Below are 42,702 nucleotides of genomic sequence, written 5' to 3'. Positions count from 1 at the left end.
GGTGGCTCGGGTTCGTCGATCCGGGTGGTGCCGGTCCGGTCGCGTCGGTAGCGGTGGCCGTGGGGGCTCGTCCACTCAAAGACACCTGGCGCGACCATGCGGTAGGTCCAGGCGGAGTGGGTCTTGAGGCGGTGGTGGTAGCGACACAGCGCGGCCAGGTTGTGCGTGGCGGTCGGGCCGGGTTGTGGCCTGCCTTCGGCTGCTGCGTCGTGGTCGTACTCGACGACATGGTCGACGTCGCAGCGCCGGGCTGGTCGGGTGCACCAGGGGAACACGCAGGTCCGGTCGCGGAGAACGATCTGCTCGCGGATCCGGTCGGGGATCTCGTACGCCGGCGTCGACAGCTCGGCTTGCAAGTCGATCACGGGTTTGATGGTGACCGTGGTGCGGGAGTCGGCGCACCAGCCCATGACCTGGTCGAGGAGGACCAGTCGCTGGCCGTTCTCCATGTGGCCGGTGGGACCGAAGACCGTCTGCTCGCCCACGGTGGATGCGTCGAAGTGGGCGTGGACGACGACCTCCCGGGCAGCCGGCAGACCATCCTCGTTGCCGCCGGAGCGGTGGCCTTGGCTGAACAGGTCCAGCGCGGTCTGGGTGCGGGCGAGGTCGCCGAGGGCCTTGGCGCGGCGTACGTCCAACGAGTCGGTCGACCCGAGTGCCTTCTGCGCCGCAGCGTTGTGGCTCAACGCCTGGTCCAGGTCGAGGGCGTCGGCGAGGTCGAGGTCGGCCTCGACATGCAGGGTCCCGGCGTAGTGGACGTCCTCCTTGTTGACCGTGACGTGGCGTGGGTCGACGGAGAGGTAGCCGTCCTCCGGATCAGCTGCCGGGTCCGGTGTGGCGAGCTCGAACCTCTTGATGGTCTCGGCGACCAGCCGGTCGAGCTGGGCGGTGCCGATGCGTCCGGCGACGGCGGCGACCTGGGAGTCGATCCACTGGGCGGCGTCCATCGTCAGTGCGGGTGAGGTGTGGATGGTCGTCTCGGCGACGAATCGGGCCCGCCAGGAAGGCACGCGCCCGGACTGAACCTGGTCCCAGAGCCGGGGGAGTCGGTGGCGGAACTCGAGGGCGTGACCGATGAGCTTCTTCGCCGCCGTGGTCGAGATCCCGAGGACGGCACCGAGTTCGGCCACACAAAACTCCGCCACCAGCGGGCAACCCTCGCCGGCGATGGGTTCCTCGCCCTCGCAGCCGGGAACGGTGAACGCCGCCGCGGAGTGGATCGACTCCGGCGGGTGGAGGTCGGCCCACCGGGCGGCGAGGTCGAGCTGGCGCGCGGCTGCGGCGTCCTCCTCGGTGCGCGCCTCCCTGATCGAGGCGAGCAGAGCGCTGGTCGAGGTGTCATCCTCGGCCTTCTCCTGCACCCGCTCCAGCATCTCGATCATGCGTTCGACTCTAGAGAAGCCCACCGACAGTCGGGCGACGCTCTGCACAGCCGGACCACAGGTCGTCCTCACCGTCCTCTCACCTGCGACTCCTAGCGTGGAGTCATGCATCACGACACCCCCACCACTCCGCGCACCGACCGCGTCGCCGTCGTCGTCAACACCGCGTCCCGCACCGGCGCCCGGGCGCTCCCGCTCGTCTCGGCCGCGCTGGGACGTACGGCCGAGGAGGTCGTCGTCTACCCGGCCCACGGAGGGCTGGAGCTGCTGGACGCGCTCGGGGCCGCGATGGACGACGAGCCCGACCTGCTGGTCGTGGGAGGTGGCGACGGCACCATCGGCTGCGCGGCGGGCCTCGTGGCGCACACGCGCACCACGCTCGGCGTGCTTCCGCTCGGCACCGCCAACGACTTCGCCCGGACGCTCGAGATCCCGACCGCACTGACCGACGCGGTGGACACGCTCCTGACCGGGAAGGTCGTGGACGTCGACCTCGGCCGGGTCGACGGACGGGCCTACCTCAACGTCGCATCCCTGGGGCTGTCGGTGGCTGTCACGCGCCGCCTCACGCCGGGCCTCAAGCGCCGGCTCGGGCGGTTCGCGTATCCCGCGGCCACGCTCGCCGCGTACCGCGACCACCGACCGTTCTCGGCCAGCCTCGAGCTCGAGGACGGGACGGTCCTCGAGCTGCACGACCTGATGCAGGTGGCCGTCGGCAACGGCCGGCACTACGGCGGCGGTCTGACCGTCGCACCGAACGCCTCGATCGACGACCACCTCCTCGACGTGTACGCCGTCGGGCAGGGCCGGCTGCGCGACCACGTGTCGATCGCGCGCCTGCTGCGCACCGGCCACCTCGTCGAGCACGACCGGGTGCACCACCTCACCGCTCGCCGGCTGACGCTCCTCACCGACGAGCCCCTGGAGATCAACCTCGACGGGGAGGTAGCCGCCACCACACCGGCGACGTTCGAGGTGGACCGCAACGCCCTCCACGTCGTCGTACCCGCCCACAGCCGAGCCGCCCGGATGGATGGCGCGCCGATTCCCTAGGATCGACCCGTGGGCATCCAGATCACGCCGAGCATCCTCAACGCCGACCTGTCGCGCCTTGCCGACGAGGTGGCCCGGATCCCCAGTGCCGACTGGGTGCACGTCGACGTGATGGACAACCACTTCGTCCCCAACCTCACCCTCGGCCTCCCGGTCATTGAGGCGCTGAGCAAGCACGCCTCGCAGCCGATCGACGTGCACCTGATGATCGAGGACGCCGATCGGTGGGCTCCGGCGTACGCCGAGGCTGGCTGCGGGTCGGTGACGTTCCACGCCGAAGCCGCCACGGCCCCGGTGCGGCTGGCCCGCGAGATCCGCGCCCAGGGCGCGCGGGCTGCGATGGCGCTCAAACCGGCCACGCCGATCGAGCCGTACGAGGCGCTCCTCCCGGAGCTCGACATGGTCCTCATCATGACCGTCGAGCCGGGCTTCGGCGGCCAGAAGTTCCTCGACCTGTGCCTGCCCAAGATCCGCACGGCCCGTGAGCTGATGCGCAAGCACGGCGTCGAGACCTGGCTCCAGGTCGACGGCGGCGTCTCGCTCGAGACCATCGAGCGCTGCGCCGAGGCCGGTGCTGACGTGTTCGTCGCCGGGTCGGCCGTCTTCTCCGCCGACGACCCCGACGCGATGGTGCGCGGGCTCAAGGCGAAGGCCGAAGCCGCCTCGCGATGAGCAGGAGAGCCACGGCTGACGACATCCACGCCACCGCGCTCGGCATGCCACACGTGACCGTGGCTCAGGGCACGAACCCCGTCTACCAGGTGGGCGGCAAGTCCTTCGTCTTCTTCCGTACGCCTCGACCCGACGCCGTCGACCCCGAGTCGGGTGAGCGCTACGACGACGTCATCGTCCTGTGGGTTGGCTCGGAGGGCGACAAGGAGGCGCTGCTGCAGGACGAGCGACTGCCGCTCTTCACCACGCCCCACTTCGACGGCCACCCGTCCATCCTCGTACGGGCGTCGCGGGTCGGTGAGATGGAGCGCGACGAGCTGGTCGAGATCGTCCAGGAGGCGTGGCTCGCCCAGGCCTCGGCGACGCGCCGCCGTCACTGGCTCGCCGAACGCCACCTCGATCCCTGAGGACCGCTCCGTAGATTGGCGGCATGACCGAATCCGTCTGGGACTACCCGCGCCCGCCGCGGGTCGAGGAGAGCGACGAGCACGTCGTCGTGACGCACCGCGGCGTCGTGCTCGCCGACACGACCGGTAGCCTGCGCGTCCTCGAGACCAGCCACCCGCCGACGTACTACCTGCCGCGCTCCGCCTTCGCCGAGGGCGTGCTCCGGACCGGCCAGCGCGGTGCGTCGTGGTGCGAGTGGAAGGGAGGCGCCGACTACTTCGACCTCGTGGTCGGTGACGAAGTGCTGACCGCCGTCGCGTGGACGTACCCGACACCGGCGTCGGGATTCGAAGCGCTCACCGACCACATCGCGCTCTACCCCGGTCGGGTCGACCAGTGCACGGTCGACGGCGAGGTCGTCGAGCCGCAGCCGGGGAACTTCTACGGCGGCTGGATCACCTCGCGCGTCACCGGACCGTTCAAGGGATCACCGGGCACGTCGGGCTGGTGACGTCGTACGCCGGGTCGTCAGCCGGCGAAGAGGGTCAGCCGCTGGCGGATGATCTTGCGCCGGAGCACGACCCGGCGCTTGCCGTCGTGGCCGATGCGGAGCCGGTCGAGCTCCCAGCCGCCGTGCTCGGCGCGCTCGACGATCATCCGGGTGACGACGTTGCGCGAGAAGTCGGGGGGCAGCACGAGCGTCTCGAACTCCCACTCGATACCGCGTCCGGGTGGACGGCGCTGGATCCTGGCCACGTGATCTCCCCTCGGGGTCAGTCGGCGGACACGTCGTCGAGGGCCTCGACGATCTCGGCGGGCAGGGTCAGGTCCTCGATCCCGAGTGCGCCGTCGAGCTGCGCAGCGGTGCGTGCCCCCACGATCGGAGCGGTCACGCCGGGCCGGTCGCGGACCCACACCAGCGCCACCTCGAGCGGCGACCAGCCGAGCCCGTCGGCGGCACGCACGACCGCCTCGACGATCCCGCGACCGCGGTCGTCGAGGTAGGCACCGACGAAGCCGGCGAAGTGCTCGGTGGCGCCGCGCGAGTCGGACGGCGTACCGGTGCGGTACTTGCCGGTCAGCACGCCCCGGCCCAGCGGCGACCACGGCAGCACGCCGAGGCCGAGGGCCTTCGCGGCGGGGAGCACCTCGTGCTCGACGTGGCGGTTGAGCAGGGAGTACTCCACCTGGGTGGAGGCGAGGGGAGTGCGGCCCGGCACGGCGCGCTGCCAGGTCGCGGCCTGGGCGGTCTGCCAGCCGCTGTAGTTGGAGATGCCGACGTACGACGCGCGACCCGACGACACCGCGAGGTCGAGCGCCGTGAGGGTCTCCTCGACCGGCGTCTCGTCGGTCCACACGTGCACCTGCCACAGGTCGACGTGGTCGACGCCGAGCCGCTTCAGGGAGGCGTCGAGGCTGGTCAGGAGGTGCCCGCGCGAGGTGTTGGTGACCCGCTGGCCCGTACGCCGCGAGATGCCGGCCTTCGTCGCGAGGACGACCTCGTCGCGGGCCACGACGTCGCCGAGCAGGGTGCCGATCAGCTCCTCGCTGGCACCGTCGCCGTAGCCGGCCGCGGTGTCGACCAGCGTGCCGCCCGCCTCGGCGAAGGCGATGAGCTGGTCGCGGGCCTCGTGCTCGTCGGTGTCCCGGCCCCAGGTCATGGTGCCCAGGCCCAGTCGGGAGACCTTCAGGCCGGTGGCGCCGAGCGAACGCTGCTGCATGGGGGTGAGAGTAGCCACGGGTCCTGCGTGGACGAACGGGACGCGCCCGTAGGCTCACGCCCTGTGACGGATCTCCTCAAGGCCGTGGTCCTCGGCATCATCCAGGGACTCACGGAGTTCCTGCCCATCTCGAGCAGCGCGCACCTGCGGATCTTCCCCGAGCTGTTCGGGTGGGGCGACCCGGGAGCGGCCTTCACCGCCGTCATCCAGATCGGCACCGAGCTGGCCGTGCTGATCTACTTCCGCAAGGACATCTGGCGCATCGGTAGCGCGTGGGTGCGGTCGCTGTTCCGCGCGGAGTACCGCGGCACGCTCGACTCGCGGATGGGCTGGTACATCATCGTCGGCTCGCTGCCGATCGTCGTGCTGGGCGTGCTGCTCAAGGACGTCATCGAGCGCGACTTCCGCAACCTCTGGATCATCGGCACCACGCTGATCGTGATGGGCGTCGTGCTCGGCATCGCCGACCGCGTCGGCCGTACGGATCGGCCGATCGGCAAGATCACCCTCAAGGACGCGGCGCTGATGGGCGTCGCGCAGGCGCTCGCGCTGATCCCCGGGGTCTCCCGGTCGGGCGCGACGATCTCGATGGGCCGCTTCCTCGGCTTCGACCGCGAGGCGGCCACCCGCTTCGCTTTCCTCCTGGCGATCCCTGCAGTCGTCGGCGCAGGGCTCTTCGAGCTCAAGGAGATCCCCAACGGCCACAACGACTTCGGGTGGGGGCCGACCCTCACCGCGACGGTGGTCTCCTTCGTCGTCGGGTACGCCGCCATCGCGTGGCTGCTGCGCTACGTCAGCACCCGGTCGTACACGCCGTTCGTCGTCTACCGGATCCTGCTCGGCGCCGGCACGCTCATCCTGCTCGGCGCCGGCGTGCTGACCGCCTGAACGTGTCGACCAGCAGGGCCAGCGCGATCACCTGCGTGACGGCGACCACCGCGACGAGGGCGGGCAGCGACCGCTCGTAGAGCCAGCCGGCACCCACGCCGCCGACGATCGCCAGCAGACCCTGGATGGCCGCGAAGACGCCGTACGCCGTGGCCCGTCGCGGCGCCTCGACGAGGTCCGCGACCACCGCCTTGATGGTCGAGTCCTGCACGCCCTGCGCGAAGCCCCACGCCATGACACCGGCGAGGACGGCGACCAGCGCCGAGCCCAGCGCGAGCGCCGGCACGAGGGCGACCAGCACCGGGACGACCAGCAGCACCCGCGGGCCGGTGCGGTCGTAGACCGTGCCGACGGCAAGGGCCGCAACCGCCTCGACGGCCATCGCTGCGGCGTACACGAGCGGCACCGCCGCGACGGGCAGCAGGCCCTCGACGGTGAGGTGGTAGCCGATGATGCCGAAGGTGACGAGCGCGCCGGTGGTGAGCGACGCCGCGATCGCGTAGCGGAAGAAGTCACCTGACAGGCCCGCCCCGACCGCCTCGGCCCACCAGCCGCGGCGCTCGCCCGGTTCGCTGCGTACGGTCGCCGACTCGTCGTACACGCCCGGATCGGGGACCCTGCGGCGCAGCGTGAGCAGCAGGACCATCGCGATGGCACCCGGGACGGCCAGCACGGCCATGCCCGTCCACAGCGAGCTGAGGGCAACCACGCCGGCCACGAGGAGGGGACCCGCGAAGGCGCCGACCTGGTCGAGCGCTTTGTGCACGCCGAACCCGCGGCCCCGTCCGACGGCCACCGCGACCTGGGCGAGCAGCGCCGACTTCGACGGAGACCGGATCGCCTTGCCGAGCCGCTCGAGCAGGATCATGGTCGCGCCGAAGGCGAGCCCGGCGACGCCGAGGCGCGGGGCCAGGGCGAGCAGCGGCACGCAGACGGCGGTCAGCCCGTAGCCGAGGATCGTGAGCGACCAGTAGCGCCCCGTGCGGTCGGCGAGCGGGCCGAACGCCAGGCGCAGCACCAGCGCGACCGCCTCGCCAGCGCCCGTGACGAGCCCGACGACCACCGCGGAGGCGCCGAGGCCGGCCAGCAGCGGTCCGTAGACCGAGCGCGCACCCTCGTAGACCATGTCGGCGAACAGGCTGACGAAGCCGAACCACCACACCACCCGCCAGGCCGAGGGAGCAGGTCGGGTCACAGCCACCCGGACTTCTTGAAGAACCAGAGCAGGAAGGCGGACGCCCCGACCATCAGGAGCAGCGCGAACGGGTAGCCGTAGGTCCAGTGCAGCTCGGGCATGTGGTCGAAGTTCATGCCGTAGACGCCGGCAATGAGGGTGGGGACCACGACGAGTGCCGCGCCGGCTGAGATCTTGCGCATGTCGTCGTTCTGCTGGACCGAGATCCGCGCCAGGTGGGCGTCGAACGCGGTCGACAGCAGGACGTCGAGGTTGTCGATCACCTCGGACACGCGCTGGAGGTGGTCGGCCACGTCGCGGAAGTAGGTCGCGGTCTCGGGAGTGATGCGCTCGTCGGCTCCCATCGCAAACTTCCGCATCGGCTCGCGCAGCGGCATGACCGCACGGCGCACCTCCGCGATCTCGCGCTTGAGCACATAGATGCGATTGGAGTCGTTCGTGCGGGCCTCGGAGAAGACCGACTCCTCGACCTCGTCGACGTCCTCCTCCAGCAGGTCGCCGACCTTCTCGTACTCGTCGACCACGCGGTCGCAGATGGCGTAGAGCACGGCCATCGGACCGTGCTCCAGCACCTTGGCCCGGTGCTCGAGGTCGCGGCGGGAGCCCGCGAGGTCGATGCCCTGACCGTGGCGGACGGTCACGACGAAGTCCTTGCCGATGAACATGTTGATCTCGCCGGTCTCGACCGCGTCCTCCTCGTCGACGTACCAGAGCGTCTTGAGGACGAGGAACAGCGTGTCGTCGTAGCGCTCGAGCTTGGGGCGCTGGTGGGAGTCGCCGGCGTCCTCGACGGCCAGCGGGTGCAGGTCGAAGGTGCGCGCGATGAGGTCGAGCTCGTCGGGGCTCGGGTCGTGGATGCCGATCCACTGGAAGTCGCCCGGGTCGCACGGGACCCGCGCCGAGCCGAGGCTCTGGTCGTCGTCCGTGCCGAGCTGCACCCGCTTGCCCTGGTGGTAGAGGGCGTTGTCGACGATCACGGGCTCAGGCTAATCCCACTAGCCTCGGGATCGTGCCCACCGTCATCCTCGTCCGACACGGCCGATCGACCGCCAACACCGCCGGCGTGCTCGCCGGGCGTACGCCGGGGGTGCACCTCGACGACGTCGGCGTGAAGCAGGCCGCCGCCGTCGGCGAGCGACTGGCGGGCGTACGCCTCGCTGCTGCCGTCACCAGCCCGCTGGAGCGGTGCCGCGAGACGAGCAAGGAGATCACCGGTCGACAGGCCGCGCCGCTGCGCGCGAGCACCGACAAGCAGCTGTCCGAGTGCGACTACGGCGACTGGCAGGGCCGGCCGTTGAAGGACCTCTCCAAGGAGAAGCTCTGGAAGACCGTGCAGGCCCAGCCGTCGGCGGCAACCTTCCCGGGTGGCGAGTCGATGCGGGCCATGCAGGACCGCGCGGTCGCCGCGATCCGGCGGCACGGCGCGCGGGTCGGCGCGGAGCACGGCGAGGACGCGGTCTGGCTCGCGGTGAGCCACGGCGACGTGATCAAGTCGATCCTCGCCGACGCCCTCGGAACGCACCTGGACCTCTTCCAGCGGATCCACGTCGACCCGGCCTCGGTGTCGATCGTGAGCTACACCGACACGCGCCCGTTCGTCCTCGGCACCAACACCCACGGCGGCGACCTGTCCTGGCTCAACGCGCCCGCCAAGACGCGGCGCCGCTCGTCGCGCTCCACCCGCACCGACGCCGCAGTCGGCGGGGGATCAGGCCCCGAGACCCCTCAGCAGGCCTAGACAGGCACGTCCTAGGGTGAGTGGCATGCCTGTCGTGCACCGCTTCGACCCGCCCGAGCGCTTCGTCGCCGGCACCGTTGGCGAGCCCGGCTCGCGCACCTTCTTCCTCCAGGCGCGCGAGGGGGCGCGGGTGGTCAGCGTCTCGCTCGAGAAGCAGCAGGTCGCTGCTCTCGCCGAGCGCATCGACGAGCTGCTCGACGAGCTGATGAGCGCGGCCGGCGACGAGGTGCTGATCCCGGCGATCACGCCGCGCGACATGGTCGACGGCCGGCCCCTCGAGCAGCCGATCCAGGAGGAGTTCCGCGCCGGCACGATGACGCTGTCGTGGGACGGCGACGACGAGCGCATCGTGATCGAGGTCTTCCCGTTCACCGAGGCCGCCGTCGTCTCGCCCGAGCAGCTCCAGGAGGACCTGGAGGACCTGCTCGAGCCGGAGCCGGACGAGATCCTGCTGGTCCGGCTCACCGCGGCCGCGGCGCGGTCCTTCGTCGAACGCTCGCGCAGCGTGGTGGGTGCCGGCCGCCCCGACTGCCCCTTCTGCGGCGAGCCCGTCGACCCCGACGGCCACCTGTGCGTACGGTCCAACGGCTTCCGGCGTCGTGACCCCTGATCGCATGCTCCCGCGCGACTTCCCGACCGGCGAGCTGACCCTCCACGGCCGGGTCCTGCCCGCGTCCAACGCGACCTTCGTCGGTGAGATCGATGGCGTGCGCGTGGTCTACAAGCCGATCGCCGGCGAGCGCCCGCTCTGGGACTTCCCCGACGGCACCCTGGCCGCGCGCGAGGTGGCGGCGTACGCCGTGTCGGAGGCGCTCGGCTGGGACATCGTCCCGCCGACCGTCCTCCGCGAAGGGCCGCACGGCGAAGGCATGGTCCAGCTGTGGCGCGACGAGGTCGAGGACCAGGCGCCCGTCGACATCGTCGGCGAGGGGGACACGCCCGAGGGGTTCCGCCACGTCTTCGACGGCCTCGACGCCCACGACCAGCCCGTCTCGCTGGTGCACGAGGACTCCGCCGAGCTGCGCCGGATGGCGCTCTTCGACGTCGTGGTCAACAACGCCGACCGCAAGGGCGGCCACGTCCTCCCGATGGCCGACGGCCACCGCCACGGCGTCGACCACGGCCTGACCTTCCACGTCGAGAACAAGCTGCGCACGGTGCTCTGGGGCTTCGTGGGCGAGCCGGTCTCCGACGACGAGGCCGAAGGGCTGCGCCGCCTGGCCTCCGCCCTCGACGGCAAACTCGGCACCACCCTCGCCGGCCTGCTGGCGAGCGACGAGCTGGCGGTCACCGCTCGGCGGCTTCGTCGGCTGCTGGACCGCGGGGTCTTCCCGGCGCCCGCCTCGTCGGCGTACCCCGTCATCCCCTGGCCGCCGTTCTGAGACCGGCAGTCGCCGGCGAGGAACGAGCCGGCGGCGTGGGCCGGGCCGGATCGAGTAGGCCCGCGGGCGAGGGACGAGCCCGCGCAAGGCCGTATCGAGATCTCCCCCATCAGGGGCTTCCGCGCGGCCGATAGGCTGCGCACCATGCGTTCCTGGTCGTCGCCCGACGTTCCCCGACTGCCCGTGACGGGCCCGGTGGTCCGGGTCCACGACACCGCGAGCGGCCAGGTCGTCGAGACACGGCCCGAGGGTCCGGCGCGGATGTACGTCTGCGGCATCACGCCGTACGACGCGACGCACATCGGCCACGCGGCGACGTACGTCGGCTTCGACCTGCTCCACCGGGCCTGGCACAACGCCGGCCACGACGTGACCTACGTCCAGAACGTCACCGACGTCGACGACCCCCTGCTCGAGCGGGCGACCAAGGTCAAGGTCGACTGGGTCGAGCTCGCCGAGCGCGAGACGCAGCTCTTCCGCGACGACATGGAGGCGCTGCGGGTGCTGCCGCCCGCGCACTACATCGGCGCCGTCGAGTCGATCCCGCAGGTCATCGAGCTGATCCAGCGCCTCGACGGTGCCGGTGCCGTCTACAAGGTCGAGGACGACCTCTACTTCTCGGTGACCGCCGACGACGCGTTCGGCTCGGTGTCCGGGCTCGACCGCGAGGCGATGCTGGGGATCTTCGGCGAGCGTGGGGGAGACCCCGACCGCGTCGGCAAGAAGGACCCGCTCGACTGCCTGCTGTGGCGCGCCGAGCGTCCGGGCGAGCCCTCCTGGGAGAGCCCCTTTGGTGCGGGCCGGCCGGGCTGGCACATCGAGTGCACCGCCATCGCCCTCGACCACCTCGGCACGTCGTTCGACGTACAAGGAGGCGGCAGCGACCTCGTCTTCCCGCACCACGAGATGTCCGCCGGCCACGGCCAGGTCGCCCACCCCGGCGAACAGTTCGCCGGCATCTACGCTCACGCCGGGATGGTGGCCTACGACGGCGAGAAGATGTCGAAGTCCAAGGGCAACCTCGTCTTCGTCTCCGCGCTGCGGATGAGCGAGGTCGACCCGATGGCCATCCGGCTGGTGCTCCTGCGCCACCACTACCGCAGCGACTGGGAGTGGACCGACGACCAGCTCTGGGCCGCCGTCGACACCCTCGCCGACTGGCGCCGGGCGCTCGCCCTCGGCTACGGCGCCGACTCCGCCCCGGTCGTCGAGCGGGTGCTCACCGCCCTGGCCGACGACCTCGACGCCCCGACCGCGGTCGCCGCCGTCCAGGAGTGGGTCGACGCCACCCTCGGCACCACAGGCCTCGCCGACACCTCCGACCACGAGGCGGCAGCGACCATCCACCGCCTCCTCGACGCCGCCCTCGGCCTCGCGCTCTGACGTACGCCTGCCGTCTCCCTCGTGTCCATCGTCGGACTCGAGCGGCCATATGTCCGCTCGAGTGACGACCTGGACGCCGTCGCGGACTGGTCGACAGATATGGACGCCAGACGCACGCCATGGCGGGCGTTGAGCGGCCATATGTCCGCTCGAGTCACGATCTGGACGGGTCGTGGGGACGCCCTCAGTCGGTGTCGCGGCGCTTGAGGTAGCGCTCGAACTCCCGCGCGATCGCCTCGCCGCTGGCCTCGGGGAGGTCGGCGGTGTCGCGGGTCTCCTCGAGCGCACGGACGTAGTCGGCGACGTCCTCGTCCTCGGCAGCCAGCTCGTCGACGCCGCGCTCCCAGGCCTTGGCGTCCTCGACCAGGTCACCCAGCGGCATCGGCGCCTGGAGCAGCTCCTCGAGCTGGCCGAGCAGCGCGAGCGTGGCCTTGGGGCACGGCGGCTGGGCGACGTAGTGGGGGACCGCGGCCCAGTAGGACACCGCCGGGATGTCGAGCTGGGTGCACGCGTCGTTGAAGACGCCGACGATGCCGGTCGGCCCCTCGTACGTCGACTGCTCGAGGTCGAGTCGGTCGACGAGCTCCGGCTCGGTGGCCGTCCCGGTGACCGGGATGGGTCGGGTGTGCGGGGTGTCGGCCAGGAGCGCCCCGAGAGTGATCACCAGCTCAGCACCCAGGTCGTCGCAGGCGGCGAGCAGCTCGGCGCAGAACTGGCGCCACTTCATGCTCGGCTCGATCCCGCGGACCAGGATGATGTCGCGGTCGAGCTCGGCGGGGCGCGCCACCGCGATCCGGGTGGTGGGCCAGGCGAGGCGGCGGTGACCGTTGACGTCGGTGCTGATGATCGGCCGGTTGACCTGGAAGTCGTAGAACTCCTCCGGGTCGATGGCACCGATCACCTCGGCCTTCCACTCCTCCATCAGGTGGTCGACGAGGCCGGAGGCCGCGTCCGCGGCGTCGTTCCACCCCTCGAAGGCGGCGATCACCACGGGGGAGACCAGGTCCTGCAGGTCGTCGAACTCGATCACCACTCCACCCTAGGGCTCATCTCCCAGCGATCCGTCGTGATTTCGTGGGGGGTGTCGGCGGGTGCCACCATGTGGGAATCCGGTCCGCGTGTCGGACACCGTTCCTAGGCTGGCTCTCCGCCGGCAACAGGAAGGCCACTCGTGAAGCCGCAGCACCGCCCGGACGCCACCGACGCCCTCACGGAGATCCTGGGCGAGCGGATCATGGTGCTCGACGGTGCGATGGGCACGGCCATCCAGCGTGACCGCCCCGACGAGGCCGGATATCGCGGGGAGCGCTTCGCCGACCACCCCAGCGACCTGGTGGGCAACAACGACCTGCTGACGATCACGCAGCCGCAGATCATCCGCACGATCCACGAGGAGTACCTCCGGGCCGGCGCGGACATCATCGAGACCAACACGTTCAACGCCACCGCGATCTCGCTGGCCGACTACGGCCTCGAGGAGCTCGCCTACGAGCTCAACTACGAGTCCGCTCGCCTCGCTCGCGCGGCGGCCGACGCCGTTGCCACCGACGACCGGCCGCGCTGGGTCGCCGGCGCGCTCGGCCCGACCACCCGCACCGCCTCCATCTCCCCGGACGTCAACGACCCCGGCGCCCGCAACGTCTCGTTCGACCAGCTCGCCGACGCCTACCTGATCGCCGCGCGCGGCCTGGTCGACGGTGGCGCCGACCTGCTGATGATCGAGACGATCTTCGACACCCTCAACGCCAAGGCCGCGATCTTCGCGGTCGAGACGCTCTTCGAGGAGCAGGAGCGCCGCTGGCCGGTGATCATCTCCGGGACGATCACCGACGCATCCGGTCGTACGCTCTCCGGCCAGGTCACCGAGGCGTTCTGGGACTCCGTACGCCACGCCCGGCCGCTCGCGGTCGGCCTCAACTGCGCCCTGGGCGCGCGCGACATGCGCCCGTACGTCGCCGAGCTCTCCCGGCTCGCCGACTCGTTCGTCTCCGTCTATCCCAACGCCGGCCTGCCCAACGCGTTCGGCGAGTACGACGAGACCCCGGACCAGACGGCTGCGGTCCTGTCCGAGTTCGCCGACGCCGGCTTCCTCAACCTCGTCGGCGGTTGCTGCGGCACCACGCCCGAGCACATCGAGGCGATCGCCCAGGCCGTCGACGGCAAGGCGCGGCGCGAGCAGGTGGCCCACCAGCCGGTCATGCGGCTGTCCGGCCTCGAGCCGCTGACGATCACCGAGGAGAGCCTCTTCGTCAACGTCGGCGAGCGCACCAACATCACCGGCTCCGCCCGCTTCCGCAAGCTCATCAAGGACGGCGACTACGACGCCGCCCTGGCCGTCGCGGCCCAGCAGGTCGAGTCCGGCGCGCAGGTCATCGACGTCAACATGGACGAGGGGATGATCGACGGCGTCGCCGCGATGGACCGCTTCCTCAAGCTGATCGCCGCCGAGCCCGACATCAGCCGCGTCCCGGTGATGGTCGACTCCTCGAAGTGGGAGGTGATCGAGGCCGGCCTCAAGTGCGTGCAGGGCAAGGCGATCGTCAACTCCATCTCGATGAAGGAGGGTGAGGACGCGTTCCGCGACCACGCCCGCCTCTGCCGCAAGTACGGCGCCGCGGTAGTGGTGATGGCGTTCGACGAGGACGGCCAGGCCGACAACCTCGAGCGTCGCAAGGCGATCTGCGAGCGGGCCTACCGGATCCTGGTCGACGAGGTCCGCTTCCCGCCCGAGGACATCATCTTCGACCCCAACGTGTTCGCCGTCGCGACCGGCATCGAGGAGCACGCGACCTACGGCCAGGACTTCATCGAGGCGACGCGCTGGATCAAGGCGAACCTGCCCGGCGCCAAGGTCAGCGGCGGCATCTCCAACGTCTCCTTCTCCTTCCGCGGCAACAACCCCGTACGCGAGGCGATCCACGCCGTCTTCCTCTTCCACGCCATCCGGGCCGGCCTCGACATGGGCATCGTGAACGCCGGCGCCCTGGTGGTCTACGACGAGGTCGACGCCGACCTGCGCCAGCGCATCGAGGACGTCGTCCTCAACACGCGCCCCGACGCCGCCGAGCGGCTGCTCGAGATCGCCGAGCGCTACAACGTCGCCGCGACCGACGTCGAGGTCACCGAGGACGAGTGGCGGGCGCTGCCCATCGGCGAGCGGATCACGCACGCCCTGGTCAAGGGCATCGATGCGCACGTCGAGTCCGACACCGAGATCCTGCGCCAGGAGATCGCCGATCGCGGCGGTCGCCCCATCGAGGTCATCGAGGGCCCGTTGATGGACGGGATGAACGTCGTCGGCGACCTGTTCGGCGCCGGCAAGATGTTCCTCCCGCAGGTGGTCAAGAGCGCCCGCGTGATGAAGAAGGCCGTCGCCTACCTCATCCCCTTCATCGAGCAGGAGAAGCTGGACAACCCCGAGCTCGCCACCGCCAAGGACACCAACGGCACGATCGTCATGGCGACGGTCAAGGGCGACGTCCACGACATCGGCAAGAACATCGTCGGCGTCGTCCTGCAGTGCAACAACTACGAGGTCATCGACCTCGGCGTGATGGTCCCGGCGCAGAAGATCCTCGACACGGCTGCCGAGGTGGGGGCCGACATCATCGGCCTGTCCGGCCTGATCACGCCGTCGCTCGACGAGATGGTCAACTTCGCCTCGGAGATGCAGCGCCAGGGCCTCGAGATCCCGCTGCTCATCGGCGGTGCCACCACGTCGCGCGCGCACACCGCGGTCAAGGTCGACCCCAAGTACGACGGACCGGTCGTCTGGGTGAAGGACGCCTCCCGCTCCGTGCCCACCGCCGCTGCCCTGCTCCACGAGACCGGCCGCGCCAAGCTGATGGCAGACGTGCAGGCCGACTTCGACTCGCTCCGCACCCGCCACGCGGCCAAGAACGACCGGCCCATGGTGACCCTCGAGCAGGCGCGCGCCAACGCGACCCCGATCGACTGGACCGACCACCGGCCGCGCAAGCCGCACATGCTCCTCCAGCAGGACCGCTCCGTCTCGACGATCATCGGCACCCGCGTGACCCAGAACGTCCGCGTGCTGCGCGACCAGGACCTGTCGGTGCTGCGCCGCTACATCGACTGGCAGCCCTTCTTCAACGCCTGGGAGATGAAGGGCGCGTTCCCCGACATCCTCAACAACCCCAGCTCGGGACCTGCCGCCCGCAAGCTCTACGACGACGCGCAGGAGATGCTCGACACGATGATCGAGGAGAAGTGGATCCGCGCCCACGGCGTCGTCGGCTTCTTCCCGGCGGCCTCCACCGGCGACGACGTCGAGCTCTACCTCGGTGACGACCGGAGCGAGGTGCACGCCACGCTCCGCCACCTGCGCCAGCAGGGCAAGCACCGCGACGGCGTACCCAACCGGTCGCTGGCCGACTACGTCGCACCCAAGGACTCCGGCCTCCGCGACCACGTGGGCGCGTTCGCCGTGACCGCCGGCGACGGTGTGACGGAGCGGGTGGCCGCCTTCCGCGAGGAGCTCGACGACTACAACGCGATCCTGCTCGAGTCGCTCGCCGACCGGCTGGCCGAGGCCTTCGCCGAGCGGCTCCACGAGCGCGTACGCAAGGAGCTGTGGGGCTACGCGCCCGACGAGCACCTCGACAACGTCGGGCTCATCAAGGAGCAGTACGACGGCATCCGCCCCGCCCCGGGCTATCCCGCCTGTCCCGAGCACACCGAGAAGCAGACGCTGTGGGAGCTGCTCGACGTCGAGACGCACACCGGCATCCAGCTCACCGAGTCGATGGCGATGTGGCCGGGCGCGTCGGTCAGCGGCTTCTACTACTCCCACCCGCAGGCGCAGTACTTCGTGGTGGGCCGCCTCAACCGCGACCAGGTGGCCGACTACGCCGAGCGCAAGGGCTGGACCCTCACCGAGGCCGAGCGGTGGCTCTCGCCCAACCTCGGCTACGACCCGGAGGACTGAGAAACGTGAAGGCTGTCCTCTTCGACATGGACGGGACCCTCGTCGACACCGAGCCGTACTGGATCGACACCGAGTACGCGCTGGCCGAGAAGTACGGCGGCACCTGGTCCCACGAGCACGCGATGAACCTCGTCGGCAGCGCGCTCCTCGACTCCGGCGACTACATCCGGGTCCACATGGGCATCGACCGCACCCCGCAGCAGATCGTGGACGAGCTGCTCGACGGCGTGGTGGCGCGGGTGGAGGTCGAGGTGCCGTGGCGTCCGGGCGCCCGCGAGCTGCTCGCCGACCTGCACGCCGAGGGCATCCCGTGCGCCCTGGTCACGATGTCGTGGCAGCGCTTCGTCGACCCGATCCTGGAGCGGTTGCCCGCGGGGATCTTCGCCAGCATCGTCACCGGCGACCGGGTCGAGTTCGGCAAGCCCCACCCCGAGCCCTACCTCACCGCGGCCGCCGAGCTGGGGCTGGCGCCGGAGGAGTGCGTGGCCATCGAGGACTCCAACACCGGGGCCAAGTCGGCCGTCGCGGCCGGGTGCACGGTGCTCTGCGTGCCCCACCACGTGCCGATCCTCGAGGGCGAGGGGCGGGTGTTCGCCGACACCCTCAGTGGGCTCGACGCGGCAGGTCTGTCGCGTCTCGTGGAGGCGTACACCGCACGCTGAGCAGGGCCGAACACGTGATGCGACCGTGACCATGTCGCGGTGGCCCGGGTCACATCGAGCGGTCTAGGGTGCGGGAACAACCCGATCGCACCACCTTTCGGAAGGACCTCGGATGTCTTTGAGACGCAACCCGGCCACACTCACCGCGGCAGTTCTGGCAGCCGCCACCTTGGCGAGCTGTGCCGACAGCCAGCGCGACGACGGTGACGGCGACGGCGGGGGAGGCAGTGACGACGGCACGTTCATCTTCGGTGCCGCAGGTGCCCCCGAGATGTTCGACCCCTTCTACGCCACCGACGGCGAGACCTTCCGGGTCACCCGCCAGATGTTCGAGGGCCTGGTCGGCATCAAGCCCGGCACCGCCGAGGTCGTGCCGGAGCTGGCCACCGAGTGGACGCCCAACGACGACGGCACCGAGTGGACCTTCACGCTGCGCGACGACGTGACCTTCCACGACGGAGAGGCGTTCAACGCCGAGGCCGTCTGCTACAACTTCGACCGGATGTTCGACCAGAACGAGGCCGGCCAGACCGCCGGTGAGTACTGGGGCTACGTCATGGGCGCGTTCTCCAACGACGCCGAGAACTCGCTCTACCAGGGCTGCGAGGCGGCCGGTGAGTTCGAGGCCGTCATCTCGATCAGCGGCCCCACGTCCGGCTTCCCGACGATGCTCTCCCTCGAGTCGCTGTCGATGCAGTCGCCCAAGGCGCTCGAGGAGGGTGACGCCAACGGCATCGCCGCCGAGGGCGAGGGCTTCAGCTTCCCGGCGTACGCCGACGCGCCCGTCGGCACCGGCCCGTTCACGTTCGGTGAGTACGACGAGGCCAACGGCACGATCACGCTCGCGCGCAACGACGACTACTGGGGTGACGCTGCCCAGACGAGCGAGCTCGTCTTCCGGGTCATCCCCGACGAGAGCACGCGGCGCCAGGAGCTCGAGGCCGGCAGCATCAACGGCTACGACCTGCCCAACCCGGTCGACTGGGCCGGGCTGGAGAGCGACGGCAACAGCGTCGAGGTGCGCGACCCGTTCAACATCCTCTACCTCGGCCTGAACCCGGAGGCCAACCCGGCGCTCAAGGACCTCAACGTCCGCAAGGCGCTCTACCACGCGCTCAACCGCGACCAGCTCGTCTCGACGCAGCTGCCCGAGGGTGCCGCCGTGGCGACGCAGTTCATGCCCGACACGGTCAGCGGTTACAACACGACCATCGAGCCCTACGCCTACGACCCCGACGAGGCCAAGCGACTCCTGGCCGAGGCCGGTGCCGAGGACCTGGAGCTCACGTTCGCGTACCCGACCGAGGTCAGCCGGCCGTACATGCCGGACCCGGAGAAGATCTACGAGGCGCTGCGCACCGACCTCGAGGCCGTCGGCATCACGGTCAACGTCAAGACGGCCTCCTGGAACGGCGGCTACCTCGACAACGTGACGGCCGGCAAGTACGACGCGTACATCCTCGGCTGGACCGGTGACTACGACTCGCCGTTCAACTTCATCGGCACGTTCTTCGGCAACCTCAAGGAGAACGACTTCGGCACCGAGGCCTACCCGTGGGGCAAGACGCTCGCCGACGACCTCAGGGCCGCGGACGCCGTCGTCGACGACGCCGAGCGGGGTGCCGCCTTCGAGACGCTCAACCAGCAGATCATGGACGAGTACCTCCCGGGTCTCCCGATCAGCCACTCGCCGCCCGCGCTGGTGGTCGGCCCGGGTGTCGACGGCGTGGTGCCCAGCCCGCTGACGGCCGAGGAGTTCGACACCGTGACTGTCGGCGGGGAGTGACTCCCACCCACCGGTGACAGACCGATCTGCGTGAGTCCGGGGGCCGTCCCAGCGGCGGCCCCCGGACCGCGCAGCGTGTGAGGAGATGCGTTGATCCGCTTCGTCGTACGACGATTGCTTCAGATGTGTGTGGTCGTGGTCGTGCTGTCCATGCTCGTCTTCGGGTGGCTGCGATCGCTGCCCGGCGGGCCGGTGTCGGCCATGCTGGGGGAGCGTCAGACCCCCGAGCGCCGGGCCGCCCTGGAGGCCGCCCTCGGGCTCGACCAGCCGTTGCCCGTGCAGTACGCCAAGTTCATGGAGCGCGCGGTCCACGGCAACTTCGGCGTCTCCACCAAGGTCCTGCCCGGCGAGGACGCCCTCGACGTCTTCCTGAGCCGCCTGCCCGCGACGATCGAGCTGTCCTTCCTGGCGATGCTGCTCGCGATCGCGCTCGGCATCCCGCTGGGCTACATCGCCGCCCGCCGCCAGGGGTCGTACGTCGACACGGGTGCGGTCATCTTCTCGCTGGTCGGCGTGGCGGTGCCGGTGTTCTTCACGGCCTTCCTGCTCAAGTACTCCTTCGCCGTCGAGTGGAACCTGCTGCCGGTGTCCGGGCGGCAGAGCACCGGCGTCGACGCGACCCGCGTGACGGGGATGTTCGTCCTCGACGGCATCCTCACCCGCGAGTGGGACGCCTCGTGGGACGCACTCAAGCACCTCATCCTGCCCTCGGTGGCGCTGGCCACGATCCCCTTCGCGGTGATCTTCCGCATCACCCGCGCGTCGGTCCTCGACGTGCTCGACGAGGACTACGTCCGCACCGCCGAGGCCAAGGGCCTGACCTCGCGGGTGATCCGCGGTCGCCACGTGCTGCGCAACGCGATGCTTCCCGTGACGACGACGATCGGTCTCCAGGTCGGCGGTCTGCTCGCGGGCGCGGTGCTGACGGAGTCGGTCTTCTCATTCCGCGGGGTCGGTGACGCGCTCGCCACCGCCTTCCGCGAGAAGGACTACCCGGTGCTCCAGGTGCTGATCCTGGCGGCCGCGGTGATCTACGTCCTGGTCAACCTGCTGGTGGACATCGCGTACGCGGTCATCGACCCCCGGATCAGGACGAGGTGAGCCGCGTGGACAAGATCGACCAGACGGACGAGCCCACGCGCCGGACGTCGTACGGCCAGCGGCGCAAGGACCGCATCGACGCGCTGGCCGCCGCGTCGATCGACGAGGAGCCCGGCATCTCGCTGATCCGCAGCGCCTGGAAGCGGCTGCGGCGCAACCCGATCTTCCTCGTCGGCCTCGCCATCACGGTGGCGTTCGTCGTGCTGGCGGCGATCGCGCCGTGGATCGCGCCGTGGGACGTCACCGCGAGCCCGCTCCTCGACAAGGTGCGCCCGCAGACCAACCCCGTGCCCGGCCCCGAGCCGGGGCATCTGCTCGGCGGTGACGACCGGGGTCGCGACCTCTTCTCGCGGCTCCTGGTCGGCAGTCGGCAGACCCTGGTGGTGGGTGTCTTCGCGACGCTGTTCGGCCTCCTGGGCGGACTGACGCTGGGCACGATCGCCGGCGCGCTCGGCGGCTGGGTCGACTCGCTGGTGATGCGCATCGTCGACGTGCTGCTGTCCGTTCCGTCGCTGCTGCTGGCCTTCACGGTCGCCTCGCTCGCGCGGGAGCCGAGCCAGTGGACGCTGATCATCGCGATCGCCATCGTGCAGGTGCCGATCTTCGCGCGCCTGCTGCGGGGAGCGATGCTTGCGCAGCGCTCGAGCGACCACGTGCTCGCGGCACGCTCCCTGGGGGTCCGCCCGTGGGCCATCGTGTTCCGGCACATGCTGCCCAACGCGATGGGACCGGTCATCGTGCAGGCGACGCTCTCGCTGGCAGTCGCGATCATCGACGCTGCCGCCCTCTCCTTCCTGGGGCTCGGCAACCCCGATCAGAGACAACCCGAGTGGGGGCAGATGCTCGGCCTGGCCCAGCGCTACATCTCCGAGGCACCGCACCTGGCCTTCTACCCGGCCGGCTGCATCATCGTCGTGGCCCTCGGCTTCACGCTCATGGGCGAGTCGCTGCGCGAGGCCCTCGACCCGAAGTCGAGGAGGTGACCGCGATGACCCAGCAGACCCACCGGCCCAGCCAGTTCGGCGGCGGCTCGGCCGAGCCGCTGCTCTCCGTACGCGACCTGCGCGTGACGTTCCAGCGCCACGGCGAGGAGGCCTTCCACGCGGTCGACGGCGTCAGCTTCGACGTACGCCCGGGGCAGACCGTCGGTCTCGTCGGGGAGTCCGGCTGCGGCAAGTCCGTGACGTCGCTCGCGATCATGGGCCTGCTGCCCGACCGCGGCAACCACGTCGAGGGCACGGCCGTGTTCGACGGCGAGGACCTGCTCACGCTGTCCCGCTCGGCCATGCGCGATCGGCGGGGCTCGGACATCGCGATGATCTTCCAGGACCCGCTGTCGTCGCTCAATCCGGTCGTCACGATCGGGCGCCAGGTCACCGAGGTGATGGAGCGCCACCAAGGCCTCAGCCGCAAGGAGGCGACGCCCAAGGCCGCCGACCTGCTCGAGCGGGTCGGAATCCCCGACCCGAAGGCGCGGCTCGCCAACTATCCCCACCAGCTCAGCGGCGGCATGCGGCAGCGCGCGCTGATCGCGATGGCGCTGGCCTGCAACCCTCGCTTGCTGATCGCCGACGAGCCCACGACCGCGCTCGACGTCACCATCCAGGCGCAGATCCTCGCGCTCCTCAAGGAGCTCGTCGTCGACACCGGCACGGCGCTGGTGATGATCACCCACGACCTTGGCGTCGTGGCCGGGCTCTGCGACGAGGTCAACGTGCTCTACGGCGGCAAGGTCGTCGAGCGAGGCGGCCGGCACGGCCTGTTCAAGAACCCGCGCCACCCGTACACGGTCGGCCTGCTCAACTCGATCCCGCGGCTCGACGCCGTGCGCGGCGAGAAGCTGTCGCCGGTGCCGGGGTCGGTGGCCGACAACCTGCCGTGGACCTCCGCGTGTGCGTTCGCGCCGCGGTGCTCCAACGCCATTGCCCCCTGCACGCAGGAGACGCCGCAGTGGGACGGCGACGAGGTCGTCGGCTTCCGGTGCTTCAACCCGATGGGAGGGCCCCGATGAGCGAGAGCGCCGACATCCTGGTCGAGGTCAGGGGCCTCGAGGTCCACTTCCCGATCAAGAGCGGCATCGTCTTCGACCGCACCGTCGGGCACGTGCTGGCCGTCGACGGAGTCGACCTCAGCATCCGCCGCGGCGAGACGTACGGCCTGGTGGGGGAGTCGGGGTGCGGCAAGTCCACCCTCGGCAAGGCGATCCTCAACCTCGAGCCGCCCACGGCCGGTTCGATCGTCTTCGACGGCGTCGACATCGCCTCGCTCAAGGGTGAGGAGCTGCGCCGCGAGCGCAAGCGGTTCCAGATGGTGTTCCAGGACCCGCTCTCCAGCCTCGACCCGCGGCAGACGGTCGAGTCCCTGCTGGTCGAGGGGCTGCGCGCCCACGGGATGGACACCGACAAGGCGAAGACCCGCGCCCGGCTCCGCGAGCTGATGTCGGCCGTCGGCCTGCCGGTCGCCGCCCTCAGCAAGTACCCCCACGAGTTCTCCGGCGGCCAGCGCCAGCGGGTCGGCATCGCGCGGGCGCTGTCGGTCGGCCCCGACCTGATCGTCGCCGACGAGCCGGTGAGCGCCCTCGACGTGTCGATCCAGGCGCAGGTGATCAACCTGCTCCAGGACCTGCAGGACGAGCTCGGCCTGACCTACCTCGTCGTCGCCCACGACCTCGCGGTCGTTCGCCACATCAGCGACCGGATCGGCGTGATGTACCTCGGCGGGCTGGTGGAGGAGTCCGACGGCGCCGAGCTGTACGACGTGCCGCTCCACCCGTACACCCGAGCCCTCATGTCCGCGGTGCCCGTGCCGGACCCGCAGGTGGAGGACACGCGCGAACAGATCCTGCTGACCGGCGACCTGCCGTCGCCGGCCAACCCGCCGACCGGGTGCCGCTTCCACACCCGGTGCCCGTGGCGCCAGGAGACTCTCTGCGACACCGAGCGGCCGCAGCTGCGGGTCGTCGAGGTCGAGGGAGCATCGGCCAGCCACCGGGTGGCCTGCCACTGGGCCGAGCAGATCGCGGCGGGCGAGATCCAGCAGCACGAGGTGGCGCCGACGCTCGTGGACCAGGGCGGATCCGGCTTCGGTGTTCCCGACGTCACCGAGCCGCCGCACCAGATGCAGGCCGGCGACGCCTTCTAGCTCGGTGTGGTGAGCGGTGCGTGAGGCGGCTTCTCGACGCTCGGAATCCGCCTGGCTCACCGCCCGCGCGCGTGTCGGCGTACGACGCGCGGGCCGGCGGTGTGTGAGGCGGCTTTTCATCCCTCGGAATCCGCCTGCCTCACCGCTCCCTCGGGGTCAGTCCGGGTCACTGCGGGGTGAGCGGTGGTCGAGCCACGTGCGCGAGCCGCGGAGTGTGGCTGGACCACCGCCCAGCGGCGTGTCGGCGTACGACGCACCCGCGAGCGGTGGCCGAGCGACATTCGCGAGCCGCCGAGTGTGGTTGGACCACCGCTCGGGCGGTCAGTCCTCCGACTCGTCGGTCGAGACGTCGGCGACCACGACCGGACGTTCCGGCAGCGGCGGGATCGTGCCGCCCTTGGTCGGGCAGAACTCGTGGAAGCTGCACCAGTCGCACAGGCGCGACGGGCTCGGCTGCCAGTCGCCCGACTCCTGGGCGAGCCTGATCGCGGCCCAGACCGCCTCGACCTTGCGCTCGGTGGCGCGGAGGTCGTCCTCGTCGGGCTCGTAACGCAGGATCTCGCCGTTGCCGAGGTAGATCAGCTGGAGGACCGAGGGCACGATGCCGCGCAGCCGCCAGACGACGAGCGCGTAGAACCGCATCTGGAAGAGCGCCTTGGCCTCGTAGCCGACCCCCGGCGACCGGCCGCTCTTGTAGTCGACCAGCCTGATCCGGCCGTCCGGCGCCACGTCGATCCGGTCGACGAAGCCGCGCAGGAGGAGCTTGGAGTCGAGGAGCGCCTCGACGTAGAGCTCGCGGTCGGCCGGCTCGAGTCGCCGCGGGTCCTCGAGGTCGAAGTAGCGGTCGAGGACCGTACGGGCCGACAGCAACCAGGCAGCGAAGTCGGGGCCGGCCTCGCCGAACATCGCGTCGAGCCCGGGCTCCGCCTCGAGCAGCGCCTGCCACGTCGGCTCGAGCATGCCGCCGGCCCGCTCGGGCGTGCGGTCGAGTGCCGGGAGGTCGAAGAGGTCCTCGAGCACCTTGTGGACCAGGGTGCCGCGCAGCGCGTCGGGCGATGGCACCTCCGGGAGCCGGTCGATCGTGCGGAACCGGTACATCAGGGGGCAGGCCATGAAGTCGCCCGCGCGGCTCGGCGAGATCGCGCCGAGTACGTCGACGCCGTCGACCGGCGTCGAGACCCGCTCGGCGGGGGACTCGGCAGACGGGGGTGCCGCAGGGATCGACATGAGGCGGCTCACGATAGGCGAGGCGTACGACAGCCCCCCGGCGAGCAGGGCCGTGTCGGAGTCGTTGGCTAGGCTCGGGTCGTGTCCAAACCCAGTGGTCCAGCCTCCGGCGAGCGACGCAGGGCGCCGTCACCGCGACCGCCGGGCACCCTGCGGATCGGTTCGATCGCGGGAATCGACGTCCTGATCACCAGTTCGTGGTTCATCGTGGCCCTCCTCATCTCCCTGACCTTCGCCCCGCGCATCGAGCAGGTCGAGCCCGGCCTGGGCTTCTGGAAGTACGTCGCCGGCTTCGTCTTCGCCGTCGTGCTCTACCTCTCGGTGCTGCTCCACGAGGCCTCGCACGCCGTCACCGCCCAGCGTCTGGGCTACGGCGTCAACTCCATCACGCTCCACTTCCTCGGCGGGATGACCGAGATCGACGGCCAGTCGCGCCGTCCACGCCACGAGTTCTGGATCGCCGTCGTGGGTCCGCTGACCTCGATCGCGGTCGGAGTCGCGGCGCTCGGTCTCTGGTTCGTCGTGCCGGCGGGCCTGATCCGGGTTGCGATCGAGGGGCTCGCCGGGGCCAACCTCGTCATCGGCGTGCTCAACCTCGTGCCCGGCCTGCCGCTCGACGGCGGTCGGGTGCTCAAGGCGGTCGTCTGGGGCGCCTCGGGCAACCAGCACCGGGCGACCATCGTGGCCGGGTGGGGCGGGCGCATCGCCGCTCTCGCCCTGCTGGCCTGGCCGATCGTGCAGGAGCCGCTCACCGGCGTGGAGCCGACGCTGATGGACATCGTCCTGGTCTTCATCCTCGGCCTCTTCCTGTGGACCGGCGCGACCGCCGCGATGGCGCACGCCAAGCTGCGTGAGCGGCTCCCGGCGCTGGTCGCCCGCCCGCTCGCCCGGCGTACGCTCACCGTCCAGTCCGACCTGCCCCTGGGCGAGGCCGTACGGCGGGCGCAGGAGGCGCAGGCCGGCAGCATCGTGACCGTGTCGCCCGACGGCACCCCGCTCGGCATCGTCAGCGAGGCAGCCGTGGCGGCGATGCCGGAGGAGCGTCGCCCCTGGGTGCCGGTCTCCACCGTCGCGCGGGCGCTGGAGGAGGGGCTGACCCTGCCCGCGACCGTCGCGGGGGAGGACCTCGTCCTCGCGATCAGCCGGCGGCCCGCGGAGGAGTACCTGTTGGTCGAGGCGGACGGCCGGATCTACGGCGTGCTCGCCACCGCTGACGTCGACCGGGCGTTCCGCGAGAACGCGTCGCGCTGACCCCGGCGACGTCGTCGGCTGAGTGGATCGGCGGCTTGCCCACTAGTCTTCGCGGCATGTCCGAGCCCTCTCCCGACGTTCCCCCCGAGGCCTGGTCCGGCGTCCACCGCGGCCCGCTGCGCGAGGGCGAGTGGGTCCGGCTGGTCGACCAGAAGGGCCGCAAGCACAACTTCGAGCTGGTGGCGGGCAAGCGCTTCTTCTCCAACAAGGGCCACCTCGACCACGACGACATGATCGGCCGCGACGAGGGCTTCACGCTGACCTCATCTGCGGCCGGCCAGTACCTGGTCTTCCGCCCGTTGCTCAACGAGTTCGTCGTGTCGATGCCGCGCGGTGCCGCGGTCGTCTACCCCAAGGACGCAGCGCAGATCGTCGCGCTGGCCGACATCTACCCCGGTGCGCGGGTCGTCGAGGCGGGCGCCGGTTCGGGTGCGCTGACCTGCTCGCTGCTGCGGGCCGTCGGGCCCTGGGGGAAGGTCACCTCGTACGAGCTGCGTGAGGAGTTCGCCGATGTCGCGCGCCGCAACGTCAACCAGTTCTTCGCCGCCCCCGAGGGCGCCAGCCACCCGGCTTGGGACCTGCGCCTCGGCGACCTCAAGGAGGGCCTGCCGGACCTCGGTGCTCGGCAGGTCGACCGGATCATCCTCGACATGCTCGACCCGTGGAACTGCGTCGACGCGGTCGCCGAGGCCCTCGTGCCGGGCGGCATCGTCTGCGCGTACGTCGCGACGACCACCCAGCTCTCGCGGGTGGTCGAGACCCTGCGCGTCCACGGCGGCTTCACCGAGCCCCAACCGTGGGAGACGCTCGTCCGCGACTGGCACGTGGAGGGCCTGGCCGTCCGGCCCGGTCACAAGATGATCGGCCACACCGCGTTCCTCGTCACCGCGCGCCGGATGGCGCCGGGGGAGAAGCCGCCGCGCAAGACGCGTCGGCCCGCGCCCGGGGCGTACGGCGTCGACTACACCGGCCCCCGGCCCGCGGACATCCCGCCGGTGGAGCCGGTCGAGCCCGGCGACGACTCCGCCGACCAGTGAGCACGGTCGAGGTCGTCGACTGGTCGCCCCACTGGGCCGAGCAGTTCGACGAGGTCGCGGCTGTGCTGCGCGAGGCACTGGCAGGCATCGAGTCGGCCGCCGTCGAGCACGTCGGCTCCACGTCGGTCCCGGGCCTGGCCGCCAAGCCGATCCTCGACATCGACGTGATCGTCGACGGTGACGACGTGCCCGCCGCGATCACCGCCCTGGAGTCCGTCGCGTACGTCCACCGCGGCGACCTCGGCGTGACCGGCCGCGAGGCGTTCTTCGCGCCGGGTGACCCGCGGCGCCACGTCTACGTCTGCACCGCGGGCACGACGAACGTCCGCAACCACCTCGCGGTCCGCGACACCCTGCGCACCCACGACGACCTGCGCGACGCGTACGCCTCGGTGAAGCTCGCCCTCGCGGCGGACCCGGAGATGGACATCGACACCTACATCGCCGGGAAGTCGGCCGTGCTCCAGCAGGTGCTCGAGGGTTCGGGGGAGTTCACCGCCGAGGAGCTGGCCACGATCCACCGCCTCAACGAGCCGGGACCGGACGCCGTGACGAAACGGTGACCAACTCAGGCGTGTATTCACTTCCGTCCCACGAGTGAGTGGGTAGTGTCGCCATCGACGGAGGAGGTGCCCATGTCCGAGCCGACACGCGAGCAGCTTGCCACTCAGGTGCGCTACCTGGAGGCCGAGGTCACCGACCTGCGCCGCCGACTGGACGACGTACCCGGTCAGGCCCGCGGCCTCGAGAGCAGGCTGGCCGACGCCCAGCGGTCCCTGGCGGCCGTCTCGAGCCAGAACGAACGCCTCGCGCAGACGCTGCGCGACGCCCGCGACCAGATCACCACGCTCAAGGAGGAGGTCGACCGGCTGGCCCAGCCCCCGGCCGGCTTCGGCACCTTCCTCGGGCGCAACGGCGACGACTCCGTCGACGTCTTCACCGGGGGACGCAAGCTGCGCGTCAGCGTCAGCCCCGCGGTCGAGATGGATGCCCTCGTGCGTGGCCAGGAGGTCATGCTCAACGAGGCGCTCAACGTCGTCGCCGCGCTCGACTTCGAGCAGGTCGGCGAGGTCGTGATGCTCAAGGAGATCCTGGCCGACGGCGAGCGCGCGCTGGTCATCGCCAACGCCGACGAGGAGCGGGTCGTACGCCTCGCTGAGCCGCTGCTCGGGGAGGACGTCACCATCCGGGCCGGCGACTCGCTCCTGCTCGACACCCGGGCGGGCTACGTCTACGAGGTCGTGCCCAAGTCGGAGGTCGAGGAGCTCGTCCTCGAGGAGGTCCCCGACATCGACTACTCCCAGATCGGCGGGCTGGTCGCGCAGATCGACGCGATCCGCGACGCCGTCGAGCTGCCCTACCTGCACCCCGAGCTCTTCAAGGACCACCAGCTCAAGCCGCCGAAGGGCGTGCTGCTCTACGGCCCTCCCGGCTGTGGCAAGACGCTGATCGCCAAGGCGGTGGCCAACTCGCTGGCCAAGAAGGTGTCGGAGCGTACGGGCGCGTCGGGGAAGTCCTACTTCCTCAACATCAAGGGCCCCGAGCTGCTCAACAAGTACGTCGGCGAGACCGAGCGCCACATCCGGCTGGTCTTCCAGCGGGCGCGTGAGAAGGCGTCGATGGGCACGCCCGTCATCGTGTTCTTCGACGAGATGGACTCCCTCTTCCGTACGCGCGGCTCGGGCGTCTCCTCCGACGTGGAGAACACGATCGTGCCGCAGCTGCTGAGCGAGATCGACGGCGTCGAGGCGCTGGAGAACGTGCTCGTGATCGGTGCCTCCAACCGCGAGGACATGATCGACCCGGCGATCCTGCGCCCGGGCCGGCTCGACGTGAAGATCAAGATCGAGCGGCCCGACGCGGAGTCGGCGCGCGACATCTTCTCCAAGTACCTCACCTCGACCCTGCCGCTCCACAGCGTCGACCTGGCCGAGTTCAACGACGACCGCGAGGCCACGGTGGCGGCGATGATCCGCGCCACCGTCGAGCGGATGTACACCGAGTCGGAGGAGAACCGCTTCCTGGAGGTCACCTACGCCAACGGTGACAAGGAGGTCCTCTACTTCAAGGACTTCAACTCCGGCGCGATGATCCAGAACATCGTCGACCGCGCCAAGAAGATGGCGATCAAGGACTTCCTCGACAGCGACCTCAACCCCGCCCAGCGCGGGCTCCGGGTCCAGCACATGCTCCAGGCGTGCGTCGACGAGTTCAAGGAGAACGAGGACCTGCCCAATACCACCAACCCCGACGACTGGGCGCGAATCTCGGGCAAGAAGGGCGAGCGCATCGTGTTCATCCGCACCCTCGTCACCGGCAAGCAGGGCACCGAGCCGGGTCGCTCCATCGACACCGTCGCCAACACGGGCCAGTACCTCTGAGCTCGGGGAGCCGACGATGAGTCTCGACGACGATCTCGGCCACGGCGACATCGAGGCGGCGCTGGCGACCCGGCGCGAGCTCGGTGCCCGCTACGACGCCGAGCTGGTCGACGGCTTCGCCGAGCGGATCGAGCGGGCCGTCGACCGCAGGGTGGCCGACCAGGTCGCGGTGGCCCAACGGCGTACGTCCGGGACCGAAGGCTCGCGGATCCGACAGTTCGTCCTCGGGCTCATCTCGGTGGGCGTCGGCGTGCCGATCACCATCGTGCCCACCGTCGCGACCGACAACGGCCTCCCGGCCGTCGTCATCGGCTGGCTCGGCATCGTCGGTGTGAACGCCGCCCACGCCTGGCAGTCCCGCAGCTCCTGACGCGACACGCAGAGCCGGGACACCCCTGGGAGGGTGTGTGCCGGGTGCGACGAGGACTAGGTTGGCCAGATGCGAACCATCATCATCATCGTCGTCGTCGTCCTGATCGTCCTCTTCCTCGCCGGCTTCCTGCGTCGCGGTCGTTGACCCTCACTCAGCCGGCGACGAGCCGGTATCCGTAGGTCCACGGCCGTGAGGCGGCCGGTCCCGGCAGGTACTCCTGCTGGGACTTCTCGACGTGCCATCCCGCCTGCTCCACCAGCGCCGGAATGTTGCGCGTGAGGTGGCACCCTCCGGCGACAGCCCGCTGCACCGGCTCCAGCCGGCGCTGCCAACGGCGTACGGACTCGTCGGGCGCCAGCCCGTGCTCGAGCGCATGGAGCCGGCCGCCCGCGCGCACCACGCGACGGGCCTCGCGCAGCGCCAGCAGCGGATCCGGGATCGTGCAGAGGCTGAACGTGATGAGCGCGCAGTCGTGCGAATCGTCCGGCAGGTCGAGCCGCTGCCCGTCGAGGCCGGCGCGGCCGATCGGCACCTCCGTATGCGCACGTCGTCGTTCGGAGAGCTGCCAGCCCAGGTCGGACGGCTCGATCGCGGTCACGGACGTCACCTCGGGTGGGTACCACCGGACGTTGAGGCCACTGCCGAAGCCGATCTCGAGGACCCGACCGGTCAGTCCGGCGCAGGCCACCTCGCGCATCTCGCCGACCTCGTGCCCACGCAGGCTGAGGTCCGTCAGACGAGGCACGACGCGCTCGTCCCACACCCGTAGGCTCATGGCATGAGCGTACGACGCGTGATGGGCACGGAGGTCGAGTACGGCATCTCGGTGCAGGGGCAGCCCGGTGCCAACCCGATGGTCGCCTCGTCCCAGGTCGTCAACGCCTATGCCTCGTCGACGGTGAAGGCGCGTCGGGCCAGGTGGGACTTCGAGGAGGAGTCGCCGCTGCGCGACGCGCGCGGCTTCGACATGGCCCGTCAGATCGCGGACCCGAGCCAGCTCACCGACGAGGACCTGGGGCTCGCCAACGTCATCCTCACCAACGGCGCCCGGCTCTACGTCGACCACGCCCACCCGGAGTACTCCTCGCCCGAGGTCACGACGCCCCTGGACGTGGTGCGCTGGGAGAAGGCGGGGGAGCAGGTCATGCTCGACGCCTCCCGGATGGCGGCGCAGGTGCCCAACAGCGCGCCGATCCTGCTCTACAAGAACAACACCGACAACAAGGGCGCGTCCTACGGCGCCCACGAGAACTACCTGATGCGCCGCTCGACGCCCTTCGCGGAGATCGTGCGCCACCTGACGCCCTTCTTCGTCTCGCGCCAAGTCGTCACCGGCGCGGGTCGCGTCGGCATCGGCCAGGACGGTCGCGATCACGGTTTCCAGGTGAGCCAGCGGGCCGACTACTTCGAGGTCGAGGTCGGGCTCGAGACCACCCTCAAGCGCCCGATCATCAACACCCGCGACGAGCCGCACGCAGACCCCGCGGTCTATCGCCGGCTGCACGTGATCCTGGGCGACGCCAACCTCGCGGAGCTCTCGATCTACCTCAAGGTCGGCACGACGTCGCTGGTGCTCGCGATGATCGAGGACGGCTTCATCGACCGCGACCTGACGGTGGAGGGTGCGGTCCGTACGCTCCGCGACGTCTCGCACGACCCCACCCTGCGCCACCTCGTGACCCTGCGCGACGGGCGCCGGCTGACCGCCGTCCAGCTGCAGATGGAGTACCTCGAGCTGGCCCGCAAGTACGTCGAGGACCGCCTCGGCGCCGACGCCGACGACCAGACCGTCGACGTGCTCGCGCGCTGGGAGTCGGTGCTGACCCGGCTCGAGCGCGACCCGATGGAGTGCGCCACCGAGCTCGACTGGGTCGCCAAGCTCAAGCTCCTCAACCAGTACCGCGACCGCGACGGCCTCGACTGGGACGACGCCAAGCTGCACCTGATCGACCTGCAGTACTCCGACGTACGCCCCGACAAGGGGCTCTACCACCGGCTCGCGGCCTCCGGGAGGATCGAGCGACTGCTCGACGACGCGGCGATCGAGGCCGCCATGCACGACCCGCCGACCGACACCCGCGCCTACTTCCGCGGCCGCTGCCTGGACAAGTACTCCGACTCCGTGGCCGCCGCGTCGTGGGACTCGGTGATCTTCGACCTGCCCGGCCGGGAGTCCCTCCAGCGCGTGCCGACCATCGACCCGCTCCGCGGCACCCGCGCCCACGTCGGCGACCTGATCGACCGCTGCGACACCGCCCAGGCGCTCGTGGCGGCCATCACCCGCTGAGCCCCGACCCTGCAGGAGTCACCGCTTCAGCGGTGACTCCCGCGCGGGTCGGCCGTTGCAACAGCCCATCCGCGCAAGACTTCCCCCACCCGAGGGGCGCGAGGGCCTGCTGAGGTGTCCGGCCGGTGACCGGCATGGTGCGGCGAGCGGTGGCGCAGCCACACTCGTACGCCGCCGACTGCGGCTGGACGACCGCCCTGGCGCGCGCGAACCGACGTACGCCGTCGTGCGGGCACCGGCGACTCGCGGGGTCCGCCCACGGTGAACGGCCTTGTCGCGTCGGTGGGAGTGGATAGGGTCGAGTCATGGCCCAGGAGCAGAAGCAGCCGCGCAAGTCCTCGCAGGAGGAGACGGCGACCGAAGAGGTCGTCGAGAGCGACGTCGCCGAGCGCAAGGAGATGATCGACGAGGACGTGGACGCGATCCTCGACGAGATCGACGAGGTCCTCGAGGCCAACGCCGAGGACTTCGTGAAGTCGTTCATCCAAAAGGGCGGCCAGTGAACGAATCGCGGCTGCCCACCTCGTTCATGACGCCGGGCACGTCGAGCTTCGCCGACTTCATCGGCGTCCAGGCTCCCGACCTGCTCCCGTCGCGCCGTGCGGTCCCCGCCGGCAACGCCGGTGACCTGGCGCCGCACGGCACCACGATCGTCGCGGCCACCTTCGCGGGCGGCGTCGTGATGGCGGGCGACCGCCGGGCCACGATGGGCAACATCATCGCCCAGCGCGACATCCAGAAGGTCTTCCCGGCCGACGAGTTCTCGGTCGTCGGCATCGCCGGCACGGCAGGCCTCGCCGTCGAGATGGTGCGGCTGTTCCAGACCGAGCTCGAGCACTACGAGAAGATCGAGGGCACCACGCTCTCGATGGACGGCAAGGCCAACCGGCTCGCCGCCCTCATCCGGGCCAACCTTGGCCTCGCGATGCAGGGTCTCGCCGTCGTGCCGCTCTTCGCCGGCTTCGACCTCGAGGCCGACCAGGGCCGGATCTTCAGCTACGACGTCACCGGCGGGCGCTACGAGGAGACGGCGTTCCACTCGGTCGGCTCCGGCTCGCTCTTCGCGCGGGGCTCGCTCAAGAAGCTCTACCGTGACGACTTCGACGCCGACGAGGCGGTCATGGCCGTCATCCAGGCCCTGTACGACGCCGCCGACGACGACTCCGCCACCGGCGGCCCCGACCTGACTCGCCGGATCTTCCCGGTCGTCCACCTGATCACGCCCGACGGTGGTCGGCGCATGCCCGACGAGGAGGTCTCGGCCATCGCGGACCGGATGATCGCCTCGCGCATGCAACGCCCCGACGGCCCCGCCGCCCCTTTGACGTGAGTAGGAGAGACCGAACTGTGAGCGAGCGAAGCGAGCCCGTGACCGAGCGCAGCGAGGGCGCGATCAAGCAGAGCCATGCCCTGGCATGCTCAGGCGAGGCCGGAGGCATCGCATGAGCATGCCGTTCTACGTCTCGCCCGAGCAGCTGATGAAGGATCGGGCCGACTTCGCGCGCAAGGGCATCGCCCGCGGGCGCTCGGTCGTCGCCGTCCAGTACGCCGACGGGATCCTGTTCGCCTCCGAGAACCCCTCGCAGGCGCTGCACAAGGTCAGCGAGATCTACGACCGGATCGCCTTCGCCGCGGTCGGTCGCTACAACGAGTTCGAGAACCTCCGCATCGCGGGCGTACGCCTCGCCGACATGCGCGGCTACGCCTACGACCGGCGCGACGTGAGCGGCCGCGGGCTGGCCAACGCGTACGCCCAGACACTCGGCACGATCTTCTCCTCGGGCGGCGAGAAGCCCTACGAGGTCGAGCTCTTCGTCGCCGAGATCGGCGACGCGGCGGCCGACGACCAGCTCTACCGGCTGACCTACGACGGCCAGGTCGCCGACGAGCACAAGTTCGCCGTGATGGGCGGAGCGGCCGACGTGGTCGCGACTGCGTTGCGGGAGAACTATGTCGAGGGAGCCTCGCTCGAGGAGGCGGTGCGCCTCGCGGTGTCGGCCCTGGGCCACAGCGAGACCGAGGACCGCGTCATCGCGGCCGACGCCCTCGAGGTCGCCGTGCTCGACCGTACGCGCGAGCAGCCCCGCAAGTTCCTCCGGCTGCGCGCGCCGCGGCTCACCGAGATCCTGGGCGAGCGTGGCGCGGCGTCCGCCGCCGACCCGGCCCCCGAGGACGCTCTCGCCGGCGCGGCCCCGCACCAGTCCGGTCAGGACGACCCGGCCGACCCGACCGACCAGGTCTCCGGCGCGACGCCCCCGCTGGAGGACCCGCTGACGGGCGAGCCGCCGATCGCCCCGCCGGCGCAGCCGAGCCCCATCGAGCCGCCACCGGACGACACGTCGACGGCCCCGGCCGGTGAGCCTCCCGTCCCGGGGACGCCACCACCGCCCTCAGAGCCCGGCCAGGTCTGACCTCCGCGCACCTGCGTGCTTGTCGGTCCGGCCCTTCCTCTTGAGCGGTGCGTGAGGAGGATTTCCCACGCGCAGGGTCCGCCTCACTCACCCCCGCCCCGGCGCGGCGTTGACGACACACGCGCGGGAGGCGGGTGAGGGGGACTCCCGACGCCCAGAATCCGCCTCACTCACCGCCACCCCGGCCGAGGGGCGGACGACCAGCGACCAGCCCGAAGCAACGGCGGCTCAGCGGAGGTGGAGACCCGGCCAGTGCTCGGTGGGTTCGGTGGGGATCCCTCCGAGCCGTCGCCGGTAGCGCACGAGCGAGCCGAACTCCGCGAGCGCGTGCCACAACCTCTGGTGCGCGGCCCAGGGGAGTGGCCCGGTGGGACGGGCGCTCCCGTCGGGACCGAACTCGTGCCAGGCGTCGCCGAAGCCGATCCACACCGGCGTCCACGTGGCCGCGTCGTCCCAGGCACCGCGCCGCTGCTCGACCAGGCGCCGGCGGAGCTGGAACTCCATCCGCTCGCCGTCGACGACCACCGGGGCGGTCCTGACCGGCCACAACCAGAGGTCGTCGGTCATCACCCGCAGCTCGAGGTCAGCGACCAGGCTCGGCTCGACGAGCACCGTCGCGACGAGGTGGCGCGCTTGCATGGGGGCAACGCTCACCCGGAGGAGGCCGGACCGTCAAGAGCGTCCTGTCGGGACGTGGACGCCTGGTCCCGGGCCGCGGTGCGCATGTCAGCGGCGCTCATCGCCAGCGAGGCAGCTGCGGCAGCCACTCCCATCCACAGTCGCGGACGGCGTACGCCGCGAGCGGTGAGCGCGCGCTCGGCCCACTCGACCGCAGACTGCCCGCCGCGGCTCACCACCATCACCAGCGCGCCGAACCCAGCGGCGACGGCCGCCTTGGCGCCGGAGCTCAGGGTGAACGGTGGTTCCTCCTGCCGGGCCCGCTCCACGTGCCGATCCGGGGCGGCGAGGAAGGCGCCCATGCCGCCGGAGGCCAGCGCGCCCATCCCGCCGTACAGCCCCTACCGCGCGGATCGCCGCCAGCGCTGCACCGGCAGGTAGGTGGTCAGCAGGCCGGTGCCGACGGCCATCGCCACGTGGCCGGGCCACGTGCCGGGTCGGAGGTCGGTCGAGGTGTCGGACTCAGTCATGCCCGCACCCTGGAAGGGGCGGACAACACGGCTCGCCGGGCGCGATTCGGAGCGGAGTGACGGCTGCGGCGTGGCAACCACGCCTAGGGTGGGGCCATGGACCGGCGCATCTTCGGCATCGAGAACGAGTACGGCGTCACGTGCACGTTCAAGGGCCAGCGCCGGCTGAGCCCCGACGAGGTCGCCCGCTACCTCTTCCGCAAGGTCGTCAGCTGGGGCCGCTCGTCCAACGTCTTCCTCCGCAACGGCGCGCGGCTCTACCTCGACGTCGGCAGCCACCCGGAGTACGCCACCCCCGAGTGCGACGACATCGTGGAGCTCGTCACGCACGACAAGGCCGGCGAGCGGATCCTCGAGGGCCTGCTCCTCGACGCCGAGAACCGCCTCCACGAGGAGGGCATCTCCGGCGACATCTACCTCTTCAAGAACAACACCGACTCGGCCGGCAACTCGTACGGCTGCCACGAGAACTACCTCGTCGGCCGGGCGGGGGAGTTCAGCAAGCTCGCCGAGGTGCTGATCCCGTTCCTGGTCACCCGGCAGATCATCGTCGGCGCCGGCAAGGTCGTGATGACTCCGCGCGGGGCGTCGTACAGCGTGAGCCAGCGTGCCGAGCACATCTGGGAGGGCGTCAGCAGCGCCACCACCCGCAGCCGCCCGATCATCAACACCCGCGACGAGCCGCACGCCGACGCCGAGCGGTTCCGTCGCCTCCACGTCATCGTGGGCGACTCCAACATGAGCGAGACCACGACGATGCTCAAGGTCGCGTCGTGCGACCTGGTGCTGCGGATGATCGAGGAGGGCGTGGTGATGCGCGACCTCACGATGGAGAACCCGATCCGCGCCATCCGCGAGATCAGCCACGACATGACGGGGCGGCGCAAGATTCGCCTGGCCAACGGCCGGGAGGCGAGCGCCCTCGAGATCCAGGCGGAGTACCTCGGCAAGGCACGCGACTTCGTCGACCGCCGCCAGATCTCCACGCCCACCATCGAGCGGGCACTGGACCTCTGGGAGAGGGGGCTCAAGGCCGTGGAGTCCGACGACCTCGGCCTGGTGGACCGCGAGATCGACTGGGTCATCAAGTACAAGCTGATCGAGCGCTACCGCGCCAAGAACGGCTTGTCGCTCGGCGACGCCCGGATCGCCCAGCTCGACCTGGCGTACCACGACATCCACCGCGGCCGCGGCCTCTACTACCTGCTGGAGAAGCGCGGCGCCGTTGCGCGCGTCACCACCGACCTCAAGATCTTCGAGGCCAAGAGCGTCCCGCCGCAGAACACCCGCGCCCGGCTGCGTGGCGAGTTCATCCGCAAGGCCCAGGAGCGGCGCCGCGACTTCACCGTCGACTGGGTGCACCTCAAGCTCAACGACCAGGCGCAGCGCACCGTGCTCTGCAAGGACCCGTTCAAGGCGTACGACGAGCGCGTGCAGCGGCTCATCGACGGGATGTGACCACCCTGTGACCGGTGTCGTCGCGCACCGGTAGGGGTCGCTGGATAGGGTGACCCGGCCAACGCTGTGTCGATCGATGAGGTTGAAACCTGTGTCTCGTGTCCGTTCCGCTGCCCACCGACGAGCCCTCAGCGGTCTCCTCGCCGTCAGCCTGCTGGTGCTCGCCGCCTGCGGGTCCGAGTCGAGCGACGCCGACGAGGGCAGCGCCTCGCTGAGCTCGGTGACCGTCGAGGGCAAGCAGGGCGAGGCGCCCGAGGTGACCTTCGACGGCCGCCTCGACCCGTCCAAGACCGAGACCGACGTCGTCATCGAGGGTGACGGCGAGGACGTGGCCGCCGGTGACACCGTCGAGGCGCAGTGGTGGATCGGCAACGGCTACACCGAGAAGGAGACGCAGAGCACCTTCGAGGGCGAGCCCCAGTCGCTGGAGCTCGGCGACGAGGTGCTGCCGTTCCTCACCGACACGATGGTCGGCCACAAGGTCGGCGACCGGATCCTGGCGCTGATCCCCTCGGACAAGGCGTTCGGCAAGTTCGGTGGTGCGCGGTTCGGCATCGGCAACCGCGACGCGGCAGTCATCGTCGTCGACATCATGGGCCGCTCGGACACCGTGCCGCCCCCGCCGACCGTGCCGCCGCTCGACGGACCGCAGGGCGAGGAGAAGAAGCCCGCCGGCTGGGCGCCGACCCTGCTCGAGCAGGACGGCATCATCACCGGGCTCGACTTCACCGAGGCCCACAAGCCGACCGGCGAGCTCATCGCCACCACCCTGATCAAGGGCGACGGCGCCAAGGTGAAGTCCGGCCAGACGCTCATCGTCAACTACCTCGGTCAGGTCTACGACGCCGAGGCGCCCTTCGACGAGTCGTACACCGGCGAGCCGGCCGAGTTCCCGATCGGCGTCGGCAGTGTCATCGCGGGCTGGGACGAGCGCCTCGTGGGCCGCACCGTCGGCTCCCGGGTGATCCTCGAGATCCCGCCGAACAAGGGCTACGGCGAGGAGGGCAACGCGGACGCCGGCATCAAGGGCACCGACACGCTCTTCTTCGTGATCGACATCCTCGGCGTGTCCGAAGCCGACTGACGACCGGGCGCGAGAGGCAGGGGGAGGGAAGTCATGGCGCAGCCTCGAGCTGAGCGGCTGATGAACCTGCACATCCTGCTGCTCGGCGCCAAGCGGTTCATCGGCAAGGACGCCATCCGGGAGGCCGTGTACGGCGACCACCCGCGCGGTCCTGCGGGTGACGAGGCGTTCGAGCGTGCCTTCGAGCGCGACAAGGACGCGCTGCGCCAGATCGGCGCCGTGATCGAGGTCGGTAGCGCCGACGCGTTCTTCGACGACGAGATCGGCTACCGCATCCCCACCGAGCAGACCTCGCTGCCCGAGATCCGCTTCGAGTCCGACGAGGCGGCCGTGCTCGGCCTCGCCGCCCAGGTCTGGCAGCAGGCCACGCTCGCCAAGGCGACCGCCCGCGCGCTCGCCAAGCTCAAGGGGCAAGGGGTGGAGATCGATCCCGCCCGCCTCGAGGTCGTCGCGCCGGCGATCTCCGCCGACGAGCCCGCCTTCGAGCCGCTGTGGGACGCCGTCGGCAAGCGCCGCCAGGTCAGCTTCCCCTACCAGCGCGCGAGCGAGACCGAACCCACCACACGTCGGGTGCAGCCGTGGGGCCTCGCGCGGTCCTCGGGGCGGTGGTACGTCGTCGGCTTCGACGTCGACCGCGGCGCCGAGCGGGTCTTCCGGCTCTCGCGGATCGTCGGCACGGTGCGTGCCACCGGCAAGTCCCATGCGTACGACGTGCCGGCGGGCACCGACGTACGCGCCGTGGCCCGTCGCCTCTCGCCGTCGTTCCCGTCGGTGCGGGCCGAGCTCCGGGTGCGGCAGGGCACGGGAGTGGGACTGCGCCGCCGCGCGGAGTCCGTGACAGCGCTGGACGAGCCCGGCTGGGACAGCGTCGTGGTCCAGGGCCCCGTCCACGAGCTGTCCGACGAGGTGCTGACCTACGGCGCCGACGTCGTGGTCGAGGGCCCGCAGGCGCTGCGCGACGAGGTGGTCTCGCGGCTGCGGGCCGTGGCCGCCGGGGGGATGCGATGACCAGCCAGAGCGCCGACACCGCCCCCGACCAGGTCGCCCGCCTCCTGGCCCTGGTGCCCTACCTCCTCGCCCGCGGCGAGGTGCGTCTCGACGACGCCGCCTCCCACTTCGGCACCGACGCCGACCAGATCGAGCGCGACCTGCGGCTGCTCTTCATGACCGGCGTCTCGCCCGGGCTCCCCGGCGACCTGATCGAGGTCGACCTCGAGGCGCTCGAGGGCGACCGGATCATCCGCGTCGACAACGCCGACTACCTCGCCCGACCGGTCCGCTTCTCGCCCGCCGAGGCCACGTCGCTCGTGGTGGCGCTGCGCACCATGGTCGAGGCCGCACCCGACGAGGCGCGCGACGTCATCGAGCGCACGCTGACCAAGCTCGAGTCGGCCGCGGGCCAGGACGGCGAGGGCCTGCTGCGCCTGCACGTCGACCCGACGGCCCTCGAGAGCAGCGCCGTCATCCCGGTGCTGCAGGCGGCGATCGCCCACGGGCACCAGGCCGAGATCACCTACTACGTGCCGTCACGCGACGAGGAGTCCCGCCGGGTGGTGGATCCGCGTGGACTGGCCCGCATCGAGGACCTGTTCTACCTCGACGCGTGGTGCCACACGGCCCAGGGCGACCGGGCGTTCCGGGTGGACCGGATCCTGGCCGCGACCGAGCTCGACACGCCGGTCGCGGACCCCGGCGCGCGTGCCCGGGACTTGACCGGAGGGTGGTTCGCCGACTCCGAGACCCGCACGGTCACGCTGCGCCTCGCCCCGCCCGCATGGTGGGTGGTCGAGTACTACCAGGTCACGGCGCAGCGACCCGGTCCCGACGACACCATCGACGTCGACCTCGAGGTGGCCAGCGAGCAGTGGGTACGCTCGCTGCTGTTCCGCCTCGCTCCGCACGCCACCTTGTTGGCGCCGGACGACTACGCCGCATCGTTCACATCCGCAGCACGGGCAACCCTCAGCCTCTATGAGGATGGCGGCGTAGACTTCCCGTGAATGCTGCAGCACCTCCCATCCGCAATCCCACGCTTGGAGTGACCTCATGATCAACCCACTGGTCGGTATGCCCCAGGGGCTGGAGTGGCTGGTGATCCTGGCGATCGTCGTGCTCGTGTTCGGTGCCGCCAAGCTGCCCGACCTCGCCCGCAGCACGGGCCAGGCCCTGCGGATCTTCAAGACCGAGACCAAGGACCTGCGAGACGGCGCCAAGGACGACGCGGACAAGACGCCCGAGCAGCGCGAGATCGAAGCCCGCGAGGTCGAGGCGCGCACCGAGACCACGGGTGACGTGGTCCGCGAGCGGCGCGACGACACCACCGCCTGACCCGGGTGAGGATCTCCGGCCTCTTCGGTCTCTTCAAGGGACCGCCGCCAGAGGCTGTCGGGCCGGACGGCCGGATGGCGCTGGCCGACCACTTCCGCGAGTTCCGTGCGCGGTTGTTACGCTGTCTGCTCGCGCTCGTCGTGGCCGTGGTCGTCGCCCTGGTGTTCCGTCACACTCTGCTCGACCTCGTCATCGGCCCCTACACCCAGGCCATGGAGAACTTGCCGAAGGGAGCATCGCAGGCCGTCACGAGCGGGCCGGCCGCGGGCCTCCTTCTCTGGCTGACCCTCGCCGGCTTCACCGCAGTCCTGGTCACGGCGCCGTACTGGCTCTACCAGGTGTGGGCCTTCGTGCTGCCCGGGCTCTATGCGCGAGAGCGCAAGATGACCAGGATCTTCGTCTCGGTAGCCGGCCCCCTCTTCATCGGTGGCGTGGCGCTGGGCTACCTCACGCTCCCGCTCGCGCTCGAGGTGCTGATCGGCTTCAACCCTGACGGCTTCACCAACCTCGTCGACTTCAACATCTATCTCCAGTTCTTCACCCGGACACTCTTCGTCTTCGGGTTGTCGTTCAACATCCCGGTCTTCGTGGTGCTGCTCAACTTCGCCGGCGTGGTTAAGGGTGCGTCCCTGAAGGCGTACCGGCCGTGGATCATCATCGGCACCTTCGTCTTTGCCGCCGTCGCCACGCCATCTGCCGACCCGTTCTCCATGACCTTGATGGCCGGGCCGATGGTGCTGCTCTTCTTCGCCTCCGAGGCCATCGCCCGGTTCAACGACCGTCGCCGGGCGCGCAACGCCCCCAACGCCGGGCTCGGCCCCGACGACCTGTCTCCCATCTGACCTGCCTCTGACGTGCTCTGACGTGCTCTGACAGGCTGGACCCATGCAGGCATCGATCACCGACATCGATCCCTTCGACCTGCCCGAGTGGCTCGGCACCCATGACGTGGTGTGGCGCTCCGACGCCGGTCTGCGGTCCGGCCACCTGGTCCAGGGGCGGCTGACCGCCGCGGGGGCGGACGACATCGTCTGCGACCTTCTGGCCGTCGACGAGGCCTATCCCGAGCCGGTCGTCGACGACGCGACGCGCCTGCGGGTCCACCAGGCCTGGCGTCACGGACAGGTCGTCGTCGGTGCCCTCGACACCCGGATGGTGCTCGCCGTGCCCGGCACGGGCTTCGGTCCCGACCTCGTCCTGGAGGCGCTCGGCCGGTTCGCGAACGCCGTCGGCGCACGCGCCGAGCGCTATGCGGCCCTGCTGCGGCTGGGAGCCTAGGGCTGCGGGATAGTGTCGCGCTCATGCTCGACCCGTCAGACCCCGTTGTCTCCGTACGGGGCCGCGAGATCGCCTTGCTCACCAACCCGACCTCCGGCGGAGGCAAGGGCGCTCGCCACCGTGACGTGGCGCTGGCCAGGCTCCGGGAGAGCGGGTTCGTCGTACGCAACCTGCAGGGTCGCGACGCCGACGAGGCGCTCGACCTGGCCAGGGCCTGCGTGGCCGACGGCGTCGAGGCCCTCGTCGTGTGCGGGGGAGACGGGCTGGTGCACCTCGGCGTCCAAGCCGTCGCCCGCACCGGCGTACCCCTCGGCCTGATCCCCAGCGGCACCGGCAACGACGTCGCGCGCTACCTCGGCCTGCCGCGCACCGACCCCGTGGCCGCCGCCGACCGCGTCATCGCGTCGCGCCGCCGCAGCATCGACCTCGCCCGCAGCGGCGACCGCTGGTTCGTCACCGTCCTGGCCGCCGGCTTCGACGCGATCGTCAACGAGCGCGCCAACGCGATGACCTGGCCGAAGGGACAGATGCGCTACAACCTCGCCACGCTGGCCGAGCTGCGCACCTTCCGACCGCTGCCGTACGTCCTCGACCTCGACGGCGAGACGGTCGAGCACGAGGCGATGCTCGTCGCCGTCGGCAACGGCCCGTCCTTCGGCGGCGGCCTGCGGATCACCGAGGGAGCCCTCCTCGACGACGGACTGCTCGACGTCGTGGTCATCACCAAGATGAGCAAGCCCAAGCTGGTGCGCTCCTATCCGCGACTCTTCACCGGGAAGATCGACGGCGTCGCCGAGTACGTCCACCGGCGGGTGCGCTCGGTCACCGTCGCCGCGCCCGGCATCGTGTCGTACGCCGACGGCGAGCGCTTCGGACCGCTGCCCCTCACCGTCACGTGCGACCCCGGTGCGCTCGAGGTCCTCGCATGAGTTGCCCTGTGTCTACCCCTGACCGTTCAGGCCGCTTTCTCGGTGGTGTTGTTGAGGACGTTTTGGAGCGC

At 70.7% G+C, this 42,702-nt stretch carries 44 protein-coding genes; 33 read left to right on the top strand and 11 right to left on the bottom strand.

Annotation, left to right across the window (positions count from 1 at the left end):
- Nucleotides 1–1,382: HNH endonuclease signature motif containing protein (locus EUA94_RS21155; protein ID WP_165357088.1), on the bottom strand; the 1,382-nt coding region annotated here is incomplete at its 3' end.
- Between the two features lie 105 nt (nt 1,383–1,487).
- Here EUA94_RS21155 and EUA94_RS21150 point away from each other — a divergent pair.
- The 4 genes from EUA94_RS21150 to EUA94_RS21135 are packed head-to-tail and all read left to right on the top strand — an operon-like array spanning nt 1,488 to nt 4,005.
- A complete protein-coding gene (locus EUA94_RS21150; protein ID WP_129428896.1) occupies nt 1,488–2,435 on the top strand; it encodes a lipid kinase in 948 nt (315 codons plus the stop codon).
- A gap of 9 nt (nt 2,436–2,444) precedes the next feature.
- On the top strand, nt 2,445–3,107 hold the full coding sequence (gene rpe, locus EUA94_RS21145; RefSeq protein WP_129428895.1) for a ribulose-phosphate 3-epimerase: 663 nt from the start codon (nt 2,445–2,447) through the stop codon (nt 3,105–3,107).
- Nucleotides 3,104–3,514, top strand: coding sequence for an MmcQ/YjbR family DNA-binding protein (locus tag EUA94_RS21140; protein WP_129428894.1), 411 nt, complete (start codon nt 3,104–3,106; stop codon nt 3,512–3,514). The genes rpe and EUA94_RS21140 overlap by 4 nt, the downstream gene beginning before the upstream one ends.
- Nucleotides 3,515–3,537: 23 nt before the next feature.
- Nucleotides 3,538–4,005 (top strand): DUF427 domain-containing protein, encoded by a 468-nt coding sequence (locus tag EUA94_RS21135; protein ID WP_129428893.1) that lies wholly within the window; start codon nt 3,538–3,540, stop codon nt 4,003–4,005.
- Between the two features lie 17 nt (nt 4,006–4,022).
- Here the strand turns inward: EUA94_RS21135 and EUA94_RS21130 are convergent, their stop codons facing one another.
- Together EUA94_RS21130 and EUA94_RS21125 are read right to left on the bottom strand one after the other, a co-directional pair.
- Nucleotides 4,023–4,250, bottom strand: coding sequence for a DUF5703 family protein (locus EUA94_RS21130; protein WP_242495112.1), 228 nt, complete (start codon nt 4,248–4,250; stop codon nt 4,023–4,025).
- 17 nt (nt 4,251–4,267) lie between these two features.
- Nucleotides 4,268–5,215, bottom strand: coding sequence for an aldo/keto reductase (locus EUA94_RS21125; protein WP_129428892.1), 948 nt, complete (start codon nt 5,213–5,215; stop codon nt 4,268–4,270).
- A gap of 63 nt (nt 5,216–5,278) precedes the next feature.
- Between EUA94_RS21125 and EUA94_RS21120 the strand changes: the two genes are divergently transcribed.
- Nucleotides 5,279–6,103, top strand: a complete 825-nt coding sequence (locus tag EUA94_RS21120; protein WP_129428891.1) for an undecaprenyl-diphosphate phosphatase — start codon at nt 5,279–5,281, stop codon at nt 6,101–6,103.
- On the opposite strand, the gene EUA94_RS21115 is transcribed toward EUA94_RS21120, so the two are convergent.
- On the bottom strand, nt 6,069–7,304 hold the full coding sequence (locus EUA94_RS21115; RefSeq protein ID WP_242495110.1) for an MFS transporter: 1,236 nt from the start codon (nt 7,302–7,304) through the stop codon (nt 6,069–6,071). The genes EUA94_RS21120 and EUA94_RS21115 overlap by 35 nt on opposite strands.
- Nucleotides 7,295–8,275: a magnesium/cobalt transporter CorA gene (gene corA, locus EUA94_RS21110; protein ID WP_129428890.1), complete on the bottom strand. Its 981-nt coding sequence runs from the start codon at nt 8,273–8,275 to the stop codon at nt 7,295–7,297. Before corA ends, EUA94_RS21115 begins: the two co-directional genes overlap by 10 nt.
- 32 nt (nt 8,276–8,307) lie before the next feature.
- Here corA and EUA94_RS21105 point away from each other — a divergent pair, with 32 nt between their 5' ends.
- The 4 genes from EUA94_RS21105 to mshC all read left to right on the top strand — a co-directional run bounded on the left by EUA94_RS21105 (nt 8,308) and on the right by mshC (nt 11,801).
- Nucleotides 8,308–9,036 (top strand): histidine phosphatase family protein, encoded by a 729-nt coding sequence (locus tag EUA94_RS21105; RefSeq protein WP_129428889.1) that lies wholly within the window; start codon nt 8,308–8,310, stop codon nt 9,034–9,036.
- Nucleotides 9,037–9,061: 25 nt separating this feature from the next.
- Nucleotides 9,062–9,646 carry a DUF3090 domain-containing protein gene (locus EUA94_RS21100; protein WP_129428888.1) on the top strand — a complete coding sequence of 195 codons (585 nt, stop codon included), beginning with the start codon at nt 9,062–9,064 and terminating at the stop codon, nt 9,644–9,646.
- Complete coding sequence (locus tag EUA94_RS21095) at nt 9,636–10,418, top strand: SCO1664 family protein (RefSeq protein ID WP_340640876.1); 783 nt, start codon at nt 9,636–9,638, stop codon at nt 10,416–10,418. The genes EUA94_RS21100 and EUA94_RS21095 overlap by 11 nt, the downstream gene beginning before the upstream one ends.
- A gap of 144 nt (nt 10,419–10,562) precedes the next feature.
- Nucleotides 10,563–11,801, top strand: coding sequence for a cysteine--1-D-myo-inosityl 2-amino-2-deoxy-alpha-D-glucopyranoside ligase (gene mshC, locus EUA94_RS21090; RefSeq protein ID WP_129428887.1), 1,239 nt, complete (start codon nt 10,563–10,565; stop codon nt 11,799–11,801).
- Nucleotides 11,802–11,985: 184 nt separating this feature from the next.
- Here mshC and EUA94_RS21085 read toward each other — a convergent pair whose 3' ends face one another.
- On the bottom strand, nt 11,986–12,831 hold the full coding sequence (locus EUA94_RS21085; protein WP_129428886.1) for a PAC2 family protein: 846 nt from the start codon (nt 12,829–12,831) through the stop codon (nt 11,986–11,988).
- Between the two features lie 204 nt (nt 12,832–13,035).
- On the opposite strand from EUA94_RS21085, the gene metH reads away from it, so the two are divergent.
- The 7 genes from metH to EUA94_RS21050 all read left to right on the top strand — a co-directional run bounded on the left by metH (nt 13,036) and on the right by EUA94_RS21050 (nt 23,439).
- Entirely contained in the window at nt 13,036–16,749 is a 3,714-nt protein-coding gene (metH, locus tag EUA94_RS21080; protein WP_207210695.1) for a methionine synthase, read from the top strand.
- Nucleotides 16,750–16,754: 5 nt separating this feature from the next.
- Nucleotides 16,755–17,411, top strand: coding sequence for an HAD family hydrolase (locus EUA94_RS21075; protein ID WP_242495107.1), 657 nt, complete (start codon nt 16,755–16,757; stop codon nt 17,409–17,411).
- A 112-nt stretch (nt 17,412–17,523) separates the two neighbouring features.
- Nucleotides 17,524–19,197 carry an ABC transporter substrate-binding protein gene (locus tag EUA94_RS21070; RefSeq protein WP_129428884.1) on the top strand — a complete coding sequence of 558 codons (1,674 nt, stop codon included), beginning with the start codon at nt 17,524–17,526 and terminating at the stop codon, nt 19,195–19,197.
- Between the two features lie 90 nt (nt 19,198–19,287).
- Nucleotides 19,288–20,298: an ABC transporter permease gene (locus EUA94_RS21065; protein ID WP_129428883.1), complete on the top strand. Its 1,011-nt coding sequence runs from the start codon at nt 19,288–19,290 to the stop codon at nt 20,296–20,298.
- Between the two features lie 5 nt (nt 20,299–20,303).
- Entirely contained in the window at nt 20,304–21,281 is a 978-nt protein-coding gene (locus EUA94_RS21060; protein WP_242495105.1) for an ABC transporter permease, read from the top strand.
- A gap of 5 nt (nt 21,282–21,286) precedes the next feature.
- On the top strand, nt 21,287–22,309 hold the full coding sequence (locus EUA94_RS21055) for an ABC transporter ATP-binding protein (protein WP_129428882.1): 1,023 nt from the start codon (nt 21,287–21,289) through the stop codon (nt 22,307–22,309).
- A complete protein-coding gene (locus EUA94_RS21050) occupies nt 22,306–23,439 on the top strand; it encodes an ABC transporter ATP-binding protein (RefSeq protein WP_129428881.1) in 1,134 nt (377 codons plus the stop codon). The genes EUA94_RS21055 and EUA94_RS21050 overlap by 4 nt, the downstream gene beginning before the upstream one ends.
- A 321-nt stretch (nt 23,440–23,760) precedes the next feature.
- On the opposite strand, the gene EUA94_RS21045 is transcribed toward EUA94_RS21050, so the two are convergent.
- Nucleotides 23,761–24,666 carry a RecB family exonuclease gene (locus EUA94_RS21045; protein ID WP_129428880.1) on the bottom strand — a complete coding sequence of 302 codons (906 nt, stop codon included), beginning with the start codon at nt 24,664–24,666 and terminating at the stop codon, nt 23,761–23,763.
- 81 nt (nt 24,667–24,747) lie between these two features.
- Here EUA94_RS21045 and EUA94_RS21040 point away from each other — a divergent pair, with 81 nt between their 5' ends.
- The 5 genes from EUA94_RS21040 to EUA94_RS21020 all read left to right on the top strand — a co-directional run bounded on the left by EUA94_RS21040 (nt 24,748) and on the right by EUA94_RS21020 (nt 29,705).
- Entirely contained in the window at nt 24,748–25,917 is a 1,170-nt protein-coding gene (locus EUA94_RS21040) for a site-2 protease family protein (protein ID WP_242495103.1), read from the top strand.
- A 56-nt stretch (nt 25,918–25,973) separates the two neighbouring features.
- Nucleotides 25,974–26,954 (top strand): tRNA (adenine-N1)-methyltransferase, encoded by a 981-nt coding sequence (locus EUA94_RS21035; RefSeq protein WP_129428879.1) that lies wholly within the window; start codon nt 25,974–25,976, stop codon nt 26,952–26,954.
- On the top strand, nt 26,951–27,517 hold the full coding sequence (locus EUA94_RS21030; RefSeq protein ID WP_129428878.1) for a GrpB family protein: 567 nt from the start codon (nt 26,951–26,953) through the stop codon (nt 27,515–27,517). The genes EUA94_RS21035 and EUA94_RS21030 overlap by 4 nt, the downstream gene beginning before the upstream one ends.
- 72 nt (nt 27,518–27,589) lie before the next feature.
- A complete protein-coding gene (gene arc, locus EUA94_RS21025) occupies nt 27,590–29,335 on the top strand; it encodes a proteasome ATPase (RefSeq protein ID WP_129428877.1) in 1,746 nt (581 codons plus the stop codon).
- Between the two features lie 16 nt (nt 29,336–29,351).
- Entirely contained in the window at nt 29,352–29,705 is a 354-nt protein-coding gene (locus EUA94_RS21020) for a hypothetical protein (protein WP_129428876.1), read from the top strand.
- Between the two features lie 154 nt (nt 29,706–29,859).
- Here EUA94_RS21020 and EUA94_RS21015 read toward each other — a convergent pair whose 3' ends face one another.
- On the bottom strand, nt 29,860–30,483 hold the full coding sequence (locus EUA94_RS21015; protein WP_207210689.1) for a class I SAM-dependent methyltransferase: 624 nt from the start codon (nt 30,481–30,483) through the stop codon (nt 29,860–29,862).
- 3 nt (nt 30,484–30,486) lie between these two features.
- Between EUA94_RS21015 and dop the strand changes: the two genes are divergently transcribed.
- From dop to prcA, 4 genes are all read left to right on the top strand, one after another.
- Nucleotides 30,487–31,995: a depupylase/deamidase Dop gene (gene dop, locus EUA94_RS21010; RefSeq protein ID WP_129428875.1), complete on the top strand. Its 1,509-nt coding sequence runs from the start codon at nt 30,487–30,489 to the stop codon at nt 31,993–31,995.
- A 305-nt stretch (nt 31,996–32,300) separates the two neighbouring features.
- Nucleotides 32,301–32,498, top strand: a complete 198-nt coding sequence (locus EUA94_RS21005; protein ID WP_129428874.1) for a ubiquitin-like protein Pup — start codon at nt 32,301–32,303, stop codon at nt 32,496–32,498.
- Nucleotides 32,495–33,325, top strand: a complete 831-nt coding sequence (prcB, locus tag EUA94_RS21000; protein ID WP_242495101.1) for a proteasome subunit beta — start codon at nt 32,495–32,497, stop codon at nt 33,323–33,325. The genes EUA94_RS21005 and prcB overlap by 4 nt, the downstream gene beginning before the upstream one ends.
- Before the next feature lie 112 nt (nt 33,326–33,437).
- The gene (gene prcA, locus EUA94_RS20995) at nt 33,438–34,406 is read left to right on the top strand and encodes a proteasome subunit alpha (RefSeq protein ID WP_129428873.1); all 969 of its coding nucleotides are present in this window, start codon (nt 33,438–33,440) and stop codon (nt 34,404–34,406) included.
- 228 nt (nt 34,407–34,634) lie between these two features.
- Here prcA and EUA94_RS20990 read toward each other — a convergent pair whose 3' ends face one another.
- From EUA94_RS20990 to EUA94_RS23005, 3 genes are read right to left on the bottom strand one after another with little or no spacing between them, the layout of a single operon-like run.
- Nucleotides 34,635–35,045 (bottom strand): hypothetical protein, encoded by a 411-nt coding sequence (locus EUA94_RS20990; RefSeq protein WP_129428872.1) that lies wholly within the window; start codon nt 35,043–35,045, stop codon nt 34,635–34,637.
- 11 nt (nt 35,046–35,056) lie between these two features.
- Complete coding sequence (locus EUA94_RS20985; protein ID WP_129428871.1) at nt 35,057–35,410, bottom strand: hypothetical protein; 354 nt, start codon at nt 35,408–35,410, stop codon at nt 35,057–35,059.
- Nucleotides 35,411–35,425: 15 nt separating this feature from the next.
- Nucleotides 35,426–35,554, bottom strand: coding sequence for a hypothetical protein (locus EUA94_RS23005; protein WP_277986130.1), 129 nt, complete (start codon nt 35,552–35,554; stop codon nt 35,426–35,428).
- 96 nt (nt 35,555–35,650) lie between these two features.
- On the opposite strand from EUA94_RS23005, the gene pafA reads away from it, so the two are divergent.
- The 8 genes from pafA (at nt 35,651) to EUA94_RS20945 (ending at nt 42,631) form a co-directional block, all read left to right on the top strand.
- Nucleotides 35,651–37,012 (top strand): Pup--protein ligase, encoded by a 1,362-nt coding sequence (pafA, locus tag EUA94_RS20980; RefSeq protein ID WP_129428870.1) that lies wholly within the window; start codon nt 35,651–35,653, stop codon nt 37,010–37,012.
- A gap of 91 nt (nt 37,013–37,103) precedes the next feature.
- Nucleotides 37,104–38,096: an FKBP-type peptidyl-prolyl cis-trans isomerase gene (locus EUA94_RS22820; protein WP_165357086.1), complete on the top strand. Its 993-nt coding sequence runs from the start codon at nt 37,104–37,106 to the stop codon at nt 38,094–38,096.
- Between the two features lie 33 nt (nt 38,097–38,129).
- On the top strand, nt 38,130–39,104 hold the full coding sequence (locus EUA94_RS20970) for a helix-turn-helix transcriptional regulator (RefSeq protein ID WP_129428868.1): 975 nt from the start codon (nt 38,130–38,132) through the stop codon (nt 39,102–39,104).
- A complete protein-coding gene (locus tag EUA94_RS20965) occupies nt 39,101–40,096 on the top strand; it encodes a helix-turn-helix transcriptional regulator (RefSeq protein ID WP_129428866.1) in 996 nt (331 codons plus the stop codon). The genes EUA94_RS20970 and EUA94_RS20965 overlap by 4 nt, the downstream gene beginning before the upstream one ends.
- A gap of 46 nt (nt 40,097–40,142) precedes the next feature.
- Entirely contained in the window at nt 40,143–40,424 is a 282-nt protein-coding gene (gene tatA, locus EUA94_RS20960; RefSeq protein WP_129428864.1) for a twin-arginine translocase TatA/TatE family subunit, read from the top strand.
- Between the two features lie 5 nt (nt 40,425–40,429).
- Nucleotides 40,430–41,266 (top strand): twin-arginine translocase subunit TatC, encoded by an 837-nt coding sequence (gene tatC, locus EUA94_RS20955; protein WP_129428863.1) that lies wholly within the window; start codon nt 40,430–40,432, stop codon nt 41,264–41,266.
- Between the two features lie 43 nt (nt 41,267–41,309).
- Complete coding sequence (locus EUA94_RS20950) at nt 41,310–41,702, top strand: hypothetical protein (protein ID WP_129428862.1); 393 nt, start codon at nt 41,310–41,312, stop codon at nt 41,700–41,702.
- A gap of 23 nt (nt 41,703–41,725) precedes the next feature.
- Nucleotides 41,726–42,631 (top strand): diacylglycerol kinase, encoded by a 906-nt coding sequence (locus EUA94_RS20945; protein ID WP_129428860.1) that lies wholly within the window; start codon nt 41,726–41,728, stop codon nt 42,629–42,631.
- The last annotated feature ends 71 nt before the right edge of the window (nt 42,632–42,702 follow it).

The organism is Nocardioides zhouii, assembly GCF_004137345.1.
In the GTDB taxonomy this organism is placed as follows: Bacteria; Actinomycetota; Actinomycetes; order Propionibacteriales; family Nocardioidaceae; genus Nocardioides; species Nocardioides zhouii.
This window is presented reverse-complemented; position numbering and strand designations above follow the sequence as displayed.

What these genes read in the sequence shown, in the direction of transcription:
- EUA94_RS21150 (WP_129428896.1), top strand. Translation starts at nt 1,488, where the DNA reads ATGCATCACGACACCCCCACCACTCCGCGCACCGACCGCGTCGCCGTC.
- EUA94_RS21140 (WP_129428894.1), top strand. Translation starts at nt 3,104, where the DNA reads ATGAGCAGGAGAGCCACGGCTGACGACATCCACGCCACCGCGCTCGGC.
- EUA94_RS21135 (WP_129428893.1), top strand. Translation starts at nt 3,538, where the DNA reads ATGACCGAATCCGTCTGGGACTACCCGCGCCCGCCGCGGGTCGAGGAG.
- EUA94_RS21125 (WP_129428892.1), bottom strand. Translation starts at nt 5,215, where the DNA reads ATGCAGCAGCGTTCGCTCGGCGCCACCGGCCTGAAGGTCTCCCGACTG.
- EUA94_RS21100 (WP_129428888.1), top strand. Translation starts at nt 9,062, where the DNA reads ATGCCTGTCGTGCACCGCTTCGACCCGCCCGAGCGCTTCGTCGCCGGC.
- mshC (WP_129428887.1), top strand. Translation starts at nt 10,563, where the DNA reads ATGCGTTCCTGGTCGTCGCCCGACGTTCCCCGACTGCCCGTGACGGGC.
- metH (WP_207210695.1), top strand. Translation starts at nt 13,036, where the DNA reads ATGGTGCTCGACGGTGCGATGGGCACGGCCATCCAGCGTGACCGCCCC.
- EUA94_RS21070 (WP_129428884.1), top strand. Translation starts at nt 17,524, where the DNA reads ATGTCTTTGAGACGCAACCCGGCCACACTCACCGCGGCAGTTCTGGCA.
- EUA94_RS21055 (WP_129428882.1), top strand. Translation starts at nt 21,287, where the DNA reads ATGACCCAGCAGACCCACCGGCCCAGCCAGTTCGGCGGCGGCTCGGCC.
- EUA94_RS21050 (WP_129428881.1), top strand. Translation starts at nt 22,306, where the DNA reads ATGAGCGAGAGCGCCGACATCCTGGTCGAGGTCAGGGGCCTCGAGGTC.
- EUA94_RS21045 (WP_129428880.1), bottom strand. Translation starts at nt 24,666, where the DNA reads ATGTCGATCCCTGCGGCACCCCCGTCTGCCGAGTCCCCCGCCGAGCGG.
- EUA94_RS21035 (WP_129428879.1), top strand. Translation starts at nt 25,974, where the DNA reads ATGTCCGAGCCCTCTCCCGACGTTCCCCCCGAGGCCTGGTCCGGCGTC.
- arc (WP_129428877.1), top strand. Translation starts at nt 27,590, where the DNA reads ATGTCCGAGCCGACACGCGAGCAGCTTGCCACTCAGGTGCGCTACCTG.
- EUA94_RS21020 (WP_129428876.1), top strand. Translation starts at nt 29,352, where the DNA reads ATGAGTCTCGACGACGATCTCGGCCACGGCGACATCGAGGCGGCGCTG.
- EUA94_RS21015 (WP_207210689.1), bottom strand. Translation starts at nt 30,483, where the DNA reads ATGAGCCTACGGGTGTGGGACGAGCGCGTCGTGCCTCGTCTGACGGAC.
- dop (WP_129428875.1), top strand. Translation starts at nt 30,487, where the DNA reads ATGAGCGTACGACGCGTGATGGGCACGGAGGTCGAGTACGGCATCTCG.
- EUA94_RS21005 (WP_129428874.1), top strand. Translation starts at nt 32,301, where the DNA reads ATGGCCCAGGAGCAGAAGCAGCCGCGCAAGTCCTCGCAGGAGGAGACG.
- prcA (WP_129428873.1), top strand. Translation starts at nt 33,438, where the DNA reads ATGAGCATGCCGTTCTACGTCTCGCCCGAGCAGCTGATGAAGGATCGG.
- EUA94_RS20990 (WP_129428872.1), bottom strand. Translation starts at nt 35,045, where the DNA reads ATGCAAGCGCGCCACCTCGTCGCGACGGTGCTCGTCGAGCCGAGCCTG.
- EUA94_RS20985 (WP_129428871.1), bottom strand. Translation starts at nt 35,410, where the DNA reads ATGGGCGCGCTGGCCTCCGGCGGCATGGGCGCCTTCCTCGCCGCCCCG.
- EUA94_RS23005 (WP_277986130.1), bottom strand. Translation starts at nt 35,554, where the DNA reads ATGACTGAGTCCGACACCTCGACCGACCTCCGACCCGGCACGTGGCCC.
- pafA (WP_129428870.1), top strand. Translation starts at nt 35,651, where the DNA reads ATGGACCGGCGCATCTTCGGCATCGAGAACGAGTACGGCGTCACGTGC.
- EUA94_RS20970 (WP_129428868.1), top strand. Translation starts at nt 38,130, where the DNA reads ATGGCGCAGCCTCGAGCTGAGCGGCTGATGAACCTGCACATCCTGCTG.
- EUA94_RS20965 (WP_129428866.1), top strand. Translation starts at nt 39,101, where the DNA reads ATGACCAGCCAGAGCGCCGACACCGCCCCCGACCAGGTCGCCCGCCTC.
- tatA (WP_129428864.1), top strand. Translation starts at nt 40,143, where the DNA reads ATGATCAACCCACTGGTCGGTATGCCCCAGGGGCTGGAGTGGCTGGTG.
- EUA94_RS20950 (WP_129428862.1), top strand. Translation starts at nt 41,310, where the DNA reads ATGCAGGCATCGATCACCGACATCGATCCCTTCGACCTGCCCGAGTGG.
- EUA94_RS20945 (WP_129428860.1), top strand. Translation starts at nt 41,726, where the DNA reads ATGCTCGACCCGTCAGACCCCGTTGTCTCCGTACGGGGCCGCGAGATC.